The 57671-nt window shown below is 47.8% G+C and carries 54 protein-coding genes (1 of these 54 running past the window's edge); 41 read left to right on the forward strand and 13 right to left on the reverse strand.

The window, feature by feature from the left end; translation table 11 throughout:
• Positions 1-159 precede the first annotated feature (159 nt).
• From ACKFKF_RS12100 to ACKFKF_RS12115, 4 genes are all read left to right on the forward strand, one after another.
• On the forward strand, positions 160-474 hold the full coding sequence (locus tag ACKFKF_RS12100) for a thioredoxin family protein (RefSeq protein ID WP_446860538.1): 315 nt from the start codon (positions 160-162) through the stop codon (positions 472-474).
• Positions 475-595: 121 nt separating this feature from the next.
• Entirely contained in the window at positions 596-1468 is an 873-nt protein-coding gene (locus tag ACKFKF_RS12105) for a cytochrome c biogenesis protein CcdA (RefSeq protein ID WP_446867938.1), read from the forward strand.
• Positions 1469-1539: 71 nt separating this feature from the next.
• Positions 1540-3057 (forward strand): sensor histidine kinase, encoded by a 1518-nt coding sequence (locus tag ACKFKF_RS12110; protein ID WP_446867939.1) that lies wholly within the window; start codon positions 1540-1542, stop codon positions 3055-3057.
• Positions 3054-3728 carry a response regulator transcription factor gene (locus ACKFKF_RS12115; RefSeq protein ID WP_446867940.1) on the forward strand — a complete coding sequence of 225 codons (675 nt, stop codon included), beginning with the start codon at positions 3054-3056 and terminating at the stop codon, positions 3726-3728. The genes ACKFKF_RS12110 and ACKFKF_RS12115 overlap by 4 nt, the downstream gene beginning before the upstream one ends.
• A 303-nt stretch (positions 3729-4031) precedes the next feature.
• Here ACKFKF_RS12115 and ACKFKF_RS12120 read toward each other — a convergent pair whose 3' ends face one another.
• The 3 genes from ACKFKF_RS12120 to ilvA form a co-directional block, all read right to left on the reverse strand.
• Positions 4032-4349, reverse strand: a complete 318-nt coding sequence (locus ACKFKF_RS12120; protein WP_446867941.1) for a fertility inhibition FinO-like protein — start codon at positions 4347-4349, stop codon at positions 4032-4034.
• A 365-nt stretch (positions 4350-4714) separates the two neighbouring features.
• Positions 4715-5644 carry an allantoinase PuuE gene (gene puuE / locus ACKFKF_RS12125; protein WP_446867942.1) on the reverse strand — a complete coding sequence of 310 codons (930 nt, stop codon included), beginning with the start codon at positions 5642-5644 and terminating at the stop codon, positions 4715-4717.
• Between the two features lie 316 nt (positions 5645-5960).
• Positions 5961-7505, reverse strand: a complete 1545-nt coding sequence (gene ilvA / locus ACKFKF_RS12130) for a threonine ammonia-lyase, biosynthetic (RefSeq protein WP_446867943.1) — start codon at positions 7503-7505, stop codon at positions 5961-5963.
• Positions 7506-7600: 95 nt separating this feature from the next.
• Between ilvA and ACKFKF_RS12135 the strand changes: the two genes are divergently transcribed.
• The 24 genes from ACKFKF_RS12135 (at position 7601) to cobM (ending at position 33625) form a co-directional block, all read left to right on the forward strand.
• Positions 7601-7762 (forward strand): hypothetical protein, encoded by a 162-nt coding sequence (locus tag ACKFKF_RS12135; RefSeq protein ID WP_446867944.1) that lies wholly within the window; start codon positions 7601-7603, stop codon positions 7760-7762.
• 541 nt (positions 7763-8303) lie between these two features.
• Complete coding sequence (locus ACKFKF_RS12140) at positions 8304-10007, forward strand: thiamine pyrophosphate-binding protein (RefSeq protein WP_446867945.1); 1704 nt, start codon at positions 8304-8306, stop codon at positions 10005-10007.
• A gap of 283 nt (positions 10008-10290) precedes the next feature.
• A complete protein-coding gene (locus ACKFKF_RS12145) occupies positions 10291-12051 on the forward strand; it encodes an iron uptake porin (RefSeq protein WP_446867946.1) in 1761 nt (586 codons plus the stop codon).
• 64 nt (positions 12052-12115) lie between these two features.
• Entirely contained in the window at positions 12116-14209 is a 2094-nt protein-coding gene (locus tag ACKFKF_RS12150) for an iron uptake porin (RefSeq protein ID WP_446867947.1), read from the forward strand.
• Positions 14210-14552: 343 nt separating this feature from the next.
• Positions 14553-14993 carry a nuclear transport factor 2 family protein gene (locus tag ACKFKF_RS12155; protein ID WP_446867948.1) on the forward strand — a complete coding sequence of 147 codons (441 nt, stop codon included), beginning with the start codon at positions 14553-14555 and terminating at the stop codon, positions 14991-14993.
• A 307-nt stretch (positions 14994-15300) separates the two neighbouring features.
• Positions 15301-15723 carry a nuclear transport factor 2 family protein gene (locus ACKFKF_RS12160; RefSeq protein WP_446860525.1) on the forward strand — a complete coding sequence of 141 codons (423 nt, stop codon included), beginning with the start codon at positions 15301-15303 and terminating at the stop codon, positions 15721-15723.
• 100 nt (positions 15724-15823) lie between these two features.
• Positions 15824-16276: an ester cyclase gene (locus ACKFKF_RS12165; RefSeq protein ID WP_446867949.1), complete on the forward strand. Its 453-nt coding sequence runs from the start codon at positions 15824-15826 to the stop codon at positions 16274-16276.
• Positions 16277-16331: 55 nt separating this feature from the next.
• Entirely contained in the window at positions 16332-16748 is a 417-nt protein-coding gene (locus ACKFKF_RS12170; protein WP_446867950.1) for an ester cyclase, read from the forward strand.
• Between the two features lie 80 nt (positions 16749-16828).
• Complete coding sequence (locus ACKFKF_RS12175; protein WP_446867951.1) at positions 16829-17692, forward strand: ester cyclase; 864 nt, start codon at positions 16829-16831, stop codon at positions 17690-17692.
• A 110-nt stretch (positions 17693-17802) separates the two neighbouring features.
• The gene (locus ACKFKF_RS12180; protein WP_446867952.1) at positions 17803-19413 is read left to right on the forward strand and encodes a phytoene desaturase family protein; all 1611 of its coding nucleotides are present in this window, start codon (positions 17803-17805) and stop codon (positions 19411-19413) included.
• A complete protein-coding gene (locus tag ACKFKF_RS12185; protein ID WP_446867953.1) occupies positions 19413-20234 on the forward strand; it encodes an alpha/beta fold hydrolase in 822 nt (273 codons plus the stop codon). The genes ACKFKF_RS12180 and ACKFKF_RS12185 overlap by 1 nt, the downstream gene beginning before the upstream one ends.
• Complete coding sequence (locus ACKFKF_RS12190; RefSeq protein WP_446867954.1) at positions 20231-21760, forward strand: GMC family oxidoreductase; 1530 nt, start codon at positions 20231-20233, stop codon at positions 21758-21760. The genes ACKFKF_RS12185 and ACKFKF_RS12190 overlap by 4 nt, the downstream gene beginning before the upstream one ends.
• A 21-nt stretch (positions 21761-21781) precedes the next feature.
• Positions 21782-22174, forward strand: a complete 393-nt coding sequence (locus ACKFKF_RS12195; RefSeq protein WP_446867955.1) for a nuclear transport factor 2 family protein — start codon at positions 21782-21784, stop codon at positions 22172-22174.
• A 96-nt stretch (positions 22175-22270) separates the two neighbouring features.
• On the forward strand, positions 22271-22669 hold the full coding sequence (locus tag ACKFKF_RS12200; RefSeq protein WP_446867956.1) for an ester cyclase: 399 nt from the start codon (positions 22271-22273) through the stop codon (positions 22667-22669).
• A gap of 146 nt (positions 22670-22815) precedes the next feature.
• Positions 22816-23799, forward strand: coding sequence for a zinc-binding dehydrogenase (locus tag ACKFKF_RS12205; protein WP_446867957.1), 984 nt, complete (start codon positions 22816-22818; stop codon positions 23797-23799).
• Between the two features lie 16 nt (positions 23800-23815).
• Positions 23816-24409: a DJ-1/PfpI family protein gene (locus tag ACKFKF_RS12210; RefSeq protein ID WP_446867958.1), complete on the forward strand. Its 594-nt coding sequence runs from the start codon at positions 23816-23818 to the stop codon at positions 24407-24409.
• Between the two features lie 81 nt (positions 24410-24490).
• Positions 24491-24946 carry a VOC family protein gene (locus ACKFKF_RS12215; protein ID WP_446867959.1) on the forward strand — a complete coding sequence of 152 codons (456 nt, stop codon included), beginning with the start codon at positions 24491-24493 and terminating at the stop codon, positions 24944-24946.
• 18 nt (positions 24947-24964) lie between these two features.
• The gene (locus ACKFKF_RS12220; protein WP_446867960.1) at positions 24965-25648 is read left to right on the forward strand and encodes a TMEM175 family protein; all 684 of its coding nucleotides are present in this window, start codon (positions 24965-24967) and stop codon (positions 25646-25648) included.
• 23 nt (positions 25649-25671) lie between these two features.
• Positions 25672-27495 carry an AGE family epimerase/isomerase gene (locus ACKFKF_RS12225; protein ID WP_446867961.1) on the forward strand — a complete coding sequence of 608 codons (1824 nt, stop codon included), beginning with the start codon at positions 25672-25674 and terminating at the stop codon, positions 27493-27495.
• Positions 27496-27882: 387 nt separating this feature from the next.
• Entirely contained in the window at positions 27883-28263 is a 381-nt protein-coding gene (locus ACKFKF_RS12230) for an STAS domain-containing protein (protein WP_446867962.1), read from the forward strand.
• A 100-nt stretch (positions 28264-28363) separates the two neighbouring features.
• Entirely contained in the window at positions 28364-30481 is a 2118-nt protein-coding gene (gene glgX, locus ACKFKF_RS12235; RefSeq protein WP_446867963.1) for a glycogen debranching protein GlgX, read from the forward strand.
• A gap of 170 nt (positions 30482-30651) precedes the next feature.
• On the forward strand, positions 30652-31401 hold the full coding sequence (locus ACKFKF_RS12240; protein ID WP_446867964.1) for a DUF928 domain-containing protein: 750 nt from the start codon (positions 30652-30654) through the stop codon (positions 31399-31401).
• Positions 31402-31748: 347 nt separating this feature from the next.
• Positions 31749-32618 (forward strand): prolipoprotein diacylglyceryl transferase, encoded by an 870-nt coding sequence (gene lgt, locus ACKFKF_RS12245; protein ID WP_446867965.1) that lies wholly within the window; start codon positions 31749-31751, stop codon positions 32616-32618.
• Between the two features lie 173 nt (positions 32619-32791).
• Complete coding sequence (gene cobM / locus ACKFKF_RS12250; protein WP_446860507.1) at positions 32792-33625, forward strand: precorrin-4 C(11)-methyltransferase; 834 nt, start codon at positions 32792-32794, stop codon at positions 33623-33625.
• Positions 33626-33630: 5 nt separating this feature from the next.
• Here the strand turns inward: cobM and argC are convergent, their stop codons facing one another.
• Positions 33631-34689 (reverse strand): N-acetyl-gamma-glutamyl-phosphate reductase, encoded by a 1059-nt coding sequence (gene argC / locus ACKFKF_RS12255; RefSeq protein ID WP_446867966.1) that lies wholly within the window; start codon positions 34687-34689, stop codon positions 33631-33633.
• Positions 34690-34898: 209 nt separating this feature from the next.
• On the opposite strand from argC, the gene ACKFKF_RS12260 reads away from it, so the two are divergent.
• A complete protein-coding gene (locus ACKFKF_RS12260; protein ID WP_446867967.1) occupies positions 34899-35195 on the forward strand; it encodes a hypothetical protein in 297 nt (98 codons plus the stop codon).
• 90 nt (positions 35196-35285) lie between these two features.
• Here ACKFKF_RS12260 and ACKFKF_RS12265 read toward each other — a convergent pair whose 3' ends face one another.
• Both ACKFKF_RS12265 and ACKFKF_RS12270 read right to left on the reverse strand, forming a co-directional pair.
• Positions 35286-36608, reverse strand: coding sequence for a DNA methyltransferase (locus ACKFKF_RS12265; RefSeq protein ID WP_446867968.1), 1323 nt, complete (start codon positions 36606-36608; stop codon positions 35286-35288).
• A 68-nt stretch (positions 36609-36676) separates the two neighbouring features.
• The gene (locus tag ACKFKF_RS12270) at positions 36677-37348 is read right to left on the reverse strand and encodes a CIA30 family protein (protein ID WP_446867969.1); all 672 of its coding nucleotides are present in this window, start codon (positions 37346-37348) and stop codon (positions 36677-36679) included.
• Positions 37349-37662: 314 nt separating this feature from the next.
• On the opposite strand from ACKFKF_RS12270, the gene ACKFKF_RS12275 reads away from it, so the two are divergent.
• Both ACKFKF_RS12275 and ACKFKF_RS12280 read left to right on the forward strand, forming a co-directional pair.
• Positions 37663-39360, forward strand: coding sequence for an AAA-like domain-containing protein (locus ACKFKF_RS12275; protein WP_446867970.1), 1698 nt, complete (start codon positions 37663-37665; stop codon positions 39358-39360).
• Positions 39360-43154 carry an AAA-like domain-containing protein gene (locus ACKFKF_RS12280; protein ID WP_446867971.1) on the forward strand — a complete coding sequence of 1265 codons (3795 nt, stop codon included), beginning with the start codon at positions 39360-39362 and terminating at the stop codon, positions 43152-43154. Before ACKFKF_RS12275 ends, ACKFKF_RS12280 begins: the two co-directional genes overlap by 1 nt.
• Positions 43155-43313: 159 nt before the next feature.
• Here ACKFKF_RS12280 and ACKFKF_RS12285 read toward each other — a convergent pair whose 3' ends face one another.
• A complete protein-coding gene (locus ACKFKF_RS12285) occupies positions 43314-44324 on the reverse strand; it encodes a hypothetical protein (RefSeq protein ID WP_446867972.1) in 1011 nt (336 codons plus the stop codon).
• Between the two features lie 498 nt (positions 44325-44822).
• Between ACKFKF_RS12285 and ACKFKF_RS12290 the strand changes: the two genes are divergently transcribed.
• Together ACKFKF_RS12290 and ACKFKF_RS12295 are read left to right on the forward strand one after the other, a co-directional pair.
• Entirely contained in the window at positions 44823-44978 is a 156-nt protein-coding gene (locus ACKFKF_RS12290; RefSeq protein ID WP_446867973.1) for a DUF6887 family protein, read from the forward strand.
• A gap of 122 nt (positions 44979-45100) precedes the next feature.
• Positions 45101-46027: an alpha/beta fold hydrolase gene (locus tag ACKFKF_RS12295; protein WP_446867974.1), complete on the forward strand. Its 927-nt coding sequence runs from the start codon at positions 45101-45103 to the stop codon at positions 46025-46027.
• Positions 46028-46293: 266 nt separating this feature from the next.
• On the opposite strand, the gene ACKFKF_RS12300 is transcribed toward ACKFKF_RS12295, so the two are convergent.
• The gene (locus tag ACKFKF_RS12300) at positions 46294-46887 is read right to left on the reverse strand and encodes a hypothetical protein (RefSeq protein ID WP_446860501.1); all 594 of its coding nucleotides are present in this window, start codon (positions 46885-46887) and stop codon (positions 46294-46296) included.
• A 391-nt stretch (positions 46888-47278) separates the two neighbouring features.
• Here ACKFKF_RS12300 and ACKFKF_RS12305 point away from each other — a divergent pair, with 391 nt between their 5' ends.
• The 5 genes from ACKFKF_RS12305 (at position 47279) to ACKFKF_RS12325 (ending at position 50838) form a co-directional block, all read left to right on the forward strand.
• Positions 47279-47611, forward strand: coding sequence for a hypothetical protein (locus ACKFKF_RS12305; protein ID WP_446867975.1), 333 nt, complete (start codon positions 47279-47281; stop codon positions 47609-47611).
• Between the two features lie 101 nt (positions 47612-47712).
• The gene (locus ACKFKF_RS12310) at positions 47713-48303 is read left to right on the forward strand and encodes a thioredoxin family protein (protein ID WP_446867976.1); all 591 of its coding nucleotides are present in this window, start codon (positions 47713-47715) and stop codon (positions 48301-48303) included.
• A 312-nt stretch (positions 48304-48615) separates the two neighbouring features.
• A complete protein-coding gene (locus ACKFKF_RS12315; protein WP_446867977.1) occupies positions 48616-49317 on the forward strand; it encodes a cytochrome c biogenesis CcdA family protein in 702 nt (233 codons plus the stop codon).
• 188 nt (positions 49318-49505) lie between these two features.
• The gene (locus tag ACKFKF_RS12320; RefSeq protein ID WP_446867978.1) at positions 49506-50105 is read left to right on the forward strand and encodes a cytochrome b/b6 domain-containing protein; all 600 of its coding nucleotides are present in this window, start codon (positions 49506-49508) and stop codon (positions 50103-50105) included.
• Positions 50106-50109: 4 nt separating this feature from the next.
• Positions 50110-50838, forward strand: a complete 729-nt coding sequence (locus ACKFKF_RS12325; RefSeq protein ID WP_446867979.1) for a molybdopterin-dependent oxidoreductase — start codon at positions 50110-50112, stop codon at positions 50836-50838.
• A gap of 44 nt (positions 50839-50882) precedes the next feature.
• Here the strand turns inward: ACKFKF_RS12325 and ACKFKF_RS12330 are convergent, their stop codons facing one another.
• Positions 50883-51464: an Npun_F5749 family FMN-dependent PPOX-type flavoprotein gene (locus tag ACKFKF_RS12330; RefSeq protein WP_446867980.1), complete on the reverse strand. Its 582-nt coding sequence runs from the start codon at positions 51462-51464 to the stop codon at positions 50883-50885.
• 495 nt (positions 51465-51959) lie between these two features.
• Between ACKFKF_RS12330 and ACKFKF_RS12335 the strand changes: the two genes are divergently transcribed.
• Positions 51960-52646 (forward strand): manganese catalase family protein, encoded by a 687-nt coding sequence (locus tag ACKFKF_RS12335; RefSeq protein WP_446867981.1) that lies wholly within the window; start codon positions 51960-51962, stop codon positions 52644-52646.
• 198 nt (positions 52647-52844) lie between these two features.
• On the opposite strand, the gene ACKFKF_RS12340 is transcribed toward ACKFKF_RS12335, so the two are convergent.
• Positions 52845-53210 carry a DUF4870 domain-containing protein gene (locus tag ACKFKF_RS12340; protein WP_446860493.1) on the reverse strand — a complete coding sequence of 122 codons (366 nt, stop codon included), beginning with the start codon at positions 53208-53210 and terminating at the stop codon, positions 52845-52847.
• Between the two features lie 127 nt (positions 53211-53337).
• Positions 53338-54261, reverse strand: coding sequence for an SPFH domain-containing protein (locus ACKFKF_RS12345; protein ID WP_446867982.1), 924 nt, complete (start codon positions 54259-54261; stop codon positions 53338-53340).
• 472 nt (positions 54262-54733) lie between these two features.
• On the opposite strand from ACKFKF_RS12345, the gene ACKFKF_RS12350 reads away from it, so the two are divergent.
• On the forward strand, positions 54734-55450 hold the full coding sequence (locus tag ACKFKF_RS12350; protein WP_446867983.1) for a biliverdin-producing heme oxygenase: 717 nt from the start codon (positions 54734-54736) through the stop codon (positions 55448-55450).
• 113 nt (positions 55451-55563) lie between these two features.
• Positions 55564-56646 (forward strand): cobalamin biosynthesis protein CobW, encoded by a 1083-nt coding sequence (cobW, locus tag ACKFKF_RS12355; protein WP_446867984.1) that lies wholly within the window; start codon positions 55564-55566, stop codon positions 56644-56646.
• A gap of 58 nt (positions 56647-56704) precedes the next feature.
• Here the strand turns inward: cobW and ACKFKF_RS12360 are convergent, their stop codons facing one another.
• On the reverse strand, positions 56705-57013 hold the full coding sequence (locus ACKFKF_RS12360) for a Mo-dependent nitrogenase C-terminal domain-containing protein (RefSeq protein ID WP_446867985.1): 309 nt from the start codon (positions 57011-57013) through the stop codon (positions 56705-56707).
• A gap of 612 nt (positions 57014-57625) precedes the next feature.
• Positions 57626-57671, reverse strand: the end of a protein-coding gene (gene crtH, locus ACKFKF_RS12365) for a carotenoid isomerase (RefSeq protein ID WP_446867986.1). It continues 1487 nt past the right edge of the window; the window shows 46 of its 1533 coding nt (coding positions 1488-1533); its start codon lies beyond the right edge, outside the window; its stop codon occupies positions 57626-57628.

Raw genomic sequence — 57671 nt, forward strand, 5'->3', positions numbered from 1 at the left:
GATCGATGGCTTTCTTGTCGATTCCCTCTCCTAAAAATCGTCCGGACTATTGATCAACAAGACTATGTGAATGGCATTGAGCGTGCGATCCAGCGTGTCAGTGCCCGTTCCTAACATCTTGTTCTTTACCTTCCCTTTCAATCAACGGAGCCAATTACCATGATTCAAACATCACAGTCTGCATTGTCCTTACTTCAACAACAATCCGAAAGACCGATTCTAGCGAAATTTGTGGCTCCGCATTGTGGCGGTTGTATCACACTCAAACCTGTTTTAGAGCGACTGGCACAAGAACATGCAGATCACCTGCATCTGATCGAAATCGACATCACCGAAGAACCAGAATTAGCAATGGAACTGGATGTCCGCAGCGTTCCCACAGTTGTATTGTTCCAGCAAGAACAAGAGATTGGACGACTTGTAGGCTTACAACCCAAGCAGCACTACGCGAACTTAGTGCAGCAAGCAATCTAACCGGATACGAGCAAGATGCTCACACAACCTAAACCAGAATTCATCAGAAGTGTGAGCATCTCGCTGATATCTGAATCATCCCTTCAATGCAAAACTGCTCAATCAACTAGGAGAAGCCGCAATGAAATCTCAACAGACTCCGAGTTCACTCGAAATTGTGGCCCCAATGCCACAAAAGAACCCGCACAAGTTCTCCTTCACGTCTAAAACACTCTTCTATGGCGGTCTATTTCTCGGTGCCTTAGTTCTTGCCCTCGTTTCCCCGCATCTATCTGGCTGGTATCTCTACCTCACTGAGCTAGTCGGTCACATTCAGGCTCCTTATCAGCAATGGTTAGAGCAGCAAAATTTGAGTGATCCGATCGTGCTTGTGCCTTTAGCATTCGTAGGTGGATTGATTGCAAGTATCTCGCCTTGTATTCTGTCTTTGCTGCCTGTCAATCTCAGCTATATCGGCACGCTCAAAATCACCTCGCGTCGAGCCGCCTTTAATAAAGCTGGATTGTTCGTTTTGGGTGTAGTTACGGTGTTCAGCTTGTTCGGATTGTTCGCATCCTTCGCAGCAGCAGTCCTCGTTGATTATCGAGGATACTTTAACGTTGTAGTAGGGGCAATCATTCTAGTCATGGGACTCAGCTTTGCGGGAATCATTCACTTGCCCTTGCCACAACCGAAAGCGTCTGTATCGGCAGCGGGGCCTTACGGCATTGGGCTGACGTTTGCACTCGTGAGTTCTCCTTGCTCCAGTCCGGTGCTATTTGCGGTGATTGCAGCCGCCGCCGCAACAGGCTCTCAGTTCATCAGTGTGGTCACGTTGATGAGTTATGGATTGGGTTACACGGCTGTTATCTTCTTCGCTAGTTTGTATGCGGGACTCGTAAAGCAAAGTCGCGTTATTCTAGGAAAATCAGATTGGGTGATTCGCGTTGGCAGTGCCGCGTTGATGCTGGCAGGTGGGTTCTATCTGGTCAATGGAATTCACTGGTTTCTATAACAAGGATGACTGATCAAGGATGAGTTAACGGTGACGCATCCTTGATGAGATGTTTGCAACAGGCGCAGATTATGAGAAACAACAGTTTTAAAGGCAAGCAGTCGCTCCGAATCAATCTAAAACGGCTCCGGGAATGGGGTAGCACCTTTGCTGGAGTCCGATCGCGCCTGCTCATTTGGTACTTTCTACTCACCCTTTGCATTACCCTCATTTCGGTGTGGGCAACCTTTAAGATCTTCTGCGAACTAGAACAACAGCAAGCCGCACAACAATTGCAGCGAGACATCAGCGCGTTAGAACAGCGAATGGCTCAAACAAACCCATCTCAACGCTCACCAGATGTTCTGGTTGAAACACTAGAACAGTTTACGCAAAGTCAAATCAACGATCCTAATAAATCTTTGGTTCTCGTTGTTAACAATCAACTCTACTCCGCCCGATCGTCCAAATTGCCGCTTGCTCTTCATGAGAATGCTGACCTAATTCGACAATGGGCACAAGCGCAACCCGATCGCTCCTCTGTTCAAGAAGATTACATCATTCGGGTTGTAGAGCCGCTTCAACTTGCTGGGCAAACGGGTGCGATCGTTGGACTCTACGATGCGACCTTACGTTACCAGATGGGTGAAACAACGCTTGCGCTAGTTGTTCAGGTGACGACCGCGATGATGATATTGTTTATGGTGATCGTCTGGTTCACCGCGGGACGGCTTCTCGCTCCGTTACGCCAGTTAAGCGATACCGCTCAGATGATTACTGAAACCGACTTGTCAAAGCGTATGACCGTCCGGGGAACCGATGAGATAGCAGATCTCACGCTTACCTTTAATCAGATGCTCGATCGCCTTCAAGCCGCATTCACAAGCCAGCAAGAATTCATCAAAGATGTCAGTCATGAACTCCGAACACCCATCACGATTATTCAGGGACATTTAGAACTCTTGGGCGATGACCCCGAAGAACGCCAAGCGACGGTTGCTTTAGTGCGCGATGAACTGAGGCGAATGAATCGATTCGTCAATGATTTATTGTTGCTCATGCGTGCTGAGCGTCCCAATTTTTTGCGTTCCAGTGTGGTTGACCTTGAACCGTTTACACAAGAACTCTTTGCAAAAGCGCGAGGACTCGCACCTCGAAACTGGAAACTAGAAGCCATTGGTCGAGGTGAAATGGTTTGCGATCGCCAACGTCTGACGCAAGTGATCATGAATTTGGCACAGAATGCGACACAGTATACTCAGGCTGGAGACACGATCGCTATTGGTTCTGCAATTGTCAATGGCACTATTCAGTTCTGGGTGCGCGATACTGGCGAAGGCATTTCTCTTGAGGATCAAGAACGCATCTTCGATCGATTTACGAGAGGCTCAGAGAGCGAACGCCGATCCGAAGGGGCTGGATTAGGGTTATCGATCGTACAAGCTCTGATCAAAGCTCATGGTGGCACCGTCGAACTCTTTAGTCGTCTGGGAGAAGGAGCAACCTTTACTGTGATGGTGCCCCAGCAGCGCCCCGATGTGAATCTTCCAGTTCGACCCCCTTCAGTTGCCCCAATTCGACAGTCCTTATCGCCAAAGAAACAGCCATGAATCGATTGTTGATTGCCGAAGATGAAGCTCGCATTGCTGCTTTTCTAGAAAAGGGATTCCGTGCTAGCGGATTCACAACGACGATCGCGAAAAATGGAGTCGAAGCGATCGCAATGGCACACAGCGAAGACTTTGATTTACTGATTCTCGATTTAGGATTGCCGGGTAAAGATGGCTGGCAAGTTTTAGAGGAAATACGCGGACGCGGAGAACGATTGCGAATTATTATCCTCACGGCCCAAGATGAAGTAGAAGATACCGTAACTGCGCTAGAAAGCGGCGCGAATGACTATGTAACAAAGCCATTTGAGTTTAACGAACTCTTAGCGCGAGTGCGGGTTCAACTGCGAGACAACGTAGTAGCAAAAACTAAAAGCGGTAAAGAAACGACACTTCAGGTCGGCGAGATTGTTCTCGACTTACTGACGCGGCAAGTGTGGATAGGGACACAATTAATTGAGATGTCCGTAAAAGAGTTTGCCCTTGCTGAGATCTTCCTCCGCCACCCCATGCAGGTGATGAGCCGAGAACAATTATTGAACCGTATCTGGGGTTATGACTATGATCCGGGTTCCAATATCGTGGATGCTTATGTCAAACAACTCCGCAAGAAGCTGGGTAGTGACTTGATTGAAACCGTTCGAGGAGTTGGGTATCGGCTACGAGCATAGCATCCTGGAGAAATAGTAACGCTCATTTGGTCAGCAATAACCTAGCTAGATTTGGTTGGGTAACCACTCGACACAGTTTTTGGAGCCATAACCAACCGATCGCCCTACTGCCTCCGAACAACATTGATAGGGGTAACTTCTATGTAAATGTAATTGATGACAAGTTACGTCGTCCGGCTGACAACCCCCCGATCGAAATCTCTGGTGGCATCTCAACTAATTCCCATCCACCATCTCATACTGCCGATCTCTTCGAGATACCTGCAAGGGGTCGCTGCCGTCGTCATACGCTAATGACTCGTCTCATCCGGCTGCTGCGGTTTCTTTCGGTTTCTTCTCAAACACCTGGATGTTGGGTTCGAGAAGAACAAATCCTTTTTCGGTCGGTTGTCCCATCTTCCCGGCGATCGCGGCAACCCACATGGGAAAGTTGGTTTGAGCATCCTCCAGTTTCTTCCAGACTTTGGGCTTGACGGTCATGGAGATGATTTGCCCATCGCAGTCCACCTCAAAAGATTTCCAGCCATTGTCTACAGTCTTTGCATCCGGCAGTTCGTTGATTTTGATGGTGAGTTCAAGTTTTCCAGTGACGGTCATGGTGTGTTCTCCAAAGTTTTGCATTAATCATTCTCCTTAACAGTGGTCAATGAATCAACCTCAGCACGTCGATTTCAACATCTGGAAAAGACAGAGGATGAATCACGCTACTGGTTAGGGTCACTTGCGAACAGGTTCCCTAGATCAAAGGTGTTCGAGACTCCCCATCCACGGGGTCACGAAACACGATGAGTTCCCTCACCCTTGGGTTGATAGGACGAAGCACCCGCACCCAACAATAGAGTATAATCGCCCATGAAACCATTGAAGAAACCGCAGAATTAGTCAATCAAGCAGGCGGGCAAGGAATCGCGGTACAAGTGGATCATCTAGATTCAGAAAAAGTTAGATCGCTCATAGGGTTCTAATTCAGAATACTTTCGTTTCTATTAAGGCTTGTGATGTTCGTGCCAATGATTTGCGATATCAATTCTGCGGCAGAGCCAAACGCGATCGTGTTTCTGAACGTAATCTAAAAATTTCAACAATGCCATTGCTCTTCCAGGTCTGCCTACCAATCGACAATGTAATCCCACGCTCATCATTTTGGGTGCGGTTTCTCCTTCTGCATAGAGTAGATCAAATGAATCACGCAAGTATGCAAAAAACTGATCGCCAGAGTTAAACCCCTGACTGGTGGCGAATCGCATATCGTTGTTATCTAACGTGTAAGGAATCACCAAATGGGACTTTCCAGACTCCTGAACCCAATACGGCAAATCATCCGCATAGCTGTCTGAATCGTAGAGAAACCCTCCTTCCTCAATCACCAATTTGCGAGAAAACGCGCTAGTACGACCCGTATACCAGCCCAACGGACGATCGCCCGTCACACGAGTATGCAGATCGATCGCTTGATATAAATGGTCTCGCTCCGCCGCTTCGCCAAAATATTTGTAGTCAATCCAGCGATACCCATGACTGGCAATTTCCCACTGCGCCTCTTTCATCGCCGCCACTGCCTCCGGATTGCGCTCCAGTGCCATCGCTACCCCGTAAACCGTGACTGGAATTCCTCGCGCTGTGAAGAGTCTATGTAAGCGCCAAAAGCCCGATCGACTGCCATATTCATAGCAAGATTCCATGTTCATATGGCGCATTCCGTTGAGTGGAACGGCTCCCACAATCTCGGATAGAAAGGTTTCCGATGCCTGGTCACCATGCAAAATACAGGTTTCGCCACCTTCCTCATAGTTGATCACAAACTGTACGGCTATTCGCGCTCGATCGGGCCATTTAGCATCCGGAAGGTTGCGCCCATAGCCGACCATATCTCTGGGATACTCAGAATCTTGATCTCTGAAGGATTGTGTTGACATGCTTAGAGTTTGCTGAAGGGTAGTTCTGTACGAATTCAGGGCTTTTGAAATAGATGCTTCTAGTTGCTGCAATGATTTGGGTTAGCGATCGTCACCGTTGCGGGTGTTGTGTGTCATGCTTCAAATCAACCTTCATTTAACGTGAATTCGATGATAATCCTTCACGATGGTTACCAATCCGATCAGCCCCCTAAATCCCCCATGAGTGAGGGACTCTGAACGAGAAATATTGTCTCAAAGTCCCCCAAATTGGGGGGTTGGGGGGCGGAAGTGCTGAACAACGAAGTGAGAAAACTCCATCGAAGTCACGTTACATTTAGGACAAGAACAACTTATAGGCGGGGTTTTGGCTTTCGTCCCAGTAGCGGTAGCCCAGCGTATCGAGAAACGCTTGCCATTCGGTCATCTCATGAGGGGGCACCTGCATTCCGACGACGATGCGCCCATAGTCTGCTCCATGATTGCGATAGTGAAATAGACTGATATTCCAATCGGGACACATCGAGGTGAGAAACTTGATCAACGCACCCGGACGTTCGGGAAACTCAAAGCGGTAAAGCAACTCATTGTGAGCCAGGGGCGATCGCCCGCCTACCATATGTCTGAGATGCAGTTTCGCTAATTCATCATCGGTTAAGTCGATCGTGCTAAAGCCATTCGCTTCAAACGTCGAGACAATTTGAGCCGCATCCGCTCGATTTTGAATTTGCACTCCGACGAAAATGTGGGCGATCTTTTCATCTGCTATTCGGTAATTAAACTCAGTCAAACTGCGCCGACCAATACACTCACAAAACTTGCGTAAGCTGCCCTGTTCTTCAGGAATCGTGACGGCAAAAATCGCTTCTCGACGTTCCCCAAATTCGGCGCGTTCTGCCACAAATCGCAAGCGATCGAAGTTCATATTCGCCCCGCAGGCCACCGCGATCAGCGTTTGATTTTGAATCTGTTCCCGCTCCACATAAGCTTTTGCAGCAGCGATCGCCAGCGCCCCAGCGGGTTCTAGAATCGATCGCGTATCTTCAAATACGTCCTTGATCGCCGCACAAATATCATCCGTATCAACAATCATCACTTCATCAACATACTGCTGACAGAGCCGAAAGGTTTCTACCCCGACTTGACTCACGGCGACCCCATCCGCAAACAATCCCACATGCGACAACTTAATGCGGTGTCCCGCCTGCAACGATTGTGACATCGCATCGGCATCCACTGGCTCAACCCCAATAATTTTAATTTCGGGACGCAGCCGTTTTACATAAGCCGCAATTCCAGAAATCAAACCACCCCCGCCAATGGCCACAAAAATGGCATGAATCGGCTGTTGACATTGACGCAGCATTTCCATCGCGATCGTACCCTGTCCTGCAATCACATCCGGATCATCAAAAGGATGGATAAAAGTCAGATTTTTCTCGGCTTCTAGCTGTCGTGCATACGCATACGCCTCATCATACGTATCACCATGCAATATCACTTCTCCGCCCCGCGCTTTGACGGCCTTAATTTTTACCTGGGGAGTCGTCAACGGCATGACAATCATGGCAGTGGTTCCCAAATGACGGGCACCCAGCGCAACGCCTTGAGCATGGTTTCCCGCCGAGGCTGCAATCACGCCTTGAGCCAGCACATCTGGGGGAAGCTGCGCCATCTTGTTGTAAGCCCCTCGCAGTTTGAAGGAGAACACCGACTGCATATCTTCACGCTTGAGCAGGACTTTATTCCCTAATCGTGCAGACAGATTGGGCGCATAATCCAAGGGAGTCTCTTGGGCAACCTCATAGACGCGAGCATTCAAAATTTTCTCAAGATAATCAGAGGGCATGGCACAGTTTGCAGAGGCAGGATGAGAAATCATTGTACCTGACTTGCTTGTGGGGGGAATGAGGACTGAAGCATAAAGGATGGATGGAAAACCTACTCTAATTGATTGTTAGCCATGACGGAAGCTCTATGTTGATTGTTGAGGCGCGGCATGGAGAGCCTAATTACGTAACGTTGTGTCAGCAGATCGCTCATGCTATCGTAGATGCCTTCAAATTCAGGAGTATGTTGAGCCAAGAACTGAAAGAGCAGGTCTTTAAACTGTCACCGAGCGATCGTACCTTGCCCTAGTCAAGGCCATCATTGAGTCTTTTCAAGAGCAGCCTATTTTCCAGGTCGATCGCGCTAGTGCGATTCAGCGGATGCGAGGCTTGCTCAAAACAGCTCAACCTGCACCAACGGACGAAGAAGTAGCTGCAATGTTGGAGGAACGACAGGTGGAGAAGTATCTTTAGTGACTTTATTTGATACCAACATTATCCTAGATTTTCTGTTGCAGTGAGAGCCATTTTTCAAAACGCAGAACTGCTGCCGCAAGACGGTTTGACCTGGCGCGGCTGTTCCTAAAACAAACTGTGGACGATCGTCACTCATCAATTCTCGCTTAGTGTAAAAAACTACTATATTTACCGTGTAAATGCTGAATACAGCGTCTCGCTTATAAAGAGACTGCTCAAAAAATTTGTGAAAGAAGTGGGTGTTCGGCAGAATTTTGGGGCATTTTATCGAAGCGGAGCGGATTACATAGTCTTCATGACTCCTTCATGACACTTTCCTTACTCAGTAAGATCGCGATCGCACTTCCTCAAAACTTCCCCGCCCGGAGGCAGCAATGGCAGAAAAGACAGGACGCTTTGCGATTTTAGAACAATTAGTTGCAGATGGAATTGAGTATATTTTTGGCAATCCTGGCACCGTCGAGCAAGGCTTTTTGGATGCTTTGTCCGCTTATCCTCAATTGAAATATATATTGACGCTACAAGAATCTGTTGCTGTAATGATGGCCGATGGTCATGCACGCGCGACTAAAAAACCAACGATCGTACAGCTTCATAGCACTCCCGGTGTGGGGAATGGAATTGGTGCGCTATATCAAGCCAAACGTGGACATTCTCCTTTAGTCGTGATTGGTGGCGATGCAGGAATTAAATACATGGGCATGGATGCACAGATGGCGGGAGATCTGGTCGCTCTCGCAGAACCTGTCACCAAATGGTCAACGATGGTTTTAGATTCGTCTTCTCTGCTGCGGGTGTTGCGGCGGGCGATCAAGATTGCGTCTACTCCACCAATGGGCCCCGTCTACATTTGTTTGCCTGCCGACATCTTGGATCAGCCCTGTGTTGAACCGATCTTTCCGACTTGCATTCCTTCAACTCGCACCGTTCCAGAAGATGCGATTACTCATGAGATGGCTCACCTGTTAGCTAATGCTGCTAACCCCATGATCTTTATTGGAGATGGCATTGCTTATTCAGATGCACAAGATGAATTAACCCACGTCGCAGAACTGCTGGGTGCAGAAGTATGGGAAGCCGATAACGGCGAACTCAATATGAGTCAAACTCACCCGCTTTATCAGGGTTCTACCGGACATATGTTTGGGTATCAGAGCCGTCCGATTTTGCAAAAAGGGGATGTCAATCTGGTCTGTGGAACTTACATTTTGCCAGAAGTTTTTCCTGATCTAGGCAGTGTGTTTGCTCCTGATGCCAAAGTGTTGCACATTGACTTAAATGCCTATGAAATTGCAAAAAATCATCCCGTTGACATTGGCGTAGTGAGTGACCCCAAACGATCGCTCGCCCAATTGGCCGCCGCTCTGGAAGCGATTCTAACGCCCGAACAACGACAAGCCGCCGCATCGCGCATCGACAACCTGGCGAGACAGAAAGCAGTGAAGCGATCGCTGGCGCTAGAAGCCGACAAAGCCTTTGAAGAGGCAACGCCGCTCCACTTTTGCCAATTTATGGAAGAGCTTGCCAAGCATTTACCCGAAGATGTGGTGATCTTTGATGAGGCGTTGACTTGTTCTCCTGATGTGGTGCGCTATCGACCGACGACGCAATCGGGACATTATTTTGTGACTCGTGGCGGATCATTGGGAGTGGGCATTCCAGGCGCGATCGGTGTGAAGTTAGCTCATCCTGATAAGACAGTGATTGGCTTTACGGGGGATGGTGGCAGTATGTATACGATACAAGCGCTATGGACGGCTGTACGTCACAATGTCGATGCTAAGTTTGTAGTCTGTAATAATCGATCGTACAAATTGTTACAGTTAAACATTCAGGCGTATTGGCAAGAGCAAGCGATTCCGGCTCATGATTTTCCGCTGAGTTTTGATCTGTCTTATCCAGCGATTCAGTTTGATCAGATGGCTCGATCGATGGGAGTGCCTGCCATTCGCATTGAGCAGCCTGAAGAGATTGCGCCTGCGATCGCGAAAGCACTCTCTCACAAAGGGCCATTCTTACTCGACGTGGTGATCGAGGGCAATATTCAGCCTGAAATGATTACTCAAATGTGCCAGTAATATTACTGAGAAAAATAAAATCATGGATACAATTGTGATCGCGCTTCTCAGAGTGATGTAATCTTATCCATGGTCTCAGTAATTCTGACATTAGTCTGCGATTCCGCAAGTATCTTTTGTGTGTTCCTATCTCGTTGATGCGATCGTTCATCTCTGTATCATTTGCCCATTCCTGGTGAGTCGTGATCAAGACGAATGATCAGTGATTTGTATTCCTGTCGATCGCAATAGCCCGGTACAAGATTTCTAAAAACTATTAGAGCCTCTCAATAATTTTGGTGTGATGAGCAACCCAATCTCTTCTTTTTCCAACGGTCTATCTCGATGCGGATGGACGTTTTTGTTGATGAGTCCCGCGACTGCATTTCTGATTTTGTGGATGACGGCTCCTGGTTTTGCGGCGGTTCAGTCAGTCCCAGAAACTTCACTAGAAACCGTTCAAAATCTCTCAGTTGACCGCGAAGCTGCGATTCTGACAACCGAAGTCATGCAAGCGGTTGAGCCTGTTGAACCTGCGATCGTCCCTTCGGTGTCCAAAACTCCTCGACTCGAACCGTTTACGATCGCGCGTGTCACATCAGTTTCTGGCTTGTCGGATGTCAAACCGTCTGATTGGGCTTTTCAAGCGTTGCAGTCTTTGGTCGAGCGCTACGGTGTGATCGAAGGCTATCCCGACGGCACCTTTAAGGGCAATCGCGCCATGACTCGCTACGAATTTGCTGCGGGACTCAACGCCGCCCTCAATCGGGTGAATGAACTGATCGAAGCGGGCATGTCTGACAAAGTTTCTCGCGCCGATGTCGAAACGCTGGACAAACTACAAAAAGAATTCTCTAAAGAACTGACGACCTTAAGAGGCCGAGTCGATGCCCTCGAAGGCCGCACTGCTCGACTAGAAATGTTTCAGTTCTCCACCACGACAAGGCTATCAGGACAAGCAATTTTTGCCGTCAACGCAGGTCTGCAAAACCGCAACGGTGACGACCCCAACGCCATTTTTATTAGTCGTGTGCGCTTGACGTTGGATACCAGTTTTACGGGACGCGATCGACTCCAGACCCAGCTACAAGTCTCGACCGGAACGCCCGTTTTGCGATCGAGCCAGTCTCCCGGTGTTGCCTTTGATGCGGCGGACTATTTAGCGGATGCTTCTAGCGGATTGTTCTATTCGCCGACAACAGGCAATGGCTTTCAACTCAATCGATTGAGCTATACCTTTCCGGTTGGTAACGACTTGTCGATCGTGCTGTTTCCTCGCGGCTTTGCCTCCGACTATGTAGACTTCAACACCTACTCCAACAAGCAGTTTGACAACGCCAACAACTTCTCGACTACCGTTCTGACGAGCAACATTTTGCTATTTGGTCGTGACTTTACGGCCTCTGGTGCCGCCGCGATTTGGCGACCCAAACAAGGAGCCTTTACCTTTAGAGCCGTCTACGCTGCCCAGGATGCGACCGTCACCAATCCAACAGGTTTGACCACTTTACCAACGGGGTTGGGATCAATTACCGATGCTTATGGCAACCCTCGCAACAACCGACGCGGCGGACTATTTGGCGATCCCTACGTGGGTATTGTCGAAGCGGAATATTCACCTTCTAAGCGGTTTGCGGTGCGGTTTCAATACGCGAATGGTGAAGTGGGCGGCAGAAAATATACAGCGTTTGGGGCCAATGCTGAGTACGCTTTTTCGGAGAATTTCGCGATCTTTGGTCGTGTAGGATATTCGCCTAACTTCTTCCCCAATGCCTTTTTTGGCGGTGCAAAACCGAGCTATTGGCAGGCAGGCGTGGCCCTTCCTAATTTGTTTGTGAAAGATGCGCTGGCGGGTTTATCGGTTGCCCAACCGTTAATCTTTCAGGAAAACGAAGTTCAGACGAGCGTCACGGGAACGCAAACTAACTACGAACTATTTTACAACTACCCGGTCAGTGCTGCAATTCGGATCACGCCCCTGATTCAAATCATCACCGACCCCCTCAACAACCGAGAACGAGGAGCCATCTTCACCGGAACCCTGCGGACGGTTTTCTCCTTCTAGCTGCCTCGGAGCAAGGTTTACAACGTTCAAGAAATTCAGTTGAGAAAAGCCAATGGGTATCGGGATGAAGTCGCCAAAAGATTGGCGCAGATCATTACTTTTACACGCCACGTTATTGAATCCGATCGCGCTAACTGCCATTCTGTTGATTGCTAAAGTTGCCAGCGCAGAATCATTGCCTCCAAGAAGTTCAAGTGCTACTGCTACAGCGTCATTACAGACTGTTGAAGACTACGCGAAAGGGAACGTTCAAGGTGAAAACGCTGCCTTAAATCAGGTTGATCAGTATGTGAACGAAAGCAGCAAAGATGCCGCGATCGCTAGTCAAAATCGTCAAACCCAAAATCCACTTCTCAACCAACTTGATCAATACGCCTACGAAGGCAGCGAAGATCAGTCCTTAGACATTCCCATCAATCGTAAAGTGGGACTGACGGAACTCGAAAAAGCAAGCACTTTAGACTGGACATTTGACACCAGCGACCCCGAAGAAGATTTGGCAACTACGCCGATCGCTCAAGTCACGTCTGTCGCTCAAATCATCGATGTCAAACCAACTGACTGGGCGTTTACAGCACTGCAATCTCTAGTGGAACGATATGGCTGTATTGCGGGCTATCCTGACAAAACCTTTCGCGGCGTTTACCCCAGAGGGGGAACTGCTTCGCAACGTGCCCTCACCCGGTTTGAATTTGCCGCCGGACTGAATGCCTGTCTTGATCGCATTAACGAACTCGCTGTCACCGCGACGAGCAATCTTGTCGCCAAAGAGGATCTCGTCACCCTCGAAAAACTGCAAGCCGAATTTGGCACAGAAATCACGGCCCTCAAAGGACGAGTCGATCTCTTAGAAGCCAGAACTCGCAAGTTAGAGACCGATCGCTTTTCCTTCACTTCTAAGCTGTTTGGGTTAGGCTACTTCAACTATTCAGCGTTGTCGGGTGCGAATGGCTTGGTGCGAGAAGTTGGATTTCGCAGTGTACCGTCTGGAGCGAATGTGCGATCGGCTCCACTCACTCAGCGCGTCAAAAACCCCAACGCCACCTCTAGCGGATTGGTTTGGCTCAACCTGGGATCTTCTTTCACCGGAAAGGACTTGCTGATTACTCAATTGGCAATGGGACAGGGCATTTCACCCGCCAACTTTGTTACCTCTGCGACCTCTACGATCAACAGTACGGGGATTCCGTTTACCGATGCAGGCGCGTATCTCGGCCCTGGTGCCCCCGTTGTTTTGCGAGAACTCGCCTATGAATTTCCGGTGTTAGGCAATGGTCGTCTAGTCGTTGGGCCGAGAATCAATTGGTTCCGCTTTTTTGATGCCAACCCCTTTACCTTTTTTGCAACAGGAACGACCTCACTGAACTCGATCGCAGGCACCCTGACCAATGATGTAAGGCGCGGTGCTGGAGCGATTTTGATTTCCCCTTTAAGTCCTAAACTCGACTTGCGCCTGGGCTATCTTGCAGAAGGCAATGAATATGGCAGCCAAAATCTTTTGCCCTTTAACTCAGCTTCTAGCCCCGCAGAAGGACTGTTTGGCGGCACGAATAGTCTAACGGTAGAACTCACCTACAAGCCTGATCCAGCCTTCAATTTTAGGGTGATGTACAGTCGGGCTAACAGTCAGGCCAGAACTCAATTTTTGGACAATCAAGTTCCGGTGACGAGTCCTGTCAAACTGGTAAGTGGGGCACCGATCAATGGATTGGCGGATGATGGATTTGGCGGCGGATTAAACAATGCTCAGTCCAACATTTTTCAGGTCAATTTTGATTGGCTGCTCAATCGGCGAGTCGGAATTTTTGGGCGGTATGGATTTGCAGATACGCGGCTGAATGCTCAGATCAAGTCGCGCAGTGGCAATATCAATACACAGTCTTTTCAGTTTGGTTTCACAGTTCTAGACTTGTTTAAACGAGGCGCACAGGGAACCGTTTCTTTTGTGATGCCGTTCAATTACACTAAGGGGCGCGACTATCTAGTTTCGGGAGCAGGCGACGGCGGAATTCAATATGAACTAGAAGGCGTTTACTTTTACCCAGTGACGAATAACATTGCGATCGTTCCCAACGTGCAGTTTATCTTCAACGCCAACAACTTCAGCAGCAATCCAACGATCGCTATCTTCAACATTCGCACTCAGTTTAGTTTCTAACGGTAGAGCGAATTCAATATCAGGCAGGTGAGAGAAGCTGTAGCTGCTTTTCCGCCTGCTTTTTGCAATCAAGAACTTTGAACTTATTTAACTTGCCTACTTCAACAAACCTGTCAGTATTATTGCGATCGATGATAACAATAAAGTAAATTTTCTCTGTAGACCTACTTAAAACTACGGATGTAGCTTCGGTATATAACAAGGATGCTAGTTGCGTAGAATTCAGGATCTAAATAAGCTTGTGAGCGACGATCGCTGACCTTCTCAATCAGTAGAAAGTTTTGAACAGCAATACTTTTAGACTTTATTCAGCAGCTACTATCCACCTATTCGCAGGAAACTTATGAGTAATTCGGCTGCACTGACTCAAACCGAACTTCAAGAATTTGCTGAAGCCTGGTATCAAAAGCTTGATGTGCATGAACCCTTGGAAAACTACTTACCTCTGTTGGCAGAGGATGTCGAAATGGTTTTTCCAGAGGCAACGGTTCGTGGATTTGCAGGGTTTACAGGCTGGTATGAGCGCGTGGTTAGCATCTTCTTTGATGAAGTTCATACCGTCAAAGATGTCAAAACCATTTCCACTTCTGAAGATGCAACCGATGTCAAAGTGGTCGTCAAATGGGAAGCCAGCGTGTGGAATGCTCCCGAACCCTACAGCAAACGTATTGTTCTTGATGCTTACCAAACCTGGACAGTCAAGCGATCGACGCTAGGCACTCCTGTTGTCGCCACTTACATTGTTGATGAATTGAAGTACTACGAAGGATCAGCCACGTTGTAGAGATATTAAACATTAGACTCGAAACCTGTCTTGTCTTGAGTCCAAAGTTTTTCCCCAGTTGTAAACTTCTGTGAATCCTTTCCCATCTTGTTGCACTGCTGCCTTAAGTGGGAACACTCAAACAAGATTCAGATTTCGTAAAGCTTTTCCATAAGTGGGTGTTGGGCGAATACCCTCAGTGGGAATACAGAGTTCGTCAATCGAGTTCTTGAGGCGGCGTAAAGGGACAACTTTTTGTCTGCGATCGTCTCACTCGATCTTCTATTTTTCAATCAATTCCTATTTCTCAGCAGCATCAGGAGCGGCTATGTCTTCGAGTGTCGAAGTTGTTGAAAAGATGTATCACTGCTTTAAGTCAGGCGATATGACTACCCTCAAAGCAGAGGTCTTTGCAGAAGATTTGAAGTGGCACCTACCCGGACACCACCCCCTCGCGGGAACCAAACACGGCGTTGATGAGGTTCTCGCTTTTTTTGGGCGTTTGCGAGGTTTAGGGCTGCAAGTAACGCCGATCGGCATGGGTGAATTGAACTCTGGCACGGTCGTTGAAATGTATCGGGCAACAGGTGATGTGAATGGCACAAAACTACAAGCGTTGAACTGCAATCACTACACCGTCGAGAACGGCAAAATCACCGAAGTACAAGTGTTAATGGCTAACCAGCACGGCTACGACGCTTTCTTTTGGGAAGCTTACCATTTGAAACCGATTCCCGATCGTTTGGTCTAAAGAGACTGAAGACTAAAGACTTTGGACAAGAGACTAGATTCTTGAATGTTCCAAGTAGTTCAAAGTCCAATGTCCAACATTCCATGTCCAACATTCCATTATGCAACTAAGGAACAAAACAATGACTCCAACTGAAGAGCGAAATATTGCTTGCTTTACTCGATTTATTGAAGAAGGCCTGAACCGGAAAAAGATTAGCGATATTGCTGACGAATTTATCAACGGCAACATTGTTATGGAAGCGCCCGGTGTACCTACCGCAGACGGCAGACTCAAGGGTAACGACATTTTCAAATTCTTCACCAGCACATTCGTCGATTCATTCCCTGATGTGAAATGCTCAATGGCGTACTGCATTGCGGAAGGTGATGCACTTGCGGTCGATGTTTTGTATGAAGGGACTCACGCAAAAGACTTCGCTGGCGTTCCGGCAACCAATAAATATATTAAAGGTGGCGAACTCTGGTATATGCAGTTTGCCAATGGCAAAATTCGTCACCTGAGAATCTGTGAATATGGCACCCCGCTTCGCGCCATGTTGCTCGGTGAATAGTCAGCTAACTCAAACTTCTTAACCTCTACCTGCAAACCTTTTTGGAGAAACATTCATGAACCCCGAAGATTCTAAATCTACACTCGCAACGCTATTTGACGAAGTGTTGACCCAAGATCGTCAAGAACTCATTGATGAGCTATACGACGAAAGCTATGAATTTATCGTCCCCAAGCTGGCAGGCATGACCAGCAACGTTGTCCAGGGGCGTGAGAATTTCAAAAAGCGAGTGACAGCGTTCCGCAATTCTTTTCCTGATGTGGTTTACTCCATTGATAGTTTTGTTTCCAGTGGTGAGATTGTAGCGACAAGCTTCACGTTCAGCGGAACGCATACAAATGAGTTTGCAGGATTTCCTGCTACTAATCGTCGCGTTAATGTCACTGGCATTCACTTTGCTCAACTCAGAGACGGCAAAATTATCAAAACCTGGGCTGGCTTCACCAACATCGCAGAAGTATTGGCATCATAGTTTTTTGGGGGTCGTTCTCTGTACTAGTTGCATGATAAGTGACCCATAATTTCAATGACGATGAGCAAGGAGCTACCCCAATGTCTATTGAAGAAAATAAGGTGCTAGTCAATCGTTACTACACCGAGCTAATGAGTACGGGTGATTTGAGCTTTGTCGATCGCTACTTTGCCCCCCAATTTGAGTTCACAAATCCCACCCACACCGAGCCGTATCGCGGACAGGAATTCAAAGATCTTGTAACGATGTTGCGTGGTGCCTTTCCCGATCTGAAGTTCACGGTTGAACACATGCTTGCTCAGGGCGATACCGTAGTCGGCCACTGGACGGCACGCGGCACCCACAAAGGAACCCCGCTCAAAACCCTGAAGGGCGACATTCCCGCCAAAGGCAACCCGTTTGCAATTGACGGCATCTCCTGGATTCGGATTGAGAACGGCAAGTTTGTCGAAGCTCGAATCAATGAAGATACCCTCGGACTATTGCAGCAAATCGGTGCCCTGCCTGCGCCTCCCAAGCCTCCAGAGTTACCGATCGACTTAAATGAAGCAGTTGTCGATCGCTACTTCAACGAGTTGATGAATCAGGGCAAATTGGAAATTATTTCCGAAATCATGACCGAAGGTGTTACCTTTCGCATTCCCACCTTACCTGAACCGATTCGCGGTCACGATGGTCTAAAAGCATTCGTTACTGGGTTACGAACTGGTTTCCCTGATATTCAATTTAGTGTTGAGCGGCAGATTGCTGAAGCTAACAAAGTAGCCTCTCGCTGGTATATCACTGGAACTCACAAAGGTATATTCCTAGGTATGCCTGCTACGGGTAATGCCATCAAAGATCAAGGTGTTGACATTTTCATTCTCGAAGGCGGCAAAATTGCAGAAATTTGGGTTAACGAAAATGATCTCGGCTTGATGAAACAAATCGGTGCATTCGGCTAAAAAAGCCTTGCGCTTTACATTGGAGATTCTATTCTCAAAGCCCTGCATCCCCTTCACCTCAACACCTCTCAAGCTCATTCCTCATCCCTCATCCCCCTGGCAACTTGCCCATGAAATCTTACGACGCGATTATTGTTGGAAGTGGCCCCAACGCGCTCGTCAATGCAGCTTACCTAACTAAAGCTGGCTGGAGCGTTTTGATTTTAGAGAAAAAAGACCGCCCCGGTGGCGGTTTACGAACGGAAGCCCTGACGCTACCTGGATTCACTCACGATATCTATGCGGGCTATCTAATCCTATTTGCGCTGTCACAGGCGAATGTTGATTTTGGTGCAGATCTACAAGCTCGTGGACTGCAAATGATCGGTACTCAGCGTCCGGCTGGTGTGTCGATGCCCGGAGGCAAAGCGGCGGTGATTGCAACCGACATGGAAGCAAACATTGCAGAAGCAGAACGGCTGTCTCCTGGCGATGGGGCTGGCTGGATGCAAATGATTCAAACGATCGGGCAATATGCCCCCCAAGTCTTCAGTTTGTTGAAGATGAATCTGACCAGTCCCGAATCGGCGAATTTGATCGAGCAGTTGATGACGATCGGCGGCAAATATCCCGCCGCCTTCACTAGTGATTTTCTCGTTTCTGCTAGAGACGTTTTGACCTCGCTGTACAAATCTGAGACGTGGCAAGGCATTCTCGCGCCCTGGGTGTTACACAGTGGTCACGGGCCCGAAGATGCCAACAGTGGTTTTTGGACACATATCTTTGCTTTGGGTCTTCAGTCGGCTGGACAATTTGTGGCAGTGGGCGGGACAGAAATGTTAGCGAAATCGCTGGTAAAACTGATTGAAGATCAAGGTGGAGAACTTCAGTGTGATACGACCGTTAGTAAAGTTATTGTCGAAAACGGTAAAGCGGTTGGAGTCAGAACGGAATCAGGAGAAGAATACCGCGCAAGTCGGGCAGTTATTGCTACAGCGAATCCTGATCAACTGTATTTAAAACTGCTGGCGGATGAAGAAACTGTTCCTGCGATCGTCAAACAACAAGCAAGTAAATTTCGGTACGGTCACAGTGTGTTTCACATCCACTTAGCGTTAAACGAATCGCTTCGGTGGCATGACGATCGCCTTAACGATGTAATTTACACTCACATTACCGATGGCATTGACGGCGTTTCTAAAAACTATAACGAAACCACTTGTCATCTGTTGCCTTCTGAACCTGTGATCGGCGTGGGAAGTCCGACAATTCTCGATCCCTCGCGTGCGCCAGAAGGTAAAGCCGTCGCAGTTTTGCAGGTGTTGGATGTTCCCTACCAATTCAAAGGAGATGCGGCGGGAAAGATCAAAAAGATTGGCGATGGAACCTGGACAGAGGACATGAAAAAGCGGTACGCCGATCGCGTAATTGACCTCGCCAGCAAACACATTCCTAATCTGAAGGATGCCATTTTAGCGCAATCAATTCTCAGTCCGCTCGATGTCGAAAAAGGCAACGTCAACTGGAAATATGGTGACCCTTATAGTGGCGCTCATGACATTGCCCAGAGCTATCTGCTGCGCCCGATTTCTAGCCAGCCGAGTTATCAAACTGGAGTGCCAAATCTCTACATGATCGGAGCGGCAACTCATCCGGGATTAGGCATTGGCGGAGCGTCTGGCTACATCGTGGCTCAAGACTTGCTACACGAGACGAAAAGTTCTACAAAAGGACAAAAATAATGGCACAGGCAACAGCCGCCGGAAATGTGCGGATTGACTACGACGATTTGGGGCAAGGTGACTCAACTATCTTGTTGATGACCGCCTGGTGTATGAGTCGATCGGGCTATGGTCAACTTGCTCAAAAGCTGGCAAAAAACAATCGCGTTCTCACGTTTGACTGGCGCGGACATGGCAAATCTGAAACACCTACAGGTGATTTTGGAGCGAATGAGTTAGTCGAAGATGCGATCGCGGTCATTCAAGCCAGTGGTGCCCAAGAAATCACGCTCGTTTCGATGCATCATGCGGGATGGGTCGCGATCGATCTGCGTCGTCGATTAGGTTCCAAAATTGCGCGGATTGTTCACCTCGATTGGGTTGTGTTTCCGCCGCCTGACCCTTATATGAATCTAGTTCGAGGACTGGCTTCGCCTGATGGCTGGCAACAGGCGCGAGACACGCTGTTCACGATCTGGACAAATGGCATTCCCAATCCGCCTGAGTTGGTGAGCTTTATCAAAGAAGAAATGGGATCTTATCGCGGTGAAATGTGGATGCGATCGGGTCGTGAAATTGCCGCAGGATTTGATCAGTTTGGTTCTCCGCTTCAAGCGCTGTCCCAACTCAATCCACCCGTTCCGACACTACATCTTTACGGACAGCCCAAAGATCCCGGTTACCTGGTCGCACAGCAGAATTTTGCGTTTAAGAATTCCTGGTTTAGCGTTCATCAACTTAATGCAGAATCATTCTTTGCTCAATTCGATGCTGATGATGAAATTGTCACCGCCGTGGAAGAATTTCTTGCAAAACCCATTCTCTCTGCGGAGGCCGTATGAGTGAATTTGATTACAGATCTTTTGATTACATTGTAATTGGCAGTGGTGCAAGTGGCAGCGTGATCGCTAATCGGTTAAGTGCAAATCCTGACTGTCAAGTTCTGGTACTCGAAGCAGGCGATGCAGACAAAGACCCCAACATTCAAAAAATGGGCAGCTTTGTCAAACTGTGGGGATCAGAAGTTGACTGGAAGTTAATCACCGAGAGCCAACCTGGACTGGGCGATCGCTCCATTGTGATTGATCAAGGCAAGGTATTAGGCGGCAGCACTTCGATCAATGCGTTGATGTATGTGCGCGGCAACCGTCGTAACTTTGATGCCTGGGCTGCTGGTGGCGCAACGGGTTGGGGCTATGACGACGTTCTCCCCTACTTCAAACAATTAGAAGATTACGAAGGTGGCGCGTCTGACTATCATGGCGCTGGTGGCCCGCTAAAAATTCGAGATTGTCCAGAAGCGATCATGCGATCGGACGAATTCATGAATGCTGCGGCTCAAATCGGATATGACGCGCACTGGGATTACAACGGCGATCGTCAAGAAAATGGGGCAGGTCTGCTGCAATTTCACGTTGATGAGAATGGCGATCGAGTCAGTGGTGCGACCGCTTTTCTAAAACCTGTATTGAATTGTCCTAATTTGACGCTAGAACTGTGTGCAGAAGTGACTCGGATTCTCACAGAAGGCACTCGCGTTGTCGGCGTGGAATATGTGCAAAATGGTGAATTAAAGCAGGCGCGATCGACTCAAGAAGTCATCCTCAGTGCAGGCGCATTGCACTCTCCCAAAATTCTCATGCTGTCTGGAATCGGCGATGCAAAACAGTTAGCGTCACTCAACATTCCCGTCGTCGCTGACCTGCCAGGAGTCGGACAAAATCTGCAAGATCACATGCAGTTACCGATCGTCTTTCGCACGAAGGATGATCGACCCAAGCCTGATCTGCTCACTGGGAACACGCTGTTTGTCAATACTCGCAAGGATCAGCCCGATCAAGCACCGGATTTGCAGCTTAATTTTACGCCTGCGGTTCCCGTTCAGCTTCCGATTGACTTTGGTGTTCCGGCTTGTATCTTTCTAGCAATTTTAGTGCAGCCAGAAAGCATTGGAGACGTGAAGTTACGATCGAGCAATTACCAAGATCAACTCATCATCAATCCCAATTACTTACAGTCTAATGCGGATGTACAAACCTTTGTCTCTGCCATTCACTTAGCCAGAAAAATTGCAAACACTCCAGCATTCTCAGCGTTGAATATTGGCGAGCTTGTTCCGGGTGAGTTGAATGATGAAGCGATGGAAGGATTTATTCGATCGCAAGCCTCCACAATCTGGCACCCGGTCGGAACTTGCAAGATGGGAACCGACGATCGCGCCGTGGTTGATCCCCAGTTACGAGTGCGAGGTGTCAAGGGGTTGCGGGTTGCAGATGCTTCAGTAATGCCGATCGTGCCTAGTGGCAATACAGTCGCAGCCTGTTTCATGATTGGCGCAAAAGCAGCCGATTTGATTCTGTCTAAATAACGAATACAAGGAGAAAACACAGTGGAAAACGTACCCAATACTCGCTTAGGCAAACTCTATCGAGAACACATCGAACTCATTCTCAAAAAAGATATTGAAGCGCTTCTCAATCAGTATACAGAGGATGCTCTATTAATCAGCAGCTTCATGAAAGAGCCAAAATATTACCAGGGTCGTGATCAGTTGCGCGAACACATGCAGGGCATCTTGGGAATCGAAGGCTTAGAAACTGATATCGCATTCTGGGCAGAAACTGAGAATCCTGAAACGCTGATGATTGTTGAAGCCATCACCATGACGGCAGGCGGACAGGAAGCCAAAATGCGCTTTGCTGATAGCTGGGTGTTGCGCGACGGTAAGATTGCCATTCACTTTGCAGGCATGACCCAATATCCCGACGGTTCGGTAGCGTAAAACGCCTGAATGTTAAACCGTGACTAGATCCCCATCTACAGGCTTCAACGATTACTAACGGTAACAATTCCAAACTCATTATTTCAGAGGTTTATCATGTCTACAGCAACACAATCCGTCGCCCAAAGTTTCTACACCGTCTACAACGAAAACAAGCCCGATTTGTTGGACGAAATTCTCGCGGATACCTACGTTGGTCATGTAAACGGTCACGATATTGTTGGCGCAACTTCCGCAAAAGGATTCATCATCGGATTTTTGAGCGCTTTTCCTGACGCACATTACACCGTCGAAGACACGATCGAGAGCGGCGATCGCATTGTCACTCGCTGGGGTTGCACAGGCACCCACAAAGGCGCATTCTTTGGCGTGGAGCCAACTAACAAAGAAGTCACGATGATCGGCATCACGATTTTTCAAGTAGCTGACGGCAAAATTGCCCAACTCTGGAACAACTGGGATGTCTTTGGCTTGATGAATCAACTCAAGGGCTAATTGAGTTTTGAGTTTCAGGTTTTGGGTTGATGAATGCTGTGCGAACAGTTTAATGATAAAAGCTAAAACGCTAAACTTGCACAGTCAACACAAAATCTGAAATTCAAGATATATCACTCAGAACTCAATCCTTAAAATTATTGATCATGAAAGCACTCATTCTCGATAAACCTGGATCACCAGACACCTTCTACGTGTCAGAGATGCCCAAACCGCAACCGGGGGAAGGAGAAGTGCGGATCAAAGTCCACGCTGTTGGACTCAACCCAGCCGACTATAAATTTGCGCGTAGAGGCATGAAAGCCTGGACATATCCGTGGATTTCAGGGTTAGATGTCGCAGGTGTTGTCGAGGCGATCGGGCCCAACGTCACAAACTGGAAGATTGGAGATGCCGTCTACTATCACGGTAACTTAGCGAAACCAGGTGGCTTTGCCGAATATACGATCGCCAGTTCTCACGCAGTTGCGCCCCTTCCCCAAGGGCTGTCGTTTACAGAAGCGGCCGCGTTGCCTTGCTCAGGATTTACAGCGTATCAGGTGTTGCATCGTAAGCTGCATTTGCAAGCCAGACAAACGATTTTGATTCATGGCGGCGCGGGTGGTGTAGGCGGATTTGCAATTCAATTAGCGGCGATCGCTGGTCTCAACATCATCACGACTTGTTCTCCCAAAAACGCCGACTGGGTGCGTAAATTGGGCGCAACTGAAATCATTGATTACACCTCGGAAGATGTGCCAGCCGCGATCGCTAAAATCACCAATAGTAGAGGCGTTGACGGCATTATCGATACGGTGGGATCTGATAGCGCCACAACGGGATTGGGAATGCTGGCGTTTGGTGGCGGGATTGCTTGTGTGAATGGGTTGCCCGACTTTAGTCAGATGCGATCGTTTGGCAAAGCGTTATCTGTTCACGATGTGGCGCTCGGTGGTGCCTATTTGGAGAAAGATGTTCAAGCACAGAAAGATTTGGCGCGGATTGGACAAGAATTTGGCGAGCTTGTCACTCGCTATCAGATCAATTCTATGTTAGACGAAGTGATTCATTTAGAAGACATTCCCCATGCGTTAATGCGGCTGTCTCAGCGTCACGTTCGAGGCAAGATCGTCGCCCAAATTCAGCAGTAGCAAAGAGGTGATAGCCATGAAGCTGAAAGGCAAAAAGATTGGCATTTTAATGGAAAGTGATTTCTTTGAACATGAGATCTGGTACTACAATTTTCGGTTCAAAGAAGAAGGCGCAGATGTACATTTTCTAACGCGCTTGTGGGGTCAACCTTCTCTAACATTCAAAGGTCATGAATATCATGCGCCATTTGAGTGTCACGAAAGTTTTGAGAACATGAGTGTGCAAGAACTTCGCAGTTACTCAGCGATTATTGTGCCAGCGGGAATGGTGTCCGATCGCTTGCGCTGGACAGATGATCTCAGCCAGGAACCGCCCGCTTTAAAGTTTATGCGTCGCGTTTTTGCCGAAAAAACCATTATTAAAGGGATTATTTGTCATGGCATGTGGCTGTTGTCTCGCGCTCCCGAATTAGTCAAAGGTCGGCGGGTAACCTGTCACAACAATCTCTATGGAGATGTTACAAACATGGGCGCAATTTACACCGATCAAGATGTGATTGTTGACTTTGCAAACTGGCCCGAACCTGCTGATTTAGTCACGGCTCGAAGTGGTGGACACTGCCATTTATTTGCCAAACAAATCATCAAGATGCTGTCAGAACATCGATAGAAAATCCTAAGTTTTGAGTTGATTATTTCTTCTCACTCTCACCCCTCACTCCTCACTTTTTCACCTTCAAGAGAACCAACCATGCAGATTTTTTCTCAGTTAGCAATTACGTGCAAAGATGCGATCGCCACCGAACAGTTTTATACAAAATACTTCGGCTTCAAGCGGGCACGAGTTGCAAAACTCCCGGATGGCAATCAAATTGTGTTCATCAAAATGGCGGATAGTGCGTTCTATCTAGAAATCTTTCAAGCTAGCGAAGAGTCACCGCTGCCGCCTGCGATTAATGACGGCTATTCGTTCCCTTCAGTGCGTCACCTCGCCTTCAAGGTCAGCAGCGTTGACGAGAAACTAGCTGAAATTGGCGATGCCGCCCAGATCACACTCGGCCCATTGAATTTTGACGACTACATTCCGGGTTGGCGGACGGTGTGGCTGGCTGACCCCGACGGCAGAATTATCGAACTGAGTCAGGGCTTTGTCGATGAAGAAAATCCTCCTGCATTAGTCGATGAAAAAGTCGCCGTCAGCGCTTAATCAAAAGGAACGATCGACATGTCTGACAGCAGCGAGTTTGAAAGTCTGGCTCCCAAACCCAGAGCGCCTCACAGTAATGAACGATTGATGTTCTTTAGTGATGGTATTTTTGCAATCACGATTACCTTATTGGTGATCGAAATTAAAGTTCCCGAACTTCACGATGTCCCTGTAAATGAAATCGCTCCAGCATTGTTCAAAGAACTGGCTCATCTGATGCCTAGCATTTGGGGCTGTATTATCAGCTTTATGATTTTGGGCTTGTACTGGATTGCTCATCACAACATGTTTATGTCCATTAAGCATCACAATCATACGTTGCTGTGGCTAAACACGTTTTTCTTAATGTGCATTGCGTCTGTCCCGTTCACAACAGCGTTGATTAGTCATTATCCCGATCAACAAATTGCCGTAGTTTCCTATGCTGCGGTTTTGACGCTAACAGGGATTGTTCTCAATCTTATTTGGTGGTATTCCAGCACTCATCATTTGCTCGAAGAAGGCATTGAGCCAGAGTTTATAACCTTTGTGCATCGCTATATTCGGATTGCTCCGATCGTATACGCGCTCTCAATCCTGGCTTCATTTATCAGCGTTAATCTAGCTGAGTTTATGCTGATTGCTGTTTCGATCTACTACATCATTCCAAAGCGCTATCACCGCAAGCACTACAGACAGCTAGAGCGTCGTTTCAATCAGTAATTACTTTCTCGGAGAATGTTCTTATGGAACGCATGAATTTTACGTTTTCAGATCTGGTGACGGGGTATGTCACCTACTTCGATCGCACCGCCAAAAGCTTTGGTATCAAGACTTCTGACGGTCGCATCTACGACGCGCATCTCACGCCAGCCGCTTACGGACGAATCGCCCAAAACCTCGAAGAACCTTACAACGACTGCACCGGACGCTTCGCCGAATTGCTGTCTCCCGGTCAACACGTTTTTGCGTATGGCGTGTTTTATCCCCAGGGTGACGGGCACCGTTTTGACGTGAAATCTCTCGTCTTTCCGGGCGAAGCAGCAGATGATTATCGGCATGAAGAAGCGGATTGGTGGGTCAAGCAAGTACGGTCGATCGCAGACAGCTATCTCAAGTGGCAGTTCAACTATCCCACTAACGAAGTTGACTATCACGAATACCGCACTTATTTGCATCTCGCAGGTGCCAAAAAAGAAGACGATTTTCTGCAAGAAACGGACACCATTTCTCGGCTGGTTTACGGGTTTGCCTCTGCCTTCTTGATGACAGGCGAAGATCGATTTTTAGAAGCTGCCGAAAAAGGCACCGAATACCTGCGTGATCACATGCGCTTTTATGATCCCGATGAGGATTTGATCTATTGGTATCACGGCGTTCAAGTCACCGGAAATCGTGAACAAAAACTGCTAACTTCAGAGTTTGGCGACGACTTTGACGCAATCCCTGCTTATGAGCAAATTTATGCGCTGGCTGGCCCAATTCAGACCTACCGCATCACAGGCGATCCACGCATTCTCAAAGATGCCGAAATGACTGTCGATTTGTTTGATAAGTTCTTTATCGATCGTGAAGGCGGCGGCTATTTCTCACACATCGATCCGATCACCCTTGATCCGAGAGCCGAATCTTTGGGACACAATCGTGCCCGCAAAAACTGGAATTCCGTCGGCGATCATGCGCCCGCTTACTTGATCAACCTCTATCTGGCAACGGGTGAGCAGAAGTATGCAGATTTTCTGGAGTACACGTTTGATACGATCGCCAAGTACTTCCCCGATTACGACAATAGCCCGTTTGTTCAAGAAAAGTTTTTTGAGAACTGGAGCAAAGATCAGGAATGGGGCTGGCAACAAAATCGCGCCGTAGTCGGACATAACTTAAAAATTGCCTGGAACTTGATGCGAATGCAGTCTTTGAAATCCAAAGAAGATTACCAACAACTCGCAGAAAAGATTGCAACGCTAATGCCCAGAGTCGGCAGTGACCAACAGCGCGGCGGCTGGTATGACGTAGTAGAAAGAGAACTTGAGCCAGGAGACGAACATCATCGGTTTGTGTGGCACGATCGCAAAGCTTGGTGGCAACAAGAACAAGCCATTCTCGCCTACATGATTCTAAATGGCATCACCAAAAAAGAAGAGTATCTGCGCCATGCGCGTGAAGCGGCAGCCTTCTACAATGCATTCTTCCTCGACCATGATGACGGTGGTGTGTACTTCAACGTGTTGGCAAATGGATTGCCTTTCTTGATGGGCAACGAACGCTTTAAAGGCTCTCACTCAATGAGCGGCTACCACTCCACAGAATTGTGCTATCTGAGCGCCGTTTATACCAATCTGCTAATCACCAAACAGCCGATGGATTTCTACTTCAAGCCAATGCCTGGAGCCTTCAAAGACAACGTTTTGCGTGTCTCACCCGACCTTTTGCCTCCCGGTAGCATTCGGATTGGTCAATGCTGGATCGACGATCAGCCCTACACCGACTTCGACGCAAACGCCCTGACAGTCAAGCTTCCCGACACCACAGAGCGCGTCAAAATCAAAGTTCAGATTGTCCCCAACTAACCCAAATTAAGTCAGTTCGACGAGAGGGACTCGCTTCGTTTGCATCGGCTTCAGCCCCCTAAATCCCCCAAAATTGGGGACTTTGACCCAGAAAAAGTTTCAGAGTTCAAAGAAATTATGCTGATTCAAAGTCCCCCAGAATGGGGGATTTAGGGGGCGAATCCCTCAATAACGAAGTGAAGAAACTCGATCGAATTCACGTTAAATTCGTCAGATTGTTCGCTTCAATTGCAACGCCCAACATCCCCAAAAATTGAGAGATTTTGAACAAGATCTTAGTCCCCAAAAACTGGGGGGCACAAGCCGTAAATAACGAAGCGAAAAAGCTCGATCGAGCCATCTAACGAACTATCCCTAACTAGTCCTTCACTCATTGAGTTTGCATTCATGGAGATCACGATCAAACAATTGCCAGTCACACTGCTGGATGGAACCGATGAAGTCATGGCGATCGTCAAGTTAGTCGGCGACATCAATGGCAGCACTGCCTCCAAAGTTCAATCTGAAGTGTTGCCCGTGGCAGAGTCCAACAGTCGGCTGATTTTGGACATGACTCAAGTTCCGTATATGTCTAGTGCGGGTTTGCGAATGTTGCTTTCTGTTTACCGTCAGGTATTGGCTAAAGAGGGCAAAGTCATTCTCGTGGGACTTGCCGAAGACCTGCAAGATACCATGTCCGTCACCGGATTTCTCGATTTTTTCACCACCTGCAACACGATCGACGAAGGCTATGAAGCCCTCAACGTCAAGGTTCAAGTCCTTAGTTAATTGATCATTAATCATTGGTCATGAGTCGTTAGTTTCTAGTCTTCTACAGATGACCAAGAACCAATGATGCGTGACCAATAATTTTATTGGAACTATCACAATGGAACGCATCGACATTCATCCGACTCATACTTACGGCGAGTTTAAGCTGCGTCGCGGGAAGCCTTTTCCGTTTGGCGCAACGATCGTGCCTGGCGGCGTTAATTTCTCGATTTTCTCCAGTCACGCGACATCTTGTGCGCTGGTGTTGTTCAAAAAAGGAATGCCGGAACCAATGGGGGAGATTCCCTTTCCTGATGAGTTTCGCATTGGCAACGTGTTTAGTATGACGGTGTTTGATCTCGATTACGAAAACATTGAGTACGGCTATCGGATGGATGGCCCTTTTGACCCCACGGCGGGACACTGGTTTGATTCGCGCAAAATTCTCATGGATCCTTACGCCAAAGTGATTGGTGGACGGGATGTGTGGGGAGTCACGCCCGATTGGAGCGATGTTTATCACCATCGATCGCGCATTGCCCTGGATGACTTTGACTGGGAAGACGATCGTCCGCTCGAAATTCCGCCCGAAGATCTGGTTGTCTACGAAATGCACGTTCGCAGTTTCACCAAGCATTCATCTTCTGGCGTTAAGCATCCCGGCACCTTTGCAGGCATTCGCCAAAAAATTGATTACCTCAAAGAACTGGGAGTCAACTGTGTAGAACTGATGCCCGTCTATGAGTTTGACGAGTTTGAAAATTCTCGACCCAATCCCCAAACGGGCGAGTTATTGGTCAATTATTGGGGCTACAGCACGGTTGGCTTCTTTGCACCCAAAGCGGGCTATGCCGCCACAGGTAAACTGGGAATGCAGGTCGATGAATTCAAAACTCTGGTCAAAGAACTGCACAAAAATGGTATCGAAGTCATGCTCGATGTCGTCTTTAACCATACGGCAGAAGGCAACGAACAGGGGCCTTATATCTCGTTTAGAGGCATCGACAATAAGACCTACTACATGCTCACGCCAGAAGGCTATTACTACAACTTTAGTGGGTGTGGAAATACGCTGAACTGTAATAACCCGATCGTTCGTAATATCGTTCTCGATTGCTTGCGCTATTGGGCAGCCGAATATCACATCGATGGGTTTAGATTTGATCTCGCATCCATTCTCGGTCGTGATCCCTGGGGCGCTCCGCTGGCCAATCCTCCTCTCCTCGAAACGCTGGCATTTGACCCGATTCTCGCCAAGTGCAAACTGATTGCCGAAGCCTGGGATGCAGGCGGACTCTATCAAGTTGGCTCCTTTCCAGCCTTTGGGCGCTGGGCAGAATGGAACGGCAAATATCGTGATGGCATTCGCAAATTTCTCAAAGGAGAACCCGGAAGTGCAGGCGATATGGCCCAACGAATTCAAGGCTCTCCCGACTTGTATGAATGGTCAGGACGCGCCCCCGCAACCTCAATTAACTTCATCACAGCTCACGACGGATTTACACTCGCAGATCTGGTTTCATACAACGAAAAACACAACGAAGCGAACGGCGAAAACAATAACGACGGCTCCAATGACAATGATAGTTGGAACTGTGGCGCAGAAGGCTGGACAGATGACCCTGGAATCAATTCCTTACGTCAAAGACAAATGCGAAACGCAATGGCAATGTTATTCGTCAGTCAGGGCATTCCCATGATTCTCATGGGAGACGAAATGGGACGCAGCCAGAATGGAAACAACAATACCTACTGTCATGACAACGATCTGAACTGGATCAACTGGGATCTTCTCAAAACAAACGCAAGCTTATTTCGATTTGTCAAACACTGTATCCACTTTCGTCACGCGCATCCCGTCTTACGCAACCACTGGCATTACCAGAATCGTGATTACGCAGGCAGCGGCTATGCAGACATCACCTGGCATGGGACACAAGCCTGGAATGCAAACTGGTCAGCCTCTAACAACACGCTCGCCTTTATGCTCTGCGGTAAACATGCCAAAGGCGGCACGATCGCTGACAATTTCATCTATGTCGCCATGAATATGCACTGGGAAGCCAGTTGGTTTGAGCTTCCGGGGTTGCCGCCTGAGATGCAATGGCACGTCTCCGTCAACACAGGCGCACCGTCTCCCGATGACTGCTGGGAGATTGGCAACGAACCCATTCTCGACAATCAGCAGGGGATTTTGTTGGGCGATCGCTCCCTCATCATCCTCGTTGGCAAATAAGCAGTTTGAGTTTTGGATCAAATGCATCCGCTGAGATTCAAAGCTCAAGCTTGCCCAATTAACCCTTGCCACAATTAACCATAATGGCAACAAAATAGTAGGTGGCTCCGTCATTCCTGCTTGGGGTGCGGAACTCAGCGATCGTTTAGACCCGTAGCTAACCTACTGATATGATGATTTCAAGATTTGCAGCCGCTCTCCTGATCGCAGGGGGTCTTCTCTCAGTGCAGGCGTTTGCAGCTAATGCGGGACAGAGCACTCGATCGGGTTCAAATGCAGGGACGATGGTTGCTCAGAAGAAAGCGAACTTACGCTACACGCCTCCCAAGCTTCCATCACGAGGCAGACCGCGAAACACGCAGGGGGCCGCTTCTCGTGGGGGTGAAGAGGTCGCTGTGGTGCAGGTAAAACTGTTGGCACCGACAGATCACATGGGTCAAACAACTCTAGGGCATCCCAGTTTTTTCTGGTACGTTTCGGGGGCTTCTCAATTTCCGGTAGAGTTTGCCTTGTTTGAGCGGGGCGTGGCAAAACCGATGTTTGTGAAGCGGATGGCGGTCAAACAAGCTGGAATCATCAAGCTAGAAATGCCTCAAAATCTGCCTGAATTGCAGCCTGGGAAAGACTATCGCTGGTCAATCTCGATCGTGCAGTTTCCCACGATGATTTCTCTCAATCCCGTCTCTCAATCATTTGTGACGCGCGTTGAGTTAACGGCTGACCAGGCAAAAAAGTTGGCGACTATTACATCAGGTCGCGATCGGGCTTCCTTCTACGCCGATGCTGGGATCTGGTATGACGCACTGGCGGCGATCGCAACTGACTACTTAAACAAGCCAACTGACCCTAATCTTCGCGCAGATTTGGTGACTTTACTCAACCAAATTGGTTTGCCCCAAGTCTTAGAACAAAAGCTATAGTCGTCTGTCGTATTATTCCAACGGCCTTTGTAGGTTGGAAGAAATTTGATAACAGCGAAGCCATGCCCACCAAGGTCTTCCAATTTGAAACTGAAGCTTTTTTGTTTTGAGTGTGGAGCTTTGAGCAGAAGACATGGAGTGTTGAGCAAAAAGCGTGGAAGGCGGAGTAAAAACAGGAACGCACCCTACGGGAAGCGAAGCTACCGCACTTCAAATAGGAACGATCGCGTTTCTGAGAAAATCAATCCACTGCCTTGCTGAAATGCTATGGTTTTTATGCTCGACCCCTCGCGGGTAACTCAAAACGACCCCTTGCGGGTAACTCGAAGAGATCGCACCTCCCTCCTATGTCTGACACGTCTTTTTTGGCATTTCAATTTACGTCTCCGGGGCCGATCTTGTTTGAGTGGGGCCCGATCGTTCTGCGCTGGTACGGGCTGCTGATTGCGTCCGCCGTCTTGATCGGAGTCAGTCTTTCTCAAACGTTAGCTACCAAGCGGCGGGTCGATCCAGAACTGTTGAGCGATCTGGCCGTGTGGCTCGTGGTGGCAGCGATTCCCAGTGCTCGGCTGTATTATGTGCTGTTTGAATGGCAGCAATATGCCCAACATCCCGAAAAGATTGTGGCGATCTGGGAAGGGGGAATTGCCATTCATGGAGCGATTTTGGGCGGTACGATCGCCGCTCTAATTTTCTCAAAGATCAAGCGAATTTCGTTTTGGCAGTTGGCGGATCTGGTGGCTCCGTCGTTGATTTTGGGACAGGCGATCGGGCGCTGGGGCAATTTCTTTAACTCAGAAGCCTTTGGCGCTCCGACCAATCTGCCCTGGAAGCTGTTTATTCCGCCCGTGCATCGTCCCGCTGGCTTTGAGAATGTTGAATTTTATCACCCCACTTTCTTGTACGAATCGCTGTGGAATTTGGCGGTGTTTGGTCTGTTGATGACGCTATTTATTCAAGATCTGCGCGGCAAAATTCGGCTAAAAGTTGGCACGCTGTTTTTGACTTACCTGATTGCTTACAGTTTGGGTCGCGTGTGGATCGAGGGACTGAGAACCGATAGCCTGATGTTTAGTGGATTACGAACGGCGCAAATTGTGAGTCTGATTGGAATCTCGCTCGGCGCGATCGGGCTAATCTGGCTGTATGGACTGCGGCGATCGCTTCCCGATGTCGTGCCTGATCCCAACGCCAGAGATTCTGAACTCTCGCAGTAAAAAATATCTAAAAATAAAAACCTCAATTTAAAAAGAAAAAACCCCCGAAGGGTTACTCCGGGGACTAGTCAGGGTGCATCTACCAATCCCCTTTACCCAAATCGTCGGTAGATATCCGGAAAGATTCTCCACGACAAACGTTTTTTTACCTGAGTGAGGCGCTAACAAACGTGATGAATGGGACTCCTTCAGACAATTTGCCGCGTTTGGCTCCTGGTGTTTACATTGTCGGAGCCGGGACGGGCGATCCAGAATTGCTGACCGTCAAAGCTCAAAAACTGCTGTCACAGGCAGACGTGATTCTATTTGCCGACTCTCTGGTGCCCAGACAACTCCTGGAGGGCGCTCGACCTGACGCAGAAATCGTGCCGACAGCAGACAAAACGTTGGAGGAAATTTTGCCTTTGATGATTGAGAAGGTGCGATCGGGACGGTCGATCGTGCGCCTCCATTCTGGCGATCCCTGTCTCTATGGTGCAGTCCAAGAACAGATGCAGGGGTTGTTAGCGGCTAAAATTCCATTTGAGGTGGTGCCGGGGATCAGTGCTTTTCAAGCGGCGGCGGCTCGGTTGCGGGTGGAATTGACCATTCCGGGATTGGTGCAGTCGATCATTTTGACGCGAATCAGTGGTCGTACCGAAGTTCCGCAGGCTGAAGAACTCTCGACTTTGGCAGCGCATCAAGCGAGTTTGTGCCTTTATCTAAGCGCCCGTCATATCGAGAAGGCGATGTGGAAACTGATGCAGCACTATCCTGCTGATACACCCGTCGCCATTTGCTTTCGGCTGGGTTGGGACGATGAAAAAATTAGAGTAGTGGCACTGTCAGAAATGGCGATCGTCACCCTTCAAGAAAATTTAATTCGCACTACGCTGTATGTAATTAGTCCCGCTTTGACGGCGGCCACCGTTCCTACCGAATTTATTTCAGGCGATCGTCCCCTTGATTTGACGGGTGCTCGATCGCATCTCTACGACCCTGATCACGATCGCTTGTTTCGCGCCTAGAATTTTTACGGATAGAAGCTCATATTGGGTAAGCCGAGCGTTTCTTCCCAGCCCATCATCAAGTTGAGACACTGAATCGCCTGACCCGCTTGACCTTTGAGCAGATTGTCGATCGCTGACATGACAATCACCCGATTGTTACGAGGATCAACCTCGATGCCGATGTAGCAAAGATTAGTACCAGCCGCCCACTTGGTTTGAGGATAGATGCCTACGGGCAAAAGTTTGACCCAGGGTGACGATCGATAAAACGCGCTGTAGATCGTCAACAGATCTTCTCGAACTAAACCCGGATCGCGCAAAGTAGCGTAAACCGTTGCGAGAATGCCGCGCACCATCGGGATCAAATGAGGCGTAAACTGCACCAGCACTTCATGACCTGCCAAATCGCTGCAAATCTGCTCAATCTCAGGCGTATGGCGGTGTCGCGTCACACTATAAGCTGCCAGCGAGTTGTCAGCCTCAGCCAGCAATAAATTGGTTTTGGGTTGTCGTCCGCCCCCAGAAGTGCCCGATTTAGCATCCACGATCGCCGTTTCGGCCACGATTAATCCCTGCTTGAGCAACGGTGACAACGCCATCAAACTCGCCGTCGGATAGCACCCCGGACAGCCCACCAACTGAGCCTGAGCGATGCGATCGCGATACAGTTCTGGTAGCCCATACACCGCCGTTTCGGCCACCTCGTGATCGGTGCGATCGCCGCCATACCAGGTTTTGTAGACATTCAGATCCGAAAAGCGATAGTCTGCCGACAAATCCAGCACTTTACAACCTTTTGCCAATAGGGTCGGAGCCATTTTGTAGGCCAGTCCATTCGGCAGCGAGAGAAAGACAGCTTGACAGCGATCGGCAATTTTGTCGAGGTCGATCGGCTCGATCTGCTGACTGACACGATGGGCCAGATGAGGATAGAGACTCGAAAATTCTTGACCTGCGCTACTGTCGCCGCCTAGATAAACCAATTCCAGGTTTGGGTGATCCATCAGCAGGCGAACCAACTGCACCCCACCATAGCCTGATGCGCCAACCACACCCACGGGTACACGCCCTAAATCACCCATGTTTTTTGACCCTTATGACAATTGAACGGCGAAACTTCTGCTGCATTGTAATGCTGAATCGGGAGATCTTAAAGAAGATCTGGTATGCCCAAAGATATAAGACTTTAGACCGAAGAAATCGTGATTCATCTTAAAACTTAAGGTCTTTGAAGTCTAGTGTCTAAATGGCAGAGGTTTGGGTGCGATCCCTGACGAATTTCTCAAACAAGTTGTCCCCTACTCTAGCGCTAGTTCACCCTACCTTTGGCGTTGTACGATACTCAGAACAGCCCGTTTGCAGAATCGAAATGATGATTTTTACCTGGTTGGTGGTGGCTTGGCTGGGCGGAACGGCGGCAATTTTGGGCAGTTTGATGACGATCGCCACCCTGCTCCTCTGGCTCGTTCCTCAAAAGTCTCCGTCCTGGCAAAATCGTTTGAAACTTTTGGGACTGTCGCTGGGGATGGCGATCGTCGGTTTCGCGTTGCTGCTGACGGTTCCGTTTCCCACCATTAGTTCACATTGAAGTGAAATTCTCGTCTTAAAGTCCCTCAGAATTGGCAGCTTGGGGAGCAGAAGATTTGAGCAACGAAGTGCAAGAACTTGACCAAATTGACTAACGCCCAGTCCAGCGTAAAACAACGACTTCCTCGCGCAGTTGTTCTTTGGTGGCGGTTGCCAGTCGAGTCCGAAAAAGATCGATGTTGACGACCTCATAGCCGAGCGATCGAGCAATATCCGCCAGCAGTTGTCCTGTGCGAATCATGACGCGCAAATAGGAAGCCTGATCCCCCACAACGTAGGCCAGTTGGGCACCTGGACGCAAAGCATATCTAAGATCCGCCAGATGTTTTGCCATGCCGCCAAAGTAAAGTTTTGTGGCTCTAGCATAGACCCGCTCAAATCCGCTCGTCTTGCCTAATTCGATTCGTCGGGCTTCGATGTCGTGGGCGATGCGCTGAATTTCGGGATGGTGCGCTACCCATTGATCGTCGTTGTCGGCTTTATAGACGTTGCGAGAATTCGATCGCATTAAGCCTTCTTTCATCGCTCGCAGTTCTGCTTTGTCGCGAATAAAGCCTAAAATCACCGATTCTAACCGAGTCGCGCGTGTGTAGTCTTTTTCGTTGGGGTAGGGCGGCGACGTGATCACAGCATCGATCGAGTCTGGCTCTAAGACTTTGAGAATGTGACGCGAGTCAGCGTGATGAACCGTTGCGGCTGTGTCAGAAAGGGGTTGAAGGTGATGGAGATCTTGCGCGATCGCTCCCATTGCGTCGAGCCACAGTTCCACCACGGGCGCATCTTGTTTGGGCTTGCCGACACAAACTTCGGGGCTAAACTGCAAATTGCCGACCGAGTAAACTAATACTTTTGCCAACGCTAATAATTCGTGCTGACAGTAGGGCGATTTGTCTTGTTGAATCTGTTCTAGCAAGACGAGCGTTTTGTGGAGCGGAAGCGGACTAATGGAATTTTTGAGCAACAGTTTGAGGCTGTCTTCGGGGAGCGATCTCAAGGAGATATCTCCTTCAGCGTTCAACAGGTTCTGAGTTTTTTCAGCGATCTGATGGGCATGGCTCAACAGTTTGTCAGCATCGGGAGTCCAATCGACTTTTACCGTCCCGGCAAACCAGGCCATCAAATTTGCCTCAACGCCGACACTGGGAATGCCCTGTTTTTTGCATTCGACGATCGTCGTCCCGGTGCCACAAAAGGGATCGAGAACCGTTTGACCAGACTCAACCCCAAATTTCTGCAAATAATCCTGCACCAGATGCGGCGGATAGGACAGCACAAACCGATACCAATCATGAGCCTTTCGATCTTGATCACGAAGATGATTGAGGTCTGAATTGCGGTGCTCGATCTTGAGATTGGGAATGAGAGGCTGTAGGTATTGCAACGGCTCTGAAGCTGGCGTAACTGGCACTGCCATTGTAGTAGAGCAATTGCTCTCTCAAAAGTTTCTTTTTCTACACAGGCCCCCGAAGTCTGATTTGACCTCTACAAATAAGCGGCGATCGTGCCCACAAATAGCTGAAACGCTCCGGGGGTGAAGTGAGGATTTAGGCCGCCGTCGTACTCAAATTTGCTCAACATTAATTGCAGCGATCGAATGCTGTTTTTGTTAATTAAAGAATTCTGCAAGGTTTTGGCGCGAAAGACAGGAACCAACTCAGTAAATGGAATCCGCACGGTAATCCATTCCCCACTCGCGGTATCAAAGGAGTGAGAATAAGCGATGCTGTCCCATTTGTCGTCGTCGCGAATTAGAAACTTATAGCGGTTGCCGTCGCCTTTTAGTCGAAGCTCAATTCCTGTGAAATGGGAGAGGTCGATCGCTGGCTCAAAGTTGCGCGTCCGAATCGAGGCAAAGCCACCTGAATTGGCTGTAGACACATTGCCTGTAAACAAAGCTGCCCCGTCCACAAATTGTACCGAACTCGCACTCACGCCTCCCATCACCACATCATCCAATGCGCCCCAACTGGTATTCATTTCAGACGCTTTGGCAAAATCAAACAACAGTCCCGACTGAGGATCGATCGCCTGCGATCGCACCGTTCCACCTTGAAACATTTTCTGAATCCAGCTTACAAATGGGATCACTTCAAAGTATGCCAGCGTTTGTACAAACCGACCTGCATCCCACTGAGTCCGTTTTTCTTGAGTCATGACTTTCCCGACAACACGTCTACTTCTAGCTTAACGCCAAGGCGATCCGGCGATTGAAGGGTAACAGAGGTCATGTAGAAATGCCTTAATTGTTAAGCCCACATAGATGCGAGATTCAACAAGTATGTAGAAATGCTACACGAATTGCATGATCACCTCATTTTCATCAGAACACACCAGATTGATCTCTGAATATATAAAAATACTGTTAACACTTATAACTCAGGCAATATTCTGTTGATAATAGATCAGGTTAATTACTTAACACGCTCTTGAAGATAGGTTAGCCCACCAGATACTGAGCAAAACACCTCATGATGAGCCATGATTCTGTTAGAAGAATTCTTATTCTGGCTGCTAATCCCAGAAGCTCGACTCCTTTACGTTTGGATCAGGAAGTTCGAGAGATTGACGATGCGCTAAAAGGTGCAAGAAATCGCGACCAGTTTGAACTCAAGCAGAAGTGGGCAGTGCGTCCCAAAGATATGCGACGATCAGTTTTGGAGTTCGAGCCGCACATCGTTCACTTCTCTGGACATGGGGCAGGAACAGGAGGGTTGGCGCTAGAAGACGAAGCAGGTCAAGCAAAACTGGTAAGTGCAGAGGCACTGGCAGGAATGTTTGAGTATGCTGAGCAGGTGGAGTGTGTGCTGCTTAATGCTTGTTACTCTGAGGTGCAGGCAGTTGCGATTGCACAACATATTCGCTACGTGGTTGGGATGAACCAGGAGGTTGGAGATCGGGCAGCGCTGGAGTTTGCAATTGGGTTTTACGATGCGCTGGGAGCGGGTAGATCAGTCGAGCGAGCATTTAAGGAGGGCTGCATCAGCATTCGCATGGCAGGAATTGCAGAACATCTGACTCCGGTGCTGAAGTGCCAATCTACTGGAAAGGCGACGGTCGTTGAAACAACTGCTCAATCTAATCAAAAATCACTTCCTCAACCATATCAACCAACTCAAATCGATCGTCTACCCTCGATGGACTCTTTGAAATTAGATGAACCAGAAGGGCAGATTCCTTTGGACTCTCCTTTGTATGTAGAGCGTCCACCGATCGAGAAGCGATGTTATGAGACGATCATGAAGCCGGGCGCATTAATTCGGATTAAAGCTCCTCGGCAAATGGGAAAATCTTCACTGATGCTGAGGATTCTGAATCATGCTATTCAGCAGGGATACCGAGCTACCTCTTTAGATTTACAGTCAGCCGGAAGACAGGTGCTGTCCAGCTTAGATAGTTTTCTGCATTGGTTTTGTGCCAGGGTGACTCGCAAGCTGAATTTAGCAGATAAGCTGGAGGACTACTGGAAAGGCGCTTTAGGAAGTAACGATAAATGCACCGACTATTTTGAGCTATATCTCTTGCCGAAAATCAATGGTGTATTAGCGCTCTGCTTGGATGAAGTGGATGAGTTGTTTAAGCATCCCGCGATCGCCAATGACTTTTTTGGCTTACTTCGAGCTTGGCATGAGGAGTCCAAAATCAATCCAGTCTGGAGAAATCTTCGCCTAGTGATCACTTATTCCAAAGAGGTGTATGTCCCTTTGGATGTGAATCGCTCTCCTTTCAATGTAGGCGTTCCTATTGATCTCCCTCAGCTTACTCAGAAGCAAGTTGAGAATTTGGTGCAACGGCATGGCTTGAGTTGGGTTGACACAGAGATCGCTCAATTAATGGTGCTGGTGGGTGGACATCCCTATCTACTGCGAATGGCGCTTTATCACATTGCGCTGGGAGACATTAGTCTGGAAAGACTCCAGCAGATCGCACCGACAGCAGAATGGGAATATGAAGGGCATCTCCGTCGCCATTTGCTCAACTTAGAGGAAGACGAAGCCTTGATTACTGCGATGAGGCAAGTTGTAATGAGTGACAAACCAGTTCGCATCAAAACCGCAGCAGCTTTTAAGCTCACTTGTATGGGACTGGTACGCTATCAGGGAAATGATGTCATACCAGTCTGTGATTTGTATCGCCGTTACTTCAAAGAACGTTTGGGGGTGGGCTAATGACTATAGAGCCAGAGTTTCCCTATGAGTATCAGGTTGGCGGCAGCCTTCCAGTGGATGCACCTACTTATGTTCGACGGCAAGCGGACGAAGATCTTTACCATGCTCTAAAATCAGGAGAGTTTTGCTATGTGCTAAATTCTCGGCAGATGGGAAAGTCTAGCTTGCGGGTGCAAGTAATGCAACAATTGCAGACGGAAGGAATTGCCTGTGCCGCGATCGACATTACCGCGATCGGCACGTCAGAAATCACGCTGGAGCAATGGTACGTGGGCATGGTCAACCGGATTGTGCGACCATTGCGATTGCAGCAATCGTTTGATTTGAATGCATGGTGGCAATCGCAGCATTTGATATCCTGCGTGCAACGGTTTGGCACATTTCTGGAAGAGGTGCTGCTGGAATTGGTGTCACAGCCGATCGTGATTTTGATTGACGAGATCGACAGTGTGCTGAGCTTGCCGTTTAACCTGGACGACTTTTTTGTGCTGATCCGAGAGTGCTACAACCAGCGGGCAGACAAGCCAGCCTACCGTCGCCTAACCTTTGCGTTGATTGGGGTCGCAACACCTTCAGATTTAATTCAGGATAAGCAGCGTACTCCATTCAATATCGGTCGCCCAATTCAGCTAACGGGCTTCCAACTTGAGGAGTCTGAGCCGTTAGCGCAAGGATTAGCCACCAAAACAACTGATCCGCAAGCAGTGATGCAAGTCGTACTGTATTGGACTGGAGGACAACCGTTTTTGACCCAGAAAGTTTGTCGGCTGATTCTTCAAGCAGAAGATGTAATTCCGGCAGGGCAGGAGACAGCGTGGATCGAGCATCTAGTGCGAACCCGGATTATTGAGAATTGGGAAGCACAGGATTCGCCAGAGCATTTAAAGACAATTCGTGATCGTATTTTCTATGCCAATGAACACCGCACTGGACAACTACTAGGGCTATATCAGCAGATCGTCCATCAAGGGGAAATTGCCGCAGATGATAGCTTGGGGCAGATAGCATTGCGGATTGCAGGACTGGCGGTAAAGCGGGAAGGAAAGCTACAAGTTTTCAATCGCATCTACTCTCTGGTGTTTAATCAAGCATGGATTGATCGGGTACTGGCAGATTTAAGACCTTATGCGGAAACACTTAATGCCTGGGTGACCTCAAAGTATCAGGATGAGTCGCGATTACTTCGAGGTAAGGCGTTACGAGACGGTCAAACCTGGGCGAACGGTAAAAAGTTGAGCTACGTGGACTATGTGTTTCTGGCTGCCAGTCAGGAGTTGGCAAGAAAAGACATTCAGAGAGACTTAGAAGCCCAGCAACAAGCCAATCAAATTTTAGACGAGGCTAGACACAAGGCAGAACTGGCATTAGAGGAGGAAATAAATGCCAATCAGAGATTAATCCAAGCTCAACAAGAGACGGAACGCATTATTCGTAAAGGTCAGGCTGTGCGAATATTGACACAGTTTGTTTCTGGAATAGCTGTGGTGCTGGCTGTTGGAGCGGTTCTATATGCAGGCGATCGATTTCTTGCGGCAAGTGAAGAGGAATATCGAGCTAATCAGTTAACAGGAGAGGCAAATTTAGCTAAAGAAGAGGCAAAATCAGCTAAAGAAGAGGCAAAATCAGCTAAAGAGCAAGCTAATTTTTTTCAGACAGATGCACAGAACGCAAAAGAAATTGCAGAGCAAGCCAGGACATCTCTTAGCACTGCCGTAGTAGAACTGCAACAAGTCAAAAGGGAATCTAATCAGCAAATCTTAGCAGCAGGTCTAAAGGTACAAGCAGCAAGAAAGCAAACGGATGAGTCAGAGTACAAACAACAGGTGGCTGAAGAAAAAATTGAAGTGGCAAGGGCAGAACGTGACTATGTGCTTCGTGAAACAGAGATTCAATGGGCGGGCATCAATGCACTGCGACGATTTGAGACCAAAGAAGTAGAAGAAATAGATTCATTAATTGAGGCAATGGAAAGTGGACAAGCATTGCAAAAGTTAATTAAGCAAAATTCTAAAGCTAATAAAGCTCACTCAGCGAGTGGTTCTGTGCTAGCTCTTCAGCGAATTCTTGATCAAATTCGCCAGATGAATCGGTTTAAAGTAGAGCAAAATATCGGGCGCGTTACAAGTTTCAACCTTAGCCCAGATGGAAGATATTTAGCAGTGGCAAGTAGAGAGGGAGGAATTGAAAGCGTGATTTGGGTTTGGGATCTACTTGGCAAATCTTCACCGCAACGATGTCTTGTCAACGGATTAGTCACCAGTGTTGGACTTAGCCCAGACAACACATCTCTTGCCTTTGTGAGTACAGATGGTGGTAAAACTAAAATGCAGTTTTGGAATTTGCTGGCTAATCAAATCACACAACCGTGGTTGATAAGTCCAAAGAGTGAAACTCAGAACCTAGTCACCAACTTAAGATTTAACCCCAAGCAGAAGCAGATTGCTACGCTAGAGGACAACCCATCAGAGGCAGCAACAATTACTGAGTCCACCGTAAGACTCTGGGATCTTGATGGAAATGAACAAGCCCACTGGACTATTGATACGGAAAGAATGTTCAGTATTGAATTTAGTCCCGACGGGAAAGCCTTAATGACCGCAGGCAAGGGCGGAAAAGTACAAATCTGGTCTCTTGATGGACAGCTAAAGAAAGAATGGAATACAAATCAAGGCTCGGTAAGAAGTATAGCTCTCAGTCCAGATGGAAAAAGGCTCGTGACAGTCGGTGATAATGGCTTGGGAGGTGATGTACGGATCAATATCTGGACAGAGCCACTCTCAGGAAGATTTTCCAGATCGACTACCTTGGTTGTGGGTAATGTCGGAATTATGAAAAGTATTAGTTTTAGCGCTGACGGAAAACGTATAACTGCTATTGCTCAGAATGGCACAGTGCGAGTGTGGAATTTGCTAGCAAGACAAAATACTTTATTTAGCGATTCCCACGATGCTGCTTTTAGTTCAAACGGGAGTATTGCGATCGCTAGTAAGGGTAACGTGACGCTCTGGGGGGTGTCAGAAGAGGGGAAACAAGATGCAGTTTTGAAACCGTTGTCGTTAGCTGCGAAGTTGACAAATTTAGGACAAATTAGGAGTGTAACCTTCAGTTCTGACGGACAAATGCTGGTAACAGCTGACAAAGAAGGTACTGTAAGATTTTGGAATCTTTCGGGTGAAGAGATTCGAGCTTCGCTTTCAGTGGGTCTGACTAGAATTACAAATATTAGGCTGAGTCGCAACGGTAGGTATTTACTTGTCGTTGGTTTCGATGAAGTCAAACTTTGGAACTTAGCCAATCTGGAAACCATTCCAATGGAAAGCAAAGTGTTGATCTCTGGTGCAAGCTTTAGTCCCCGTGGAGAAAAGCTGATCGTTGCAGAATCCAGCGGTGTAGTCCGGCTGTGGGACTTGTCCGGCAATCCCATCTCTCGACCGATCTTGAGAGGTCGAGAAAATTGGATCACAAGCTTGAGCTTTAGTCCAGATGGACAATCGTTCGTTACCGGAGTTAATGATGGTTCAATTCGACTCTGGAATTTATCTGGTCAACAGATTGCTCAGTGGGACGGTGAGCAAGAGGTTAATAGCGTGAGCTTCAGCCCTGATGGACAACAATTCCTCACCTCTGGGAAGGATGGAACTGTGAAGCTCTGGTACATTGAGGACGTTAATATGCTGCTGAAACGCGGTTGTAATTGGCTTAGTGACTATATTAACAGAGGTTCCCAAACCTCAAGTGTGAACAAAATCTGCCCCATCGATCAATCTAGCTCCAGTGCAAGCGTTAATCAATAGAAACAGGAATGAGCTTAAGTAAAAGTGTAGAATGTGTCAAAAACTACTTAGGAACGGGAACTAAATAACATGGAATTTTGTAGGTTGGGTAAAGCTTTGCGAAACCCAACAATTGCTGAGGTGTTGGGTTTCATGCTTCAACCCGACCTAAGAAGTTATTTAATTCGCGATCCTTAGTTTGAACATAATGAACTCAATGTTTCTTCTTGTGTCTGCGTCTTTAACGCTAATTCTATTTAAGTAACTTAATGCAGACTTTAGCAAATCTATCAATCTATCCTGACTGGCCCCTCGACTCGCGGCTTCCTCATATGCCTTTTGAAAGGAAACACCTGCATTTTTAAAGAGTTGATCCTCGGTCAGACCTAAACTGTCAAGTAACACAGGAAAGCTAGATCTATCCTTCAAGGCTGATACTGATAAATTTGCAGATTCTGTATATTTTGCTTCACCGAAGAGCTTAGATATTTTTTCATATTTCAGAATAAATCCTTTCTTTCTTAGTTCATTTATGTTACTGGTTAATTCAATCTTGTCAATTCTCAATTTCTTGGAGCTTTCCTTGTTACGCTCCTGCAAGTTAATTAGTTCTTGATATATGTTGATGGCCCGCTCACAATTGTTGTACTCATATTTTTTATCAATACAAGTCTTATATAAAGCTCTCCCATAGTTATAGTACAGTTTTAGTCTCTGCTCGTCGCTAAGCTCATTTGTATCTTTTTTAGAAAAAAGAGCTTCATAGTAGGTGAGGGCAGCGTCAAAATCAGCGCGGTCGAAATAGCGCAGCCCATCAAGCAAGTACTTATCTATGCTTTCGGAGCCGAATCGATTTCTACTAATTAAGTAGAATTGACGAATTTCTTTTATCTTTTCTGCATTTTTTAAGGGAATAGAACGGGAACTGTATAGTGAATCCTTGGGTAAAATCTTAAGTTCGTATGTTTCTACTTCTTCTCTTTTTAAGAAATCACTCAAATAGTACTCACCAATATTTCTACGGTTTGCTACTTTAGAAAGTCCTGCTTTTTCTACGGTTACTTTCGCATCAATAGGACTGTTGGATGGTAGTTCTCTTAATCTGATTAACACGTCAGAGCCAGATGCTCTGCTGGAGACAATTAAAGCAACTAGCCAGAGCAAACTTAGATAAACTACTTTGGACTTCATCTCTCTTGTAAACAACTCCTCTAGAATTATAAATGGTGGGTGTAGTTCCAGGTAAATAATGCAGCTTTATCATTACTCACTTGATTGTAAGCGGCGCTCATCATAGTAGATGAGAACGAACTAGCACAAAAGTTTTGCGAAGTCGTGATTGTGAGGAAAGAAACAGCAATTCTTATTTCGAAGCATTTGTACTATTATCAGCAGTCTGAACGTGTGTTTTGACCAAATTGTTGAACGATAGAATCAGTGTTTCAGCGAGACGATTTGGGTGAAATAGAACGCTTGTATTGCCAAAATCTCCATAATGAGAATTGCTGGGAAAGAAAAGTCGATGGAATAAGCCCCCCTCCACTTCGTCCTTGCATAGTCAGCTAGAATATTAGCTATGGCAAACGTAAATCAGTCTTGAGAATCGATGAGCACAACAAAAGTTAACAATTTCAATCGTGAGTAAATCACGATTGAAATTTAACCTGATGGGAACTGGAAGTTTTCAGAATGAATCCGACCTTTGAAACCATGCCCCTTGAGAACCTGCGTGCATACGTTCTCAGCAATCAGACTGATACGGCGGCTTTTCATCCCTCGTCGATCAACTCAAAGCCCAGGGTCAAAGAGTCCAATATCTCTACCCCAACACTTCAGAAAATCTGAAAATTATGCAGCAGGCAATTCGCAAAAATTTAGGGCGGTAATGCATTTCACCCAACAAATTGTGCAAACAGCCGCGATCGCCAAATCTGGTGTAATCTGCTCTTAACCATAAGGAATGCGAAATGGCTAAGTTTCAGCCTCCAGGCTTTGGGCAAAAGCATCTTGAGACCTCGTTGGGCACGATCGCTTACTACACTCCCCTGAGCGAACCCTGGACGATTGTCGAGTCGCGTCCGACTTTGGTGTTTTTACACAATTTTGGCGGCGGGTCGTCGGCTTATGAATGGTCGAAGGTGTATGCGGCATTTGCTCAGAGCCATCAAGTGATTGCCCCTGATTTGATTGGTTGGGGACGATCGTCCCATCCCGAACGCAGCTATCAGATCGACGATTACATCACCACGATCGCGGAGTTGATTCCCCAAATCGCCCAAGAACCTGTGACCGTTATTGCCTCTTCGCTGACGGGAGCGATCGCCATTCGGCTTGCCGTTCAAAAACCAGACTTGCTGCGATCGCTGTTTCTCGTCTGTCCGTCTGGATTTGCCGATTTTGGTCAAGATGCGGGTCGTAGACTTCCTTTATCGATCATTGGCACGCCTTTATTGGACAAGTTGATCTATACGATCGGAGCCATGAACGAAGTCGCCGTCCGCAACTTTTTAGAGCAGTTTTTGTTTGTGGATCGCGATCGGCTCACCAATGAGACCGTCGCCGCCTATCTCGAATCTGCTCAACAGCCTAACGCTGAGTATTCTGCTCTAGCATTTTTGCGCGGCGATTTATATTTTGACTTGTCTCTCTACATTCCTCAGTTGGCTGTCCCGACTGCACTGCTCTGGGGCGCGGAGGCCCAATTTACGAATGTGACGCTGGGCCGTCGATTAGCTGCTCTCAACCCAGACGTGATCCAGGACTTTCAAGTAGTGCCAGAAACCGGAATTTTGCCTCATCTAGAACAGCCAGGAGTCATAACAGCCCTATTGTCCAAGTGGTTACAAAAATTTCAAACGAGGGCCAAGCGTCCTTCAAGAGACTATTCAGACTGATGAATGAAATCTCTAAACCCATGTGAATCCGATGAAGGTGGCTCATGCGGTGTTGGGGTCTTCTAACCCCCCAAGCTGCCAATTCTGGGGGACTCTTAAATTCGGATTTCTGGTTCAAAGTCCCTGACTCGTGGGGAATTTGGGGGGCCACCCGGATTAATCACCGTAGCGAAAGATTTCATCGAATTCACGTTACTTTAAAGCGCAAAATGGACACCCCGCTACGCTGGGAATGCCCATCTAGAAAATCAATGACTCTGCGCGGCTTAACGATTGGCAGCCGGAGCAGACCCACCCTCAGCGCTGCGCGGAAACGGCGAATCGACAAAGCCAATTTCTAAAAGCTGTTGGTAAGCCTTTTTGCCCAAATCTCTCGTTGGCTGCTGACTTCGGATGATTTGCACCAGTAGCGGAACGGCCAATTCGGGTTGATTTTGGGCGCGATGCACCAACGCCAACTGATAGGTCGCCTGATCACGCATCTGAGCCGTTTCTAACGCCTTTTTGCGTTGGCTGTCTGCGACTCGATTATCGATTCCTGAAAAGCTGCTGGCTAATTCTTGATAAAAATTTGACAACTGATTGTAAACCTGACGGGCTTCTTGTAGCTTTTTGAGCGCCAGGGGATAGTTTTGACCATTAACCGCTTTGGTGGCATCCTCCATCAAGCGTTGTCCACCCTGAAGGCTGAGAATGCTGTCATTTTGAGCAAGGGGACGCAGATCGTCGGGCTGGGCGGGCGGAGCAGAAGGTGCGGGAGTCTGGGCACCAGCGGGTCTGATCAAAGTCAGGCTTGCCAAAACCGATAGAGACATCAGCGTTGGGACGAGGCGGCGGAGAACAGTTCCAGAAGGTACCATGAATGACCTTTTACGTATTTTCAGAAGTGGGACAACTCGACACTTGGGTATCTTACCCCGTAGAGAACCCGATCGCAATGAATTGAAAACTAGCGGTCATCATGCGATCGACGCACTCTAAATCAAGCTTGTAACTCTAAGAAGCAGGAATCAGAGTCAAAGTTCCTTTTCTAGATGAGATCTTTTAGGGTGACGAATCATGCTCTCTTTACGCAGCTTGTCCACGATCGCCGCCTTCTTACAAAGCGATTTCAGCAAGTTGATTTCAGCAGATTTAGAATTCTCAGCTTTTTCTCAGGATGGTATCAGTCTGACCTCATTGTCTTGCAGCAATCTGTAATCAAGCGACGGCAAGAGTCGGTCGTATCCCATTACTCAAGGAAATAAGACCATGAAGTGGAACGTGATTTTTGTCATCGGCGCTCTAACCGTCAGTTTGGTCGCCTGTTCTACGCCTACTCCCAGCACCAATCAAGCGGCTCCCAGTGTCTCCCCAGCCGCAGATTCTATGAAACAGGGTGATGCGATGAAACAAGGAGACGCAATGAAACAGGGTGATGCCATGAAGAAAGACGGCGACGCGATGAAGAAAGACGATGCGATGAAACAAGGGGACGCGATGAAAAAAGATGGTGATGCCATGCAACAAGGGGACGCAATGAAAAAAGACGATGCCATGAAGAAAGATGGCGACGCGATGAAAGATACGAAAAGCAAACCCTAGTGATGTGTAGCGCCAAAAAGGGGGAGGATCAACGCTCAGATTTGTGTAGTTTTGACCGCTCCCCTGGGTCACGCTTCTGTTTCCATTTGAGCCACAAGACAATGAACAAACTTTTGCGGCAAAGGCGACAACTCCTTTTGTATCTAGGGCTTGGTCTTTCGGGAGCCGCACTGGGACTCTCATCCAGAAGTCGGAATGAACCGATTGCCCTTCCTCAAATCAGCCCTGAACCCTCGATCGCACTCCCTGACTCTGGTCGATCGCTGCCAGAATTTCAGGGCATTGCTCAGTGGTTAAACTCGTCTGCGGTGTCGATCGCCAATCTCAAGGGCAACGTTGTTCTGATTCAGTTTTGGACATTTGCGTGTATTAATTGTCAGCGGACGCTTCCTGCGATCGTGCAATGGCATCAGAAATACGAAGCTCAAGGCTTAAAGATCATCGGTATCCACACACCAGAGTTTGCCTTTGAACGCAAAGTAGATAACGTTAAGCAAGCGCTTGAGAAACACAAAATCACTTATCCGATTGCGATCGACAACGACTTTAAAACCTGGAATGCCTACGAGAATGAATATTGGCCGCATTTGTTTCTCGGCGATCGTCAAGGTCTGATTCGCTATGACCACATTGGTGAAGGTGCGTATGACCAGACAGAACGACTCATTCGACAACTGCTGAAAGAGGCTTGATTGCCCATCTATAGCCGTCCTATTTGAGTTGTGATTCGGTGGTTAGTGTTTAGTGGTCGATCAAAGGCTAAGAACTAATGACTAATCTAATACCCAATCGATTTATTAATGCTACAGATCCTTCTCCCCCTAAATCCCCCATTCTGGGGGACTTTGAGAATTCGAGACTTCTTTGGCTTGAAGTCACCTACAAGTGGCGGATTTAGGTTGCTCTCCCAGATCTGTAGCACTCAAAGATCAATTTGGTATGAGAACCCGCCCTTTGAAGATTTTCACAAATGATTCAGGATTGCTATCCTAAGATTCCCTACCATGCTTTCTATCTCGCTGTCGCTGTTGGCTGGCATTCTGACTGTTTTATCGCCCTGTGTGCTGCCGATTTTGCCGATTTTGGTGGGGCGATCTCTTCGAGTTACCCGCAAGGGGTCGCTTCAGTCACATCGTCTGGGCCCAGTGGCGCTGGTGGTCGGATTGGTGAGCGGGTTTGCGGTTGCGGGGAGTGTGATTGGGCTGACAGCAAGCTGGGTGACAGAATTGGCGAATTGGCTGAGATTTGGAGCGATCGGGTTGCTGCTGATCTTAGGCACGCTGGCAATGTTTCCAACCTGGAGTTACCGCTTATTTAGCTACTTGCCCGCGGGTCGATTGCAGCCCTCTAAGCGAGTCGGACTCTGGGGAGAATTTTGGTTAGGAACACAGCTAGGACTCTTGTGGACACCCTGCGCTGGGCCGACTTTAGGCGCAATTTTAATCCTGGCGGCTGTGCATCATCAAGTGATTAGCGCCTTTGGATTGTTATTAGTTTATGGCGTGGGGGCTGCTTTGCCGCTCTTGGCGATCGCTTACGGAGGACGATTTTTTAGCCAGCGATTATTAAACTTGCGGTCGTACAGTTCAACGCTACAGCGAATCGGAGGACTAATAATTGTAGGAACAGCGATCGCGATTCTGCTCGGTTGGGACATTCAAATTCAACTCTGGTTAGCCCCCCTCTTTCCACCCTTACAACTGTGAGGCTAGATGTAAATTCGCCGTACTACTGCACTGCGGTTGTCCCTTCCAAAACGTCTCCTAAATCCCCTTAAATTGAGGACTGTGAACTAAAAATTCTGTCTAAAAGTCCCTCAGAATTGGCAGCTTGGGAGGCAGAAAATTTCAACAATGCAGCGAAAAACTTCAACCCATTGCCACCCCTGCAACTCATGACAAATTCAACTCCCAAACGTCAACCAAAGTCGCCCAGTCAAGCAATCCTGGCGAAGACTTTTCATTGGGTTAATCTGCTTAGTCTCATTTTAATGATTGTTAGCGGGCTGCAAATCTACAATGCAAATCCAGTGTTTGGCGGGCGAGGCGGCTGGCGCTTTCCAGAAGTTGTGACGCTGGGCGGATGGCTGGCCGGGGGGAGAGATTGGCACTTTGCAATCATGTGGATTTATTCACTCAGCCTGTTGCTGTATGGAATCTATATCTTCGTGACTCGTCGCTGGCAACATCGATTTGCGAGTGGTGGCGATGTCAAAGCTGTGCGCGTTAGTCAAAATCAGAAGCGTAAAACCTATGCGTGGCACCGATTAGTTTACACAGCGATTATTCCAATTTTAGTGTTAGCGATCGCCAGTGGTTTAGCGATGTACAAACCTGCTCAGTTGCATTGGCTTTCTAGTTTATTTATCAATTGGCAAACGCTTCGTACAATTCACTTTATGACGGTGCCGATCGTGATCCTCTTCACAATCACTCACACATTGCTGGCGCTGAAAGTGGGAACAATTCGCCTGATCAAATCTATGTTTCTATAGCCATATGAATCTCATTCTGCCAAAACGCTTTTCACGTCGCCAATTGCTACAGGCAGGGCTTTCTGGAGCCGGATTGTTATTAACGGGCTGTGGATCAAGTCTATTGTCTGAAACAGTGGGACAACTGTCGGAGCCGTTAAATCAAAGCATTGAAACGCTGCTCCTGTCACAAGAGCCTGTCCCCGAATTTGATGTTGCTGCCATTGAGTCAGACAAACTCCTGATCAACTCCTTTAATGGAACGCCACAACTCGCGATCAAAGACAGCAAGGAGCGTGCTCAGTTTCGATTATCGATCACGGGTCAAGTCAACAATCCCCTACGACTGAGCCTCGTAGATCTAGAGAAAATGCCGCTTACGTCGATGGTGATTCAGCATGTGTGTGTAGAAGGGTGGGCGGCGATCGTCCAGTGGGGCGGCGTGCGGTTGCGCGATTTGTTGATGCTGGCACAGCCCAAAAATGGGGCAAAGTATGTCTATTTCAAATCGGCTGACGGCTATTTAGAAAGTTGGGACTTGGCTTCGACGCTGCATCCTCAAACCTTGATGGCTTATCAAAAAAATGGACAGCCCCTATCCCCCGAAAATGGTGCCCCTTTACGGTTAGCGTCTCCGATTAAACTCGGCTACAAACAAAGTAAATGGGTAACGGAGATCACGCTGGTCGATCGTCTGTTACCCAACAAAGGCTACTGGGAAGATCAGGGTTATGAATGGTTTGGCGGACTGTGAGAAGGTCGCTAAATTAACGCAAATTCGACAAAATTTTTCCGCGATCAAGGGTTGATTTCTTGAATCGCCCAGGTGCCGTCGCTCAGAACGTACTGTCTACGATTTTGAGGATCGCCTCTCAGTTCTAAATGATCGACTTGAGTTGCTTTGAGTAGCAGTAGACAAAAATGGGGTAAGGGTTCCACTGGGTCGGGAGGCGGCGGAGAAAACTCGATCGCATCAGCCCTCGGTTTACCAGGATGGGCCCAGGCAAATTGAATCCGCGCACTGTCTGAGAGTGTTTGCCAGGCGATTTGACGGGCGCTCTGTAGGGAAGGATCTTCACCATTTTCTCGTACCAAGGTCAGCGTCCCTAATAGACGAAACTGTTCACGAGTGTTGGGAAAGTACCAGCAAGCTTCTGCCCAAGAATTTTGGTCAATCTGACCCGCCTTTTCACTGCGAGCATCGACGACAAACTTCAATTGGTTCGTCTCGTCATCAAAAAAGCCTCGAAAGACAACCGTGCGATTTGCGGGTTTGTTGTCCGATCGCACCGTCGCCAGTTGTAAATAACGGGCATAAACGAGAGAACGGTTGCGGTGTAGAGCGCGGGAGAGGGGCGATCGCCAGGGAGCAAGGGGCATGAAGGAAGGAGAAAAGAGGGCGGAAAACGATCGGCGTATTTACATCTGCTAGTCGCTGTTCGTCATTGATATTTTAAGGGCTTGTGTAGACAGAATGAAAGGGATTTTTGGCGTTGCTGAATCGCGGGATGAATTGCCCAAATGCCAAAGGGAAACTAAATGTTCAAAGTCCCCCAATTTTGGGGAATTTAGGGGGCGAAAAGATTAACAACTCCCACGCATTCATCCCTTCAATCAGCAACGCCGGATTTTTTAATGACAACCCTCCGAGTTAATCACAACAAATTATTGAATCTTCAGATGAAGATCATTTGTGCAGACTTAACACCTCCTTGAGGGCTGATATTGAGATAGAAATTTTTGAGAATGGAGGATTTGAAACTCTCTCGCAGGGTGCAAGTTCAGAATAACCGTCTCGTCTAGTGTTGTAGGGCAGTTGATTCCACGAGAAAAGTTAAGAGTCAACCATTCACAAAAGTAGGAGATCTATCTATTATGTTCTTTCACAAAAAAGAAACGATTCATACAGTTAATATTGATGAAGCCAATCCTCGGTTTGCTCAACTTTTGCTAGAGCAATTTGGGGGGGCAACGGGTGAGCTTTCTGCGGCGCTGCAATACTGGGTGCAGTCTTTTCACGTCGAGAATGCTGGAATTAAAGACATGCTTCAGGACATTGCGATCGAAGAATTTGGACACCTGGAAATGGTCGGCAAACTGATCGAAGGACACACCAAAAATGTCGATCAAACAGACGCTTACAAAAGCACTTTATTTGCAGTCAGAGGAATGGGGCCGCACTTTTTAGACAGTCAGGGCAACGCTTGGACGGCAAACTATCTGAATGAAGGCGGCGATGTTGTGCGCGATTTGCGTTGTAATATTGCAGCCGAAGCGGGGGCCCGACAAATGTATGAAGACTTGATCAAATTAGCTCCTGATGAAGGCACCAAAAAAACGCTGGTACATCTCCTGACTCGTGAAATTTCTCACACTCAGATGTTTATGAAAGCGCTGGATTCTTTGGGCAAGTTGACCGATCCCATGTTTGGCAATGTTGCTCCCGATGAGACGGTTGATATCTACTACAATCTCTCTTCTAACGGCAAAGAAGATGAACGCGGCCCCTGGAACTTAGAGCCAACTTTTCGCTACATCGCCGACCCTGTTAAACAGAGCTAACGATAATTCCAGCAAGGTTTGCTGACAAAATAACCACAAAAAAATGGGTAGTGGAACCTGCGATCGTCCATTACCCATTATTTCTAAAAAATCAGGTTGTCTCTTAACGTCAGAATAGCTGGAGATTGATGTTAACTTCGCAGGAGCCTTCGGAGAGCATCTATGATTTGTGCAAGAAGCCTATTATCTTCAAAACTTCTAGACCAAACGGAAGATAAACGGATAGCGGAATGGCTCGTCAGGCTTACCAAAACAGTGAAGCAGCGCCCAAGCGGTCAGCCCCCAATGGAGAGCAAACCCAATCCCAAAAACGATCGCTCCAAATAACCCAAAGGTAATCAGGGACGGCAAGAAAACAACGATTCCTAATACCACTGCCCAAAACCAGACATTAAAGTGAAAGTTAATCGATTCTTTGGCGTTGGCTTTGACGACAGGATCATCAGAAATTAGGGTAATCACGATCGGCACCCCGATCGATAAGATGGTCGTGCTAAAAAAGATTGCTCCGTGAGACAGGCAAGATAACAGCTTGCGCTTGTCCGAATCGTAGGTTCCCTGCATTCTTGAGTCTCCTGTTTTGATGGGGTTCGTAGTTTGATCGTACCGTTTCCCGTTTGGTAGTCAGTAGTGGAGTTTACCGTACTCTCCTACTCGTAAAACATTTCTCTTCAGTTAGGTTTAATTTTCTTCAAGAATCTGTCGAACGATCAGTCTCTTGATGCGTCTTAGGAGTGAGGATAACTTCTGGATTAAAGGGCGGTGCGGTGAAGCCGTTAGCAGAATTGTTTTGCACAGGTTGAGAAAATCGCTGCGCTAGACTGACGAAATCGGAGGGCACCATTACGATCGTCGTGGTGTTATTTTCTGCCCCAACTTCGGTGAGCATTTGTAATCGACGTAACTCTAAAGCGACCGGATTGGCATTGATCATTTGAGCTGCTTCGGCTAATTTTGCGGAGGCTTCCTGTTCGGCATCGGCTTTAATGATGCGGGCCCGCTTTTCTCGAATGGCTTCGGCTTCTTTGGCCATCGCTCGCTGCATTGTCGGCGGAATTTCGACATCTTTGGTTTCGACTCGCTCGATCACAATGCCCCAGGGTTCTGTGATTTCATCAACGATTTCTTGCACTTTGACGTTAATTTTGTCGCGGTTTTGCAGCACATCATCCAGAATGTTTTGTCCGACAACATTTCGCAGCGTCGTGAGTGCCACTTGATAAACGGCGACTTCGTAATTTTCGACTCGATTAATGGCTTTTGAAGGGTCAATAATTCGGTAATAAAGGACAGCATTCACGCGAATCGTCACGCTATCAGCCGTAACGGTTTCTTGTGGCTCGATGTTGACCGTTTTAGTCCGAATATCAATTTGAACTTTTTGATCAACAAAGGGCATGATCCAATACATTCCCGGCCCCAAAACGCCTTTAATTCTCCCCAGTCGAAAAATTACGCCGCGCTGATATTCTCGATCGATCTTCAGTCCGTTGAGCGACAAAATTAATAGAGCGCCCAAAAAGGCAGTCACCAGGCTTCCCATAATCGTTTTTGTTAATAGTGATAGCTCTGTTCTAACACGGCGATCGCAGTGGACTGGTAGGTAAAAAGTCACGAGTCAACAGCGTTTTGTATGGCAATCCCAAATCACTCGTGAAATGCAGACTTGATCGTGCCCCCTAAATCCCCCAAAGTTGGGGGACTTTGAGGCGAGAGACTTCCTAGATTTCAAGACCCATTCCCCAGTTTCAAAGTCCCCCAGACTGGGGGATTTAGGGGGCGAAGCGGACTGGAACGGAGCGACAAAAATCTGTTCATAACTCATTGAAACCCCTTTCTCAAACGGACATCAGATCAAGCTGGCTTCCAGAAGTTCAGAAAAATTCAGAATCGCGATCGTCTCTCATCAGACCACAATCGGCTGAAAGTCTAGGCAGCAGGGCAGTCTCACGCCGTCTTATCGGAATTAGCGTAAGAATTTGTAATAAAAACGCTCATCAAATCAGACTAACGTAACAAAGGATGCGGTTTTTTAACCTTTGAGGCCTGACACGCCAGCAAACTTATTTAGCGTTGGGAAGTTTAGAATGAGCAGTAATTTAGCAACGAAACTCCGCGAGGGCACCAAGAAAGCGCACACAATGGCGGAGAATACCGGATTCATCTCGTGCTTTTTGAAGGGCACTGTTGAGAAGAATTCTTACCGCAAACTGGTTGCAAATCTTTACTTTGTCTACTCAGCGATGGAAGAAGCGATGCACCAGCATCAAGACCATCCCGTTCTCGGCAAGCTGTACTTCCCAGAGCTAGACCGCAAAGCCAGTCTCGAACAAGATCTCGCCTACTACTTTGGCCCCAATTGGAAGTCAGAAGTCGCACCCTCTGAAGCTACAAAGCTTTATGTTAAGCGCATTCAAGACATCGCCGCTACCCAACCCGAACTGTTGATCGCACATCTCTACACCCGCTACATGGGCGACCTCTCCGGCGGACAAATTCTCAGAAAGATTGCTCAAAATGCAATGAACTTGTCTGACGAAGACGGATTGGCTTTTTACTCGTTTTCCCAAATTCCAGACGAGCGAGCCTTCAAAAAGATGTATCGCCAGCGGTTGGATGAAGTCCCCGTCGATGAAGCAACAGACGATCGCATCGTCGAAGAAGCCAATGACGCATTTGGGCTAAATATGAAAATGTTCCAGGAGCTTGAAGGGAATCTGATCAAGGCGATCGGGGTTCAACTATTCAATCTGCTGACTCGTAAGCGCAATCGTGGCAGCACCGAGTTGGCAACGGCTGAGTAGTCAAGTCCTCTAAACTGACAACCTGAACGAACAATCCGCGTTATTTTGAATCCTGGAGGCTTGGTGGACAAAACTATCAAGCTTTCAGGATTCGTAGTTTGAAAGGAGACAAGATGGCGGCGAAGATTCCGGTTACGGTGATTACAGGCTTTTTGGGAAGTGGCAAAACGACGCTGATTCGCAATCTGCTGCAAAATAATCAAGGTCGGCGCATTGCAGTTTTGGTGAATGAGTTCGGTGAGTTGGGCATTGATGGCGATTTGCTGAGATCTTGCGAGGTTTGCCCCGAAGATGAGTTATCGGAACCTAGCCCTTCTAACATTTCTTCTAACATTGTTGAACTGACGAATGGCTGTCTCTGCTGCACTGTTCAAGAAGAATTTCTGCCGACGATGCTAGAGCTACTCAAACGTCGAGACAGTCTGGATTGCATCTTGATCGAAACTTCTGGATTGGCGCTACCAAAACCTCTAATCAAAGCCTTCCGCTGGCATGAAATTCGCACGGCGGCCACGGTCGATGGTGTGATTACTATTGTCGATTGTGAGGCAGTTTCTTCGGGAACCCTGGCCAGTGATTTGCAGGCGATCGCCGCCCAGCGCCAAGCCGACCCCAACCTCGACCACGAAACCCCTCTGCAAGAACTCTTTGAAGACCAACTCGCCTGCGCTGATCTGGTGATTCTCAATAAGACTGATTTGGTGGACGACGCAACTCAGGCTGAGGTGAAAGCGCTAGTCCAAAAAGAATTGCCCAGAGCCGTAAAAATTGTTGCCAATGGCCGCAGCGCTTCAGGGGTAGAAAGTCAGCTAGATCCCAATTTGTTGTTGGGATTTAATGCTGCGGTTGAGGATGATTTGGCTGCGCGTCCCAGTCACCACGACTTTGAAGAAGAGCATGATCACGATGATGAGATTGGCTCGACTCACATTATTTTGGATCGATCGTTTGATCCAACCCGGCTGAGAGCAAAACTAGAAAGTCTGGTGCAAGAGCAGGAAATCTATCGAATTAAGGGATTTGTGGCGGTTCCCAACAAAGCGATGAGAATGGTCTTGCAGGGAGTGGGATCACGGTTTGAGCAGTTTTACGATCGCCCCTGGCAACCGGAAGAACCTCGCCAAACTCGCCTAGTTTTTATCGGACGGGATCTGAGTCCTCAAGAGATCGAATCCAAACTTGTAGCGCTCGTGTAGATCCAATTGAATGCTCTTAAGGCGAAGCGATCGGGGCAAAATTTCTTCTTTTTCTGCGCTAGATTGCTTCTCCACATTCATCGACTAAGTAGCAGAGCGATCGAAACCGCAGTCCCACAAACTGGTCATAGAGCGGATTGAGCTTACACATGGGCGGAATGTGGGCGACGGTTTTGCCAAACAGCGTGATGTCGCGCTCAAACGGACACTGGGCGGGGATCAATTTGCAGATCAGGTGAGCCAGCTTACGATCGCGGATGTCGATCGCGTCTAGTTTTTGACGAATGGGATTGAGAAAACTAAAGCGAGGTTGAGGTGGGCGAAGGGATTGGAAACCGATATCAAAAGTCATTTCTGAGTGAGACATAAAAGCCACCTTGGTTGTCGATGAGAATCAATCTTTTTGGCTGAGATTTGCTGAATTTGTAGGGAACCAATGAATCAATTTGTTCTTTCACTATCAAGATACAAACAGCGACTAAGATTTCCGTAAAGCTAAGAATCGATTCGCCGAGTTTTTGATTAATTTTCGGTGAATCTGTTGCAGATAAACAGCAGAAACTCGCCTCTGATAAGGACTCCGACCTACTTCATCAATGAGATAGGCTGTGGATATAACTGGTTAAATTCCAGCTTTAATCCTATTTAAAGCTCTGTTAACAAAACCACACAGTATCTAAAAGGGTAGTTTTTCGTTGGGAGTTAATAAAACTATCTCCTGCGATATTAGCCTTTGGATATAAGTAGGATAGCTTGTGTTTGTAAGAGATTGGATTTGTAGTTTTTATTACCAAACTCAGCTTTATTAAACTCTTTTGCTGAGGATGGAACAACATTTCAAGGAGAGCAATTTCAGAGAGATATCTGCTCCAGCAGAGCGCACCTCAAGCAGTGTCCTCTAGAGGATACACCGCTCATTTCAGGAAATCGGGACGTAGCCGCGATGTTGTCAGTCAGCCCAGACCTTTTAACCAATCGCTCACAGTCCCAAATCAACCGCCACCCGATGGGCACAGGCAAACCCC

This window comes from Phormidesmis sp. 146-12 (assembly GCF_052939495.1).

Bases quoted from the DNA above. Each gene is read 5' to 3' on its own strand.
- ACKFKF_RS12230 (WP_446867962.1), top strand. From the start codon at position 27,883: ATGGAGATCACGATCAAACAATTGCCAGTCACACTGCTGGATGGAACC.
- ACKFKF_RS12350 (WP_446867983.1), top strand. From the start codon at position 54,734: ATGAGCAGTAATTTAGCAACGAAACTCCGCGAGGGCACCAAGAAAGCG.
- ACKFKF_RS12240 (WP_446867964.1), top strand. From the start codon at position 30,652: ATGATGATTTCAAGATTTGCAGCCGCTCTCCTGATCGCAGGGGGTCTT.
- ACKFKF_RS12155 (WP_446867948.1), top strand. From the start codon at position 14,553: ATGAGTAATTCGGCTGCACTGACTCAAACCGAACTTCAAGAATTTGCT.
- ACKFKF_RS12330 (WP_446867980.1), bottom strand. From the start codon at position 51,464: ATGCCCCTTGCTCCCTGGCGATCGCCCCTCTCCCGCGCTCTACACCGC.
- ACKFKF_RS12280 (WP_446867971.1), top strand. From the start codon at position 39,360: ATGACTATAGAGCCAGAGTTTCCCTATGAGTATCAGGTTGGCGGCAGC.
- ACKFKF_RS12110 (WP_446867939.1), top strand. From the start codon at position 1,540: ATGAGAAACAACAGTTTTAAAGGCAAGCAGTCGCTCCGAATCAATCTA.
- ACKFKF_RS12165 (WP_446867949.1), top strand. From the start codon at position 15,824: ATGCAACTAAGGAACAAAACAATGACTCCAACTGAAGAGCGAAATATT.
- ACKFKF_RS12325 (WP_446867979.1), top strand. From the start codon at position 50,110: ATGAATCTCATTCTGCCAAAACGCTTTTCACGTCGCCAATTGCTACAG.
- ACKFKF_RS12335 (WP_446867981.1), top strand. From the start codon at position 51,960: ATGTTCTTTCACAAAAAAGAAACGATTCATACAGTTAATATTGATGAA.
- cobW (WP_446867984.1), top strand. From the start codon at position 55,564: ATGGCGGCGAAGATTCCGGTTACGGTGATTACAGGCTTTTTGGGAAGT.
- lgt (WP_446867965.1), top strand. From the start codon at position 31,749: ATGTCTGACACGTCTTTTTTGGCATTTCAATTTACGTCTCCGGGGCCG.
- ACKFKF_RS12305 (WP_446867975.1), top strand. From the start codon at position 47,279: ATGAAGTGGAACGTGATTTTTGTCATCGGCGCTCTAACCGTCAGTTTG.
- ACKFKF_RS12215 (WP_446867959.1), top strand. From the start codon at position 24,491: ATGCAGATTTTTTCTCAGTTAGCAATTACGTGCAAAGATGCGATCGCC.
- ACKFKF_RS12295 (WP_446867974.1), top strand. From the start codon at position 45,101: ATGGCTAAGTTTCAGCCTCCAGGCTTTGGGCAAAAGCATCTTGAGACC.
- ACKFKF_RS12150 (WP_446867947.1), top strand. From the start codon at position 12,116: ATGAAGTCGCCAAAAGATTGGCGCAGATCATTACTTTTACACGCCACG.
- ACKFKF_RS12175 (WP_446867951.1), top strand. From the start codon at position 16,829: ATGTCTATTGAAGAAAATAAGGTGCTAGTCAATCGTTACTACACCGAG.
- ACKFKF_RS12210 (WP_446867958.1), top strand. From the start codon at position 23,816: ATGAAGCTGAAAGGCAAAAAGATTGGCATTTTAATGGAAAGTGATTTC.
- ACKFKF_RS12205 (WP_446867957.1), top strand. From the start codon at position 22,816: ATGAAAGCACTCATTCTCGATAAACCTGGATCACCAGACACCTTCTAC.
- ACKFKF_RS12140 (WP_446867945.1), top strand. From the start codon at position 8,304: ATGGCAGAAAAGACAGGACGCTTTGCGATTTTAGAACAATTAGTTGCA.
- ACKFKF_RS12160 (WP_446860525.1), top strand. From the start codon at position 15,301: ATGTCTTCGAGTGTCGAAGTTGTTGAAAAGATGTATCACTGCTTTAAG.
- ACKFKF_RS12285 (WP_446867972.1), bottom strand. From the start codon at position 44,324: ATGAAGTCCAAAGTAGTTTATCTAAGTTTGCTCTGGCTAGTTGCTTTA.
- ilvA (WP_446867943.1), bottom strand. From the start codon at position 7,505: ATGATTTCTCATCCTGCCTCTGCAAACTGTGCCATGCCCTCTGATTAT.
- ACKFKF_RS12105 (WP_446867938.1), top strand. From the start codon at position 596: ATGAAATCTCAACAGACTCCGAGTTCACTCGAAATTGTGGCCCCAATG.
- ACKFKF_RS12225 (WP_446867961.1), top strand. From the start codon at position 25,672: ATGGAACGCATGAATTTTACGTTTTCAGATCTGGTGACGGGGTATGTC.
- ACKFKF_RS12315 (WP_446867977.1), top strand. From the start codon at position 48,616: ATGCTTTCTATCTCGCTGTCGCTGTTGGCTGGCATTCTGACTGTTTTA.
- ACKFKF_RS12310 (WP_446867976.1), top strand. From the start codon at position 47,713: ATGAACAAACTTTTGCGGCAAAGGCGACAACTCCTTTTGTATCTAGGG.
- argC (WP_446867966.1), bottom strand. From the start codon at position 34,689: ATGGGTGATTTAGGGCGTGTACCCGTGGGTGTGGTTGGCGCATCAGGC.
- ACKFKF_RS12270 (WP_446867969.1), bottom strand. From the start codon at position 37,348: ATGACTCAAGAAAAACGGACTCAGTGGGATGCAGGTCGGTTTGTACAA.
- puuE (WP_446867942.1), bottom strand. From the start codon at position 5,644: ATGTCAACACAATCCTTCAGAGATCAAGATTCTGAGTATCCCAGAGAT.
- cobM (WP_446860507.1), top strand. From the start codon at position 32,792: ATGAATGGGACTCCTTCAGACAATTTGCCGCGTTTGGCTCCTGGTGTT.
- ACKFKF_RS12115 (WP_446867940.1), top strand. From the start codon at position 3,054: ATGAATCGATTGTTGATTGCCGAAGATGAAGCTCGCATTGCTGCTTTT.
- ACKFKF_RS12120 (WP_446867941.1), bottom strand. From the start codon at position 4,349: ATGCAAAACTTTGGAGAACACACCATGACCGTCACTGGAAAACTTGAA.
- ACKFKF_RS12340 (WP_446860493.1), bottom strand. From the start codon at position 53,210: ATGCAGGGAACCTACGATTCGGACAAGCGCAAGCTGTTATCTTGCCTG.
- ACKFKF_RS12220 (WP_446867960.1), top strand. From the start codon at position 24,965: ATGTCTGACAGCAGCGAGTTTGAAAGTCTGGCTCCCAAACCCAGAGCG.
- ACKFKF_RS12320 (WP_446867978.1), top strand. From the start codon at position 49,506: ATGACAAATTCAACTCCCAAACGTCAACCAAAGTCGCCCAGTCAAGCA.
- ACKFKF_RS12300 (WP_446860501.1), bottom strand. From the start codon at position 46,887: ATGGTACCTTCTGGAACTGTTCTCCGCCGCCTCGTCCCAACGCTGATG.
- ACKFKF_RS12135 (WP_446867944.1), top strand. From the start codon at position 7,601: ATGTTGATTGTTGAGGCGCGGCATGGAGAGCCTAATTACGTAACGTTG.
- glgX (WP_446867963.1), top strand. From the start codon at position 28,364: ATGGAACGCATCGACATTCATCCGACTCATACTTACGGCGAGTTTAAG.
- ACKFKF_RS12180 (WP_446867952.1), top strand. From the start codon at position 17,803: ATGAAATCTTACGACGCGATTATTGTTGGAAGTGGCCCCAACGCGCTC.
- ACKFKF_RS12100 (WP_446860538.1), top strand. From the start codon at position 160: ATGATTCAAACATCACAGTCTGCATTGTCCTTACTTCAACAACAATCC.
- ACKFKF_RS12190 (WP_446867954.1), top strand. From the start codon at position 20,231: ATGAGTGAATTTGATTACAGATCTTTTGATTACATTGTAATTGGCAGT.
- ACKFKF_RS12200 (WP_446867956.1), top strand. From the start codon at position 22,271: ATGTCTACAGCAACACAATCCGTCGCCCAAAGTTTCTACACCGTCTAC.
- ACKFKF_RS12275 (WP_446867970.1), top strand. From the start codon at position 37,663: ATGATGAGCCATGATTCTGTTAGAAGAATTCTTATTCTGGCTGCTAAT.
- ACKFKF_RS12170 (WP_446867950.1), top strand. From the start codon at position 16,332: ATGAACCCCGAAGATTCTAAATCTACACTCGCAACGCTATTTGACGAA.
- ACKFKF_RS12185 (WP_446867953.1), top strand. From the start codon at position 19,413: ATGGCACAGGCAACAGCCGCCGGAAATGTGCGGATTGACTACGACGAT.
- ACKFKF_RS12265 (WP_446867968.1), bottom strand. From the start codon at position 36,608: ATGGCAGTGCCAGTTACGCCAGCTTCAGAGCCGTTGCAATACCTACAG.
- ACKFKF_RS12145 (WP_446867946.1), top strand. From the start codon at position 10,291: ATGAGCAACCCAATCTCTTCTTTTTCCAACGGTCTATCTCGATGCGGA.
- ACKFKF_RS12360 (WP_446867985.1), bottom strand. From the start codon at position 57,013: ATGTCTCACTCAGAAATGACTTTTGATATCGGTTTCCAATCCCTTCGC.
- ACKFKF_RS12290 (WP_446867973.1), top strand. From the start codon at position 44,823: ATGAATCCGACCTTTGAAACCATGCCCCTTGAGAACCTGCGTGCATAC.